Here is a 57,671-nt window from a genome sequence, read left to right as displayed (position 1 = left end):
CGTCATATGGTTTCTAAGGGGACTTATAGCCTGAACCGCCTGCCAACAGTGGGTATGCGTGGGTTAGATATCAGCGGTATTGGCTTTAACAATGCTGAAATTCACAAAGATGCTCTGATTGGTGAAGAAGGTCAGGGGTTGGAGCTTGGACTCAAGACGCTACAGGTGACGCGTGCATATTGCAGCAGCTTCTCTTTGGGGGCGGGCGATACGATGCTGCGCATCGCGACTGAGTTTGCTATCGAGCGCGAGTTGTATAACAAAAAAGTAATAAGCATTCCGCTGGTGCGTGAGCAACTGGCTACGGCCTATGCATATCTGTTAGCGGCTGAGGTGTTGTCACTGGTTGGCGCGCGTGGGTTACATGTTTGTATCAATCAGTTCAGCACATGGTCACCGATCATTAAGGTATTAGTGCCTGAGTATGTAGAGTCACTGGCTAAGATCACTTCCTCAGTGCTTGGGTCGCGTTTTTTCTTAAGAAATGCATATGCAGATGGAATGTACCAGAAAGCCTTCAGAGACCATCTGATTGTTAGTGTGTTTGACGGCAGTAGCACCGTCTGTCTAGACAGCCTAAGTTTTCAAATCAAATCTGCCAATAAAGGACGCAGCAAAAAAGCCGACCATCTCGATCAAGCCGAAGCTAAAGCACGCTATTGCCAGTTATATGACTTACAGGTGGAAACGGACGCTATTGATTTTCGCGAGCTTGAGATATTCAACCGTGATGGTGACTTAGTGATGGAGTCACTGGGAACGATCATCGAAATGCTCAACGATGCTGACGCTACAGTGGGAGTGACTGCTGAGACCCTATCCACGCTACGCGAGCGAGCTGATCAACTTCTTATCGAGCAACGCACGCTAGATCAAAAAATTCAGGATTATTTCTCAAATTCAGAGGCGGCTAAAGAGTTTGAAACTTTGCGTTTCAGTTTGGCCCGCGACTATGCCGAGTTATTTTCTCGTATTGCTGTGCTGGGTTTCTGGATCTTTAACCGTCATGGCTTAAGACCTGCTTTGCAGGATGGTGCATGGCTGATCATTTTCTTAAATGCTGCTGAAGGGCAGACCTCCCCTCCGAAGACGTCACTACGTGAAAGCACATTGGCAGATCTGCTGGACCGAATTTCAAACAACCATATGTTATCTGTTATCGATTTTGCATTGGCACCGCGTGATGCCAAACCAGTTAAAGAGGAGATTACCCCATGAATAAGGATAAAACTTACTGGAGCGCGATCATTCGTACGCTAGTAGCTAAAGAAATGCGTGTAGAGCCTGAGACGATTGATCCAGAGCAAAAATTTACCAGTTATGGACTTGATTCAATCGTTGCTTTGTCGGTGTCTGGGGACTTAGAAGATCTTACAAAACTGGAACTTGAACCAACACTACTCTGGGATTACCCAACAATCAATGAGTTGGCTGAATACCTCGTTTCTGAGTTGCAGCAGGGAGTTGCTTCATGAACAACATTGCACGCCTAGAACCAGAAATTCTGTCGCGTCACGCGATTTCTGCAGAGCAGCTTGGTATTTGGTATATCCAGCGTCTTGAGCCAACTTGCAGTGCCTACAATATGGTGGTGGCTTTTGATATAAAGGTCAACCAACCATTAGGCAATAAGCCGATGGAGATTCTGGAAGCGGTGATGCATGATTATCCGTTACTACGTGTAAGCATGCCTGCCAATGATCAGGGAATTGAGCAACTGATCTGGGATCGTATCTATCCTAATATTATTTTCTCTGATGCTCGCCATGTTGAAGCTTCTGATTTGACGCAATTGGTCGAACAGGATACCAAGCAACCATTTGACCTGACACAGCCACCATTGTGGCGTATTCATTGTTATGAGCGCGGTCAGAATCACTACGTGATTGCGGTCGTGATTCATCATGCCCTAATGGATTTCTGGTCGATTGGCCTCTTGCTTCGTGATGTCTGTAAACGTTTTGGACTGGTTACAGAGTCGAATGCAGTGAACGGAATCGAGTTCGCACAGTATGCGGATAAGCAGCAGAGCGCCGCGACCGATGATGCTGATGAAAGCCTAATTTTCTGGAAAAATGCGTTGCAGCATGCACCACATGTGCATAGCATTCCGCTTGATTATTCGCGTCCCGCTGTGCAGCAACATAAAGGCAGCTCGGTGACTTTCCGTGTGCCTGAGTTAGTATCATCTGGCCTTGTGAACTTGGCGAAAGATTATGAGATCACGTTGTTCGGACTCGTACTATCTGGCTTCTATATCCTGCTGCACAAACTATCGAATGAGAATAATCTCGTTGTTGCTACAGCAGTAGCGGGTCGACTTGAACGTTCTTTGCGCAATGCGCTGGGGCAGTTTGTTAATACAATTGCTCTTAACATAGACATGGACGCTGATCAGACTTTACGTCAATTTACACAGCAGGTGCAGGAACAATTAAAACAGAGCCTAAAACATCAAAAAGTTGCCTTTTCCAGAGTGGTTGAGGCCGTATCGCCAAAGCGTGATGGGAGTATCAACCCATTGGCTCAGGTGGGAATGTTCTGGGAACGTCTAGGTGGCATGGATGAGTTTAAAGAACTACTCTTGCCAATCCAGACCCCAGCTACCTTGGTTGGTCAAGACCTGACCTTAGGAAGTTTTCCAGTTCGCCAGCAAGAAGGTCAACTGGATCTTACGCTGGAAATGGGCGGTGAATATCAGGGCGAGCTGGTTGGCGTACTGAAGTATAATTCCGAGCTATTCTCTGCACAGTCTGCTGAGAATATGGTGCAACTACTGCAAGTCGTACTATCAGAGATGGTGGCTCATCCTGAGCGTAAGATTGTTGAGTTAGATATCGCACCTAATTATGCGGATAATATCCAGCTAGGCCTCCTGCGTGGTCAAGTTACTGACTATCCAAGACATGATCTAATGGGAATGATTCTGAAGCAGGTTGATAAGTGTGGTGACAACTATGCTATGACTTCTAGAGATCATGCTGTCAGTTATCACGAGTTAGGTCAGCATATCGCTGGTATCGCTGAATATTTGCGTGCACATGGTATTACCAACGGCGATCGTGTAGGTCTGATGCTAGACCGCACTGTGCTATTGCCAGCGGCCATTCTTGGAATCTGGGCGGCAGGAGCAGCATATGTACCGCTTGATCCTAATTTCCCAAGAGAACGTCTACATAACATCATCGAAGATGCTGAACCTAAAGTAATCTTGGCCCAAACCGAGTTGATGGATGCTCTCACAGTTTCTGTACCGCTTCTGGATATCAATCAAGCTGGTGTTGTGCCCCTTGAGCAAGTGCGTGAGACGCTTGCCTTTGGTGATACTGCTTATGTGATGTATACCTCTGGCTCGACAGGTAAGCCTAAAGGCGTGCGTATTGGGCATAGCTCAATAGTCAATTTCTTACTGTCTGTGAATGATAGGCTGCAAGCAACTGCTGAGACTCAATTGTTAGCGATCACCACTTATGCATTTGATATTTCAATTGTTGAGCTGCTGATTCCATTGATGTACGGTGGTGTGGTGCATGTGTGCCCGCGTGAGGTGTCTTTAGATGGTAATCAGCTGGTGGACTATATGCAGGCGAAGTCGATCAATGCTATGCAGGCAACACCATCCTCTTGGAAAATGCTCTTGGACAGTGAGTGGAACGGCACCCCAGGTCTGACTGCACTTAGCGGAGGGGAAGCGCTGGATCCTATACTCGCAGAAAAACTGCTGAGCAAAGTCAGCTGTTTATGGAATGTCTACGGGCCGACAGAGACTACAGTGTGGTCTAGTGCAGCCCATATCACTGATGCAAAATATATTGATTTAGGCGAACCACTGGCCAACACTCAGCTTTATGTTCTAGATGAACAACAGCGGTTGGTACCACGGGGCGTTATGGGAGAGCTCTGGATCGGAGGCGATGGTCTGGCAGTTGATTACTGGCACCGACCTGAGTTAACAGATGCGCAATTTAGAACTTTGCCATCTCTTCCAAATGCTGGTCGACTCTATCGCACTGGGGATAAAGTCTGTCTGCGAATGGATGGACGTTTGACTCATCACGGACGTCTGGATTTCCAAGTCAAGATCCGTGGATTCCGTATTGAATTAGGCGAAATCGAGAATGTTCTCAAACAGATCGACGGTATCACAGATGCAGTCGTGTTGGTTAAGACGACAGCCAGTAACGATCAGAAACTAGTAGCCTATGTGATCGGACACGAGATTGACATCGCTGATCTGAAAAAGACCCTACAAATCCATCTCCCAGCTTATATGGTGCCAAGTACATTTATTACATTGGATGAGTTTCCAATGACGGCTAACAATAAGTTGGATCGTAAGGCATTTCCTGAGCCAGTGTTTGAGCAGAGCAATGACTATGTTGCACCACGCGATTCGATTGAAATCGAGCTGTGTACTACCTTTGAGCAGATTCTGTCAGTTAAGCGGGTCGGTATATATGATGATTTCTTTGAGTTGGGAGGACATTCATTATTAGCAGTGAAGCTTGTCAATCATCTCAAAAAGGCATTTAGTACAGACCTACCAGTTGCCTTGCTGGCACAATACTCCACCGTGGAGAGTTTGGGCGAGATCATTCGTGACAATAAAGAAGTCAAACCCTCTATCGTAATCGAAATGCGCCGAGGAACCTACGAGCAACCATTGTGGCTGTTCCATCCAATTGGTGGTAGTACCTTCTGTTACATGGAGCTTTCGCGCCATCTCAATCCGAACCGTACCTTGCGCGCTATTCAGTCTCCTGGACTGATTGAAGCAGATGCTGCTGAAGTGGCGATTGAAGACATGGCAACGCTCTATATTGCTGAAATGCAAAAGACGCAGCCTGAGGGGCCTTATTTCCTTGGTGGCTGGTGCTTTGGCGGTGCGATTGCATACGAGATCAGTCATCAGTTACGTCAAATGGGGCAGCAGGTCACAGGGATTGTCATGATCGATACCCGGGCTCCAATTACAGAGAATGTGCCTGAAGATGCTGACGATGCCATGCTCTTGTCTTGGTTTGCTCGTGATCTGGCTGTGCCTTATGGCAAAAAACTGACGATACCAGCGCAATACTTGCGTGAATTGAGTCCAGATCACATGTTTGATCATGTGCTTAAAGAAGCTAAGGCTATCAATGTTATACCTCTGGATGCTGAGCCATCAGATTTCCGACTTTACTTTGATACCTATTTGGCGAATGGCGTCGCACTCCAGACTTATTTCCCAGAGCCAGAAGATTTTCCGATCCTCTTGGTTAAGGCCAAAGATGAGCTGGAAGATTTTGGCGAAAGTCTGGGCTGGGATCAGCTGATCAAAGATACGCTTACTCAAGTGGATCTGCCTGGTGACCATTCATCGATTATGTTCGCTGAGAACGTCGCGGCTGTGGCTCAGACGATTGATCAGATGTATCCAATTCCCGCATAAAAAATACAAGAAGGTAGAACCACTATGGTGATCATAGAACATGCTTTCCTCATACCGGCCGAGATTGACAAGGTTTTTAAATATCTTGCAAATCCGGGCAATGATGCAAGCTGGCAATTGTCATGTAAGCATTCTGAACTGCTAGATAATACTCCGCGTGTGGGCAGCAATTATGAAATCGGTTTGAGCTTTGCTGGTCGTGAGTTGGCCTTTAAAGGTGAAATCACACATCTGGTACCGAACGAATTGTATGCCTTTCAAGTGCTAGAAGGCCCTTTTCTTTATACGGGTACTTACCACTTCAAACCACATCCTGAAGGTACATGGATTGAGTGGCTCTTTGAGGCAGAACCAGGCGGCTTTTTTGGTGTATTTCCCGATGCACTACTAAAAAAGATGGTTCTTGCCCAGTTCAAGAAAGACCTTGCTAATCTCCAGGCACTGGCTCAGAAGGGTGGAACCTATGAGGCAGTGAGTCAGCAAACGCAAGAGATCGAAAAACCATCGCAAGAGATCGAAAAATCATCACAAGAGGTTGAAAAGCCAATTCAAAAGACTCATCCAATAATGGAGCAATATGCGCGATGGATTCTCAGACATCGCCGTATTGTGCTGACTGTGGTCATGCTTTTGACGATTTTCTTGGCATATCTTGCATCTGGCGTAAAAATTATTATTGATCCAGGCGCACTTGCACCTAATGGACATCCTTATATCACCTCGACCAAGCTGATCGAAAAAAAATTCGGCTCCAAGTACATGGTCGTGATTGGTATTACACCGAAGCAGGGTGATATTTATCAGCCGCAAGTGTTAGAAAAAGTCAAACGCATTACCGAAGAAGTTGATAATGCTCCGGGCGTGGTTCGATCTACTCTGATGAGTCTGGCTGCACGTCAGGCCAAAGGGATCACCGCCAATTCGGATGGATTTGATGCCAAGAAACTACTGCCGAACAGTTCTGTAACCGAGAGTGATGTTGACCAGCTGAAAAAACTGCTGGCACTGAATCCAATTTACATGAATTCAGTGGTATCTAAAGATCAGAAAACTGCTGCTATTTTGCTTGAGCTTGAGGAAAGTCCAGAGGGCTTCCAAAAGATGATGGGCCCGATCAACAAAATCGTAGCAGCTGAACAGTCTAAAGATATGACCATCAGTGTCGGCGGCAATCCTGTTTATTTGGATAAAGCTGAAGATTACTCTAAACGGATCAATATCTTGTTCCCGATTGCCATACTAGTCATTGGTTTATTGCACTTCGAAGCATTCCGCAGTAAGCAGGGTTTGATCCTTCCACTAGTTACAGCTTTACTGGCTGTGGCGTGGGGTATGGGCATGATGGGTCTGTTCAAACAGCCAATGGATATTTTTAACTCTCCTACACCTATTCTGATTCTGGCAATTGCGGCAGGGCATGCAGTGCAGTTGCTCAAGCGATACTATGAAGACTTTGATCGACTGACTGCCCAAGGGATGGAACCTAAAGCTGCGAATAGCGAAGCCGTGGTGCAGTCTATGGTTCGTGTTGGTCCGGTTATGATATTGGCTGGCGGAATTGCAGCGGCTGGATTCTTCTCGCTGTTGACCTTTAATATTCCGACCATCCGCTCATTCGGTATTTTTACAGGAATCGGGATCATCAGTACGCTGATCATTGAGATGACTTTTATTCCTGTACTTCGCTCGATGCTACCACCGCCTTCGGTTACCAAGGTCGCACGCAAAGGTTTACCGATTTGGGACTGGATTCCAAAACGCATTGGTGATGTCATTCTGTCAGTTCGTCCGCGAATGATGCTAATGACTGTGATTGCAGTATTGGGTGTTTTTCTTGCTCTCGGCACTAGCCGTATTGTGGTGGATAACGATAGCCGCAACTTCTTCTCGCGCAACTTACCGATGCAGCAAGATGACAGGTTTCTGAATCAGTCTCTTGGTGGTACAAACAGTCTCTACATCATGGTCGATACAAAGGTTCGTGATGGTATCGAAAACCCAGAAATCCTAAAAGCGATTGATAATACAGAAAAGTTCGCGAATTCAATTCCAGAGGTCGGTAAAACAATCTCTATCGTGGACTATATCAAAAGAATGAATCAGGCAATGAATGCCGATCAGCCACAGGCATTTCAGGTCCCTGCAACCAAAGATGTTGTTGCCCAGTATCTGCTGTTGTACTCAATGTCTGGTGAGCCGACTGATTTTGAATCTTACATTGATACGACTCAGCGCTATGCCAAGATCACGATTCTGCTAAAAACAGGTAGTAATCACCGTATCAAAGAAATCCTTGAGTCGTTAAAAACGTATATGGCGGGTCAATTGGGTGATAAAGCTGTAGTAAGTTTTGGTGGCGATGTGACTCAAACCATTGCTTTAACTGAAACCATGGTTCACGGCAAGCTCATGAACATTCTACAGATTTCATTTGCCGTATTCTTTATCTCTGCGCTAGTTTTCCGTTCGTTCTCTGCGGGACTCATTGTCCTGACACCACTTCTATTCTCAATTCTTGCGATCTTTGGTGTGATGGGCTGGCTCAACATTCCGCTCAATATTCCTAATTCCCTTATCTCCGCCATGGCAGTTGGTATTGGTGCTGATTATGCCATTTACTTCCTCTATCGCTTGCGAGAAATCTTGAGTGAAGAGGGTGGTGATATCAAAGACGCTATTCGTAAAACTTTAAGTACTGCTGGTAAGGCTTCGCTTTTTGTTGCGACTGCTGTTGCTGGTGGGTATGGCGTATTGTCCTTATCACAAGGCTTCCATGTGCATCAATGGCTAGCGATGTTTATTGTGATTGCGATGCTTTTCAGTGTATTTGCAACCTTAATTATGGTACCTACAATGATTCTAATCTTGAAACCTCGTTTTATCTTTCCCTCAAATAAGAAGAACATTACCGTTGCACAAACTGTTGTGACAAGTCTTTTGTTGGGTACTGCACTCACCATGTCAATGCCTAAAACATCTTATGCAGATGAAGTTCAAGACATTGTTAATCGTAGTGATGATGCCTCTAAGTTTTTGAGTTCAAGTGCTAGTGCGAAATTTGTGCTGACGTCTAAAAGCGGCGAGCAACGCGTACGTTTGACTAAAAATATGACTAAGCTTGCTGGAAATACTCAGAACAATATGCGTTTGACTGAATTCATCTCACCAGCAGATGTACAGGGCACCACGACGCTGTTGATTGAGAATGCAAAAGGCAGTGATAGCATGTTTGTCTATTTGCCTGCATTGAAAAAAGTACGCCGTTTGGCATCGGCGAATAAAGGCGATGCTTTTATTGGTACGGACTTTAGTTATGGTGATGTACTTGGCTATAAGCTAAGTGACTGGAAGTACACTAAACTGGCAGATGGTAAATTTAATGGCAAAGATTGCTACACGATTGAAGCAACGCCAATCAATAATACTGTGAAGAGTGACTTTGGTTATAGCAAACGTCGCATGTGCATAATGAAAGACAACTTTGTTACAGCAACTATCGACATTTGGGATACTGCAGGTAAACCGTTAAAGCATATTGAATTCACGAATATCCGCCCTTATGGCAAAGTCAAACCAAGATGGCAGGCCATGAAATCTATGGCGAAAAATCTGCAAACTCAACATATGACACAAGTTATCGTCAATGATTTTGTCGCAGAAAAAACCTTATCTGATAAGATTTTCTCACCGCAGAGTCTTGAGAAATGACGCAAGGTACCTATTGGGTATTTGTATGCTGCAGTAGCTTTATGCTACTGCAGCATGCTCATGCAGATGACAGCGAAATTAGTTTCGTGAGCCAGAACTCGGCTAGATTCGATATGTGGTCATCGGATCGTGATTTAAGTTCATTAAAAAACATTGGACAAGCAAGTTTCTGGTCCAATGGTACGCTCAAGTTTAATCCAGAGTTTAAGATCCATTACGACATAAATATTGGAGACGAAACGGACCATACTGTAAACCCAGATCGGGTGAGTAAGGTAAATCGCAACTTACGTGAGTTGTATGCCTCTTATAACTTGGATCAGACAGTCTATGTCGATGTTGGTCGCCAGATTGTAGTCTGGGGGAGAGCTGATGGGATTAACCCAACGGATAATCTATCACCCCGTGACTATACGCGGCTGGTGCCAGATGAGACAGATCAACGTCTTGGAAATGATGCTCTCAAATTGACATATATTCCTGAATCAGGAACCAATAAATGGACGGCATTGTGGTATCCGCGTAGTCGATCAGATGTAATTCCATTGCGCCAGATTTCTGGTGTCCAGTATGAAATAGATAAGAAGAGCCGCCCTGCATTTGCAATGCGCTGGGATTATTCTGTAGATGGTTTGGATGTTGGAGCATCGTACTTCTCAGGTTTGGATCATATGCCCGATCTGTCAGTTCTTTCAGCGTCTCCAACAGGGGCAACATTGCAACTGAAAAACAATCCTATGTCCGTCTATGGATTTGATTTTAGTTATAACCATAACGATATCGTGTGGCGAGGTGAAGCGGCATATACGCACACTGATTCGAATGGCAGCGAAGATCTTACGCACAAAAAAAATAATCTGACCGTGGTCATGGGTCCAGAATTAGCATTGAAGAATTCCACACTGAGTTTAGTAGGCGTATACAAACATACCGAGGATTTTAGATCTGCCAACAGCCTAACAAATCCATCATTGAGTACAGTCTACCGTTATCAGCAAACAATCAGTAACCAATATGAGCAAGATCAGTATGGAGCTATGCTACGCTATGCACTTAACCTACTGAATGACAATCTGAAATTAGAAGTAACAGGGTTTTACTTTGCACCAGAGCCTAATGAATTGTTAAGAGTACGTATTAATTACAGCCTTGATGATCACTGGCAATTGAATGCAGGTGGAGATCGCTTCTGGGGCAGAAATGATACGGTGTTAGGACAATTTAGAGATAACAGTCTGGTGTATGCCCAGATTCGATATAATTTTTAAGATAATTCGCTCCAAAATAATGCTGGAGTTTGCAGTCCCTAATAAGGTGATTTATGGATAATTTAAATAACGCAAAAAAAGATAATTTTTCACGGAAGACCATATTAGTAACAGGTGCGGCAGGTTTTATTGGCAGCAGATTGATCGTTGAACTTCTGCGGGAAGGTCATCAAGTGATTGCTGCGCTGCGCAATGCCGCAACCAAGAAAGATAAGCTGTTAGGCTTCATTGCAACGCAAGGATTGGCTAATCCGTCTATTTCTTTTGTCGAATATGATTTGAGCCGCGACTTTAAGCTGGACTCTCTACTAGCGGATGCTCAGGCAAAGATCCATGTTATCTATCATCTTGCTGCATCATTTAATTGGGGCATTAGCAAAGCTGAAGCTGAGCGTACGAATATTAAATCAGGACTCACTTTGATTGAATGGGCTGCAACATTGAAGCAGCTTGAGCGATTTATCTGGATTGGTGGATATCGTGTGGCTACTCCGCCACAAGAGTCGGCTGATGATTTGTATTGCAAATATGGTGGTTACGAGGCTTCGAAAATTTTAGGGCATCAAGCTTTCATTGAGACCTGTAAGCGTTTAAATGTGCCATGGACTGCAATAAATCCAGCGACAGTCATTGATGGTTTCTATACGTATGGTGATATGCAATATATTGGCATTGCTGACATGATTGATAAGCTGTATCAGGGACGTCTGCTGGCATTGCCAGGTGGGCGTGATACATTCCTGCCATTGTGCAATATGCAGTATATCGTTAGCTTTCTCATCCGAACGATGTCTTATCCTGAGACCATCGCTCAGGAATATATGTTGCTTGATCCAGCGACACCAAAGTTTCATAGCTTGGTTCACCTAGCTGCCGAGCACTTAGGAGTCAGCGCACCACATTTACAGTTACCCAAAGTTCTGCTTGAGAAATTACCTGAGGTATTGCTTGGTGGTTCTAAAGAGCAACTCGCTTTCATTTCTACCGAGCACTATCATGTCGCTGGGGCAGAAGCGCAGGCCGCGAAAATGGGCATCGCGGACCTAATCAATATCAGTCCCTATTACTCTCGCTGGATTGATCGCTTGGTTCTTACACGTTTTGGTCGCATGCAAGTACCTACACCTAGTTGTTTCAGTTATCAGAATCGATATTGGACAGAAATTTATACTAAACAGCCAGTTATATCGGGAAAATCTTCTGCATTATTTTTACATGGGATTCCATTTGATAGTACATGTTGGTCTCCAATAATCAATAAAATCACATATGATCAGATCGCTATGATGGACTTGCCAGGGCTTGGACGTTCAGGTAGTTATGAGATGATGGAAGATAACAACCGTCAGTTTATTGATGCAGCTTCAGAGCTTTTAGCACCAAATAGCGTTGTTATTGCACATTCGTTAGGATGTCTTTTTGCGTTGAATCTTGCAAAGAAATATCCAGATAAAGTTGCACGCCTTATCCTCATATCGCCTTATTTTGTTCAGGCGCAGGCTGCTAAAATGTTTCAGATACAAGCCATATCTAAACTAATTTTCCGTTTTGTACCGAAAGATATGATTGCTAAAGACCTACATCCAGATGGACAGCAAAATCCGTCTGTTGATTATGCGATGGATTCATTACGTCGGGTGTCGGTAGCCAAGCATATTAGTGAGTATATGCACCGCATTAGTTTGCCAGAACAGCGAGCAACTCAGACAGCTTTGTTAAACGAGCTTAGCTCTAAAGTTGAAATCATTGTGGGAGATAAAGACCCAATTGTTACCACAATAAGCTCAGATATTCCTGTACATATCATTGCAGGCGCAGGCCATAATCCGCACGTTACCCATGTAGATACGGTTTATGACTACCTTGCACCAGCTCTGACGAAGTACAACAGCACCACAGCTTCCTAATGTCTGATGTAGTCCAAGTACAGGTTTATGTCTGCCCAGTTTCAAGGGTACCACAAGACCATTTGGTATTGAGTCATTATCTCAGCTTTCTCAGTTCGGCAGAGAAGCTGAGATATGATCAATATCACCCTAAGGCAGCTCGTCTTTTTTTGATCTCTCGTGTATTAGTGAAGACTGTCTTGGCGGGTAAGCTAGGCATCTCACCCTACGAGATCAAGCTCCAATTACATCCCAACGGCAAGCCTTTTGTACAAGGCAGCAAGGCTGTGTATTTTAATCTTACTCACTCAGCGGATGTAATTATCCTTGCTGTGACTGAAGAAGGGGAAATAGGAGTTGATATTGAACAAGTGGATCATGAGTTTGAGTGGAGGCGTGTCGATAGTGTGTTAGACCTAAGTGAAATTGAATGGATTAAAGAGAAAGAACTCACTGATTCATCCAGTGTATACCAGCGGTTTTTTCAAATATGGACTTTAAAGGAAGCCTATATTAAATGTACTGGCGAAGGAATGAGCCGTCATTTAAAAATGCTCAACTTTCATGTATTGCCTGAACATATACAGTTTCTCGATTCAACCAGTGATGCTCAAAAGACAGAAGAGTATTATTTTGAAAGCTATATATACGATTCTAACTTCATCTTTTCTATATGTTTACAACAAAGTCGTAGCCTAGAAAGATTTAGTTTAGAATGCTTTCAATTATTACCCTTTATATCTAAGCATCAAATAACCCCCAATGCCTTGTAAATATAGCTAGATTGAAGCGTTATAACTGACGATTTAAAAATGTGAATCTAGTAATGAAATACTTGGCCTTGAACTGAGCCATTCTCAATAAAGTATGTTGTGAATACATAGACCGCAAAAATTATGACTCAATAAAAAGAAAAAAGCCCCAGTCTTTCGACTAGGGCTTTTTAAATTTGGAGCGGGAAACGAGACTCGAACTCGCGACCCCAACCTTGGCAAGGTTATGCTCTACCAACTGAGCTATTCCCGCATATATAAGCAGTTTTTACGAAAACTTTCTCAAAAAAAACCAATTTGGAGCGGGAAACGAGACTCGAACTCGCGACCCCAACCTTGGCAAGGTTATGCTCTACCAACTGAGCTATTCCCGCGTGCCGCTTATAATACATTAAGCGAAACATGGGTCAACAACTTTATGCAAATAAATATGCTGATTGCATAAAATAAAAACAGAAATGGGTAATTAGATGTATTTTTATCGTTAAGTTGCCGAATAAATAGACATTTTGTTTGGAGTCAAAGCATACAAGAGCAACTTTTGTTTGTGTGTAGACAGGGTATACTAGGTTCAAATATACGAATAATCGTAAAGGAAAAGCTATGAGCCTTGAACAACAATTGATTGAACGGTTACAAACCCTTGCACCTAGCCATTTGGAAGTTATTAATGAGTCGGCTGGACATGGTGGTTATTTCCCAGGTAAAGAGTCACATTTTAAAGTGATTGTAGTGAGTGAAGAATTTAGCGGATTACGTTTGGTTCAACGTCATCAAAAAGTTTATGCCTTAGCTTCAGACTTAATGAATCCAGGTCAAATTCACGCTTTAGCAATTCATGCCTATTTACCAAGTGAGTGGCAAGGTCAGGCGCCTGCTAGCCCAGAATGTGCACATGCACCTAAAAGCTAAGGGCTAATTTCATGGATGCACATTTACTCACTAAAATTATTCATATGACTGCGGTGGCTGCCGCACTTATGGTTTTTGTCTTACGCGCTTCGACTCTATTCGTGGGTGTGCAAGGCGAACAACCAAATCCGGCGGGACGTAAAATATTAGTTGCCTTACAACATCTATCATTTACCGTAGTTTTTATTACTGGTGCAATTTTATTGGTCATGAAAGACTTTCAGGTACAGCCGTGGTTTTACGCTAAAATTATTCTATTTTTAGTCTTGTTATCTTCTCTGATGAAAGCCTTTAAAAAGGACGACACTATTTTGCTGGCTCAGCGCCGTGTGGGTTTAGTCATTAGCGCGATTGCATTTATTGCTATTATTATTTTAGTGATTGTGAAGCCTGTTTTTGCTTAATTGTTCTACATTCTTTGCCTTTTTGCTTAAGCTCTAGGTTAAACTGCGTACAGTAAAAAAATATGCAGAGGGAAACATGTTAACTCGTGTGGTGTTTAACCAAAAAGGCGGTGTAGGGAAATCAAGTATTACTGTAAATTTGGCCGCAATTAGTGCCAAACATGGCTTCAGGACATTGGTCATTGATCTTGATCCTCAAGCCAACTCTAGTCAGTACCTTTTAGGGGATGACGCAACCTATTCTGCTGAAAAATCAATTTTAGAACCAAATATCGAAAATTTCTTTGATGATGTGTTGGGAAACAATCAACAAAAGAGTTTAATCGGTAATGCATTAGGTTCGATTTTAAAAGCCCCACGAAATAAAGATATTGATAGCTTTGTACACTCAACTCCCTTCGCAAAATTAGACGTGCTTCCTGCTAGCCCAACACTTGGTGCTCTTGAACATGCACTTGAAAGTAAACATAAAATTTATAAATTACGTGATTCGATTCAAAACTTAATTGGACGATATGATCGTATCTATATAGATACGCCACCTGCATTTAACTTTTTTACTTTATCGGCACTCATAGCAGCAGATAAAGTCTTAATTCCCTTCGATTGTGATGTCTTTTCAAAGCGCGCGTTACAAACATTGATTGAAAATGTTCTCGAAACGCAAGATGATCATAATGATCGCTTGGAAATTGAAGGAATTGTCGTCAACCAATTTCAAGCTCAAGCAAAATTACCTCGGGAAGTGGTTCAGCAGTTAAAAGATGAAGGGTTGCCTGTACTTAATAGCATGTTACCGCCTTCGGTTTTAATGAAAGAATCACATCAGAAAAATTTACCTTTGGCTCATTTGGCACCAGAACATAAATTGACTCAAGCTTATGAGACATTGTTTGATGAAATAGAGCCAAAACGATAAGAGAAAAATGATGAAAGGCTTATATATTGCGCCTTTGGTGGCAGCCACTTTATTGCTAGGCGCTTGTGCTACGACGGTAAAACCGACTTACGTGTCTCCGACTCAATATCAATCTTTGGGCTGTCAGCAGCTACAAAGTGAATATAACCGTATCCAACAATATATCGACAATGGTGTACAAACTCCGAAAAGTACTGGTATGGGTGTTGGACTTGGACTCGGTGGTGGCTGGGGAAGAGGCGGTTGGGGATTCGGTCCATCCATCTCTGTAAATATGGGACAATCTTCTTCAACGAAAAATACTGAACTATCACGTGTTTTAGGTCAGCAAGAAGCAATAGTTCAGGCTGCTCAATTCAAAAACTGCCCAATTATTGTTCGGAAAAAGACGAATTAATATTCAATTTTGCATCACAATATGCTAACAAAGGCATATTGTGATGAATAAAGTTTAGCAAAATGTTTCATAATAAAATTAATATAAATCAATGTGGTTTAAATTTTAAAGCTTAATAAGTCTTGTATTTTCTATAATCAAAAGCCCTCACAAACTTGCTATATTTTGCCTATTTCGTTTAAGGTGGCCCCATCTTGGATGTTGTGGAAATTTTATGATTGAGAGTTGGTTTTTTGTATTGGCAATGTTGGCTGTTTTGCTCATTCCGGGGCCGACAAATGCTTTACTTGCAACCGCTGCTCATTCTCAAGGTTTATCTAAAGCATTCTGGCTTATTCCAATGGAATGGTTAGGCTATGCCTACGGTATTAGCTTTTGGGCTGTATTTATTCATTTAGCAGCTCCAATTTGGCCAGCACTACTGCTCATTTTGCATATTACGAGTGTGTTCTATGTATTCTGGCTTGCTTTTCACTTATGGAAGAACACGCATTTACAACAGTTTAGTCAAAGTCACCACAATATTCGCCCTCGTCAATTATTTTTATCAACTTTAAAGAATCCTAAAGCTTTGCTGTTTGCAGCTGGTATCTTTCCTGCTGAAGCATGGAATTCGCCTGAAAATTTTCTTATGGTATTTGGTGTCTTTACATTAATCTTAATTCCGGCTGCAAGTTTCTGGATGATTTTTGGACGGGCATTGTTAGCGGGTCCAATCAAAAAAATAAAAGCCGATCATTTATATAAAGGATCGGCCATGTTACTCATTTTATGTATGCTTCCGGTGGTATTCCGTTTCTTTTAACTAATCTCAAATATTAGCTTTTCGGTTTTTTAGTTTTTCACGTATAAACCCGATGATGCCTGGTAAAACACTAATAATAATGATGCCGAAAATAAGATGGGTAAAGTTATCTTTAACGATTGGCATATTTCCAAATAGGTAGCCTAAAGTTACAAAAGAAGCGACCCAACAGAGTGCTCCAATCAGGTTATAAGTTAGGAAAAACTTATAGTTCATGCTACCAGCCCCAGCAACAAAAGGTGCAAAGGTACGGGCAAATGGTATGAAACGAGCAAAGATAATGGTTTTGCCACCATGGCGAGCAAAGAATTCTTGAGTTTTAACTAAGTGGTGTTTATTAATGAATCGAGAATTCATTTCAAATACACGTGGACCGATAAAACGTCCAATATGGTAGTTTACCGTGTCGCCTAAAGCGGCAGCAGTGAAGAGTAGAGTGCCCAATACCCATGGATTCATCGCACCTGTAGATGCAGCTAAAGCACCTGCTGCGAATAACAAACTATCTCCCGGTAAGAACGGCATAACCACTAAACCGGTTTCAACAAAAATAATTAAAAATAAAATGCCATAAATCCACGTTCCGTAATTTATAATAAATTCGGCAAGATGTTGATCAACGTGTAGAATAAAATCAAGAAGTTCCATAATAAGAGCAAGTGGTAAACCGTGCTCAAATCCTAGCAGTGAGCCTATAGAAAGTCAGTATAAAACATCAAAAAAATACAAATTGATCATCTCGTTTATGCAACGATATATATGGATTTTGAGTATTTAATTATCAATGTCCTAAACCTAGAATGAGCTCATCAATAAATAAGCATTTAAATAAAGGTGGCAATATGTTTAATCCAAATGTAGTGGTCAAAAATATCGTAACGCAATCAGGCGCAGACAGTTTCATTAGCCTTATTGCGCGTCTTCTTATCGCCTATATCTTCCTTGTTGCTGGTTGGGGGAAAATTACCGGTTATGCAGCAACTGCTGGATATATGGAAGCAATGGGGGTTCCAGCTGGAATTCTTCCTTTGGTTATCTTGGTTGAGTTTGGTGGTGGTTTAGCCTTGTTGTTTGGTTTCCAAGCGCGCTTTGCCGCTTTTGGACTTGGAATCTTTAGTATTCTTACTGCATTTTTATTCCACCAAGGTGGTGCTGATGCAGCGGCGCAATATAACAATGGTATCCATTTCATGAAAAACCTTGCAATGGCAGGTGGTTTATTCTTCTTGATGCTTCATGGCGCTGGACGTATTAGTTTGGATCATGCAATCGAGAAATAATATTTAAGACAAAATAAAACCGGATGATCAATTCATCCGGTTTTTTTTATTTCTAGGATTGTAAAATTACAACATGAACTGGATTTGTAATTCCCCAACAACAAAACCAAGTACTGCACCCACTGCAATGAGTGCCCACTCATCTTCTTTGAACGCAGGACGTAACATACCTTCAAATTCAGATGGTGTTAATTTTTGCATGCGTTCAATTAAGGTACTGCGAATGTTCATAGCATCTTCTGCATAAGACTCTACATATTTCATTGTCTCTGGAAGCCGTTGCAGAATGCGTTCAGCAACTTGCGATTTCATATCCTGATATTTTTCTCCGCCAATTGCGTATACAACTAATGGGCGAATAACACCTGCTTGCATATCAATTTCTTGTTTAACATGACGGTTAACCAGATCAATAACACGCGCAGAATGTGTACCAGAAAATAATTCTTCCATCATGTGGCGAGAAGTTAAAAGCTGTTTGGAAATTAGCGCTGCGTAGTCGGCCGCAACTTCATTTTGGCGTTTAATAAACAAACCTTGCCACGTATAACCCAATATTTTCTTAGGATAAAGGGGTCTAAACATCATTTGTAATGCAATCCAGTCACTGAAAAACCCCACAAAGCCACCAAACATTGGCAGCATCCAAGGGTATTTGCCTTGCGTGACAATCCAGCATAGCATCTGAATCACACCAATACCGAAACCGAAGAAAAATCCGACATTACTGAAAAACTTAAATTCTTGTTTTCCTACTCGCTTAAAAATATTGTTGAGCAGGCGTTTGTCTTTGAGTAAGTTACTGATAACCAGGTGTTTAATATCAAAATATCGGTTCACATCACGTTGAACTTCACTCATGATGTGTTCAACAATCTCGGGTGCTTTTGATTGCACACGACGAATGAGTCTTTGACGTGCAAACTCTGGCATGCCTTCCCATAACCCCGGCTGATATTCTTGCGCAACATCACGGGTAATATCTTCAGCTGCGGCAAGCAGTGGTTTTTCTATTTCTTTGGCAATACGTTTAGGATCTAGGCGTGCAAAAATTTCTTCAGGTTTAATGAGTTTGGCTGTCATGAGCTCAACAGCAATTGTTGCCATTTTCTCGGCTTTGCGTGGCACGATGCCTTGCCAACCTAGAAATGGTTTAATGCCTTTAAATTCAAGTGGCGAAAACATCATTTGAATGGCAATCACCTTGGTGATGTAGCCAATTAAACCACTCATAAAAGGAATAGATATATACAACCAAAAATGTTGCTGGAAATCTGCAATCATAGTTTGAAGCATTGTTGTTCCTTGGATTTCTATTGATTTTGATAGGGGGCAACAAGCCATAAAAATGGATAATTGTTTAAGCACAGACAAATATCGCTTATGGTATTTACCGTTCCATGGTAATGCCTGTTTTATCGGCTCATCTTAACATCAAATTCATGGTGATGTTGAATAGAATGTGATGAATTTATCAATACGTGTGAAGTTTTTAAGACTAATCCAGATGATTGATAAATATAGTTAAATATTAATTTATATCAAAGAATTCAGCGATGGAAATGATTCAAAAATGAAAAAAATAAGATATATGATGATTTGCGGTGCGCCGAAGCGTGAAAAATGTTAAAATGGCGCGCTTAATTCTTTTGCCATTTAGTGGTTTGTCATGACTACCAATACTCAAATTACTGAAGATCGTATCCTGATTCTGGATTTCGGCTCTCAATATAGCCAGCTCATTGCACGTCGTGTACGTGAAGCCGGTGTTTACTCTGAAATGTATGCTTTTGATATGTCTGAAGAAGACGTTCGCGCTTTTAAGCCAAATGGCATTATTTTGTCAGGTGGACCTGAGAGTGTGCATGAAGAAGGCAGCCCACGTGCACCACAAGTGGTGTTTGAGTTGGGTGTTCCAGTATTGGGTATTTGCTATGGTTTACAAACCATGTCTGAACAGTTAGGCGGTAAAGTTGAGCCGGGTACTGTACATGAGTTTGGTTATGCCGAAGTTGATATCGTTAAACGTGACCAACTGATTGGCAACTTACAAGATCGTGAAGACCAACTTCATGTTTGGATGAGCCATGGCGACAAAGTGAGCCAGATTCCAGAAGGTTTTAGCATTACTGCAAGCACACCAAGTTGTCCTGTTGCTGCTGTAAGTGACGAAACACGCCGTTTCTATGGTGTGCAATTCCACCCAGAAGTAACGCACACGGCAAAAGGTGAAGAATTACTTGCAAATTTTGTTCATAAAATTTGTGGATGTGGTGGTCTTTGGACACCTGAACACATCATCGACTTACGTGTAGAACAGCTGCGTAAACAAATTGGTGATGAAAAAGTTCTTTTAGGTCTTTCTGGTGGTGTTGACTCCTCTGTAGTTGCTGCACTTTTACACAAAGCAATTGGCGACCAGTTGACATGCGTATTTGTTGACAACGGTTTACTTCGTTTAAACGAAGGTGACCAAGTGATGCAAATGTTTGCTGAAAACATGGGAATCCGTGTAATTCGTGCAGATGCTGAACAACGTTTCTTAACTGCATTGGCTGGTGAAGTTGATCCAGAGAAAAAACGTAAAATCATTGGTCGTGAGTTTATTGCAGTTTTTGCCGAAGAAGCACGTAAACTTGATGGCGTGAAATTCTTGGCACAAGGTACGATTTATCCAGACGTGATCGAATCTGCTGCAAGCAAACAAGGTAAAGCACACGTTATTAAATCTCACCACAACGTGGGTGGCTTACCAGACGATTTAGAGTTTGAGTTAGTTGAACCTTTACGTGACTTGTTTAAAGATGAAGTTCGTAAATTAGGTACAACACTTGGCTTGCCACACAACATGATTTACCGTCATCCATTCCCGGGTCCAGGTTTAGGCGTTCGTATTTTGGGTGAAGTGAAAAAAGAATATGCAGATATTCTTCGTCTTGCTGATGACATCTTTATGCAAGAGCTTCGCGACAGCGGCTGGTATGACAAAACAGCTCAAGCATTTGCCGTATTCCAACCTGTTAAGTCAGTTGGTGTAGTCGGTGATGGTCGTCGTTATGCATGGGTAATCGCACTTCGTGCAGTTGAAACAGTTGACTTTATGACAGCTCGTTTTGCGCATTTACCATATGAACTAGTTGATAAAATCTCAACGCGTATTATGAATGAAATTAAAGATGTATCACGTGTGGTATACGACGTGTCATCTAAACCACCAGCAACGATTGAGTGGGAGTAGAATCGGAGTTTCAAAATGCAATGCATTTTGCCGATTTTACGCCAAGAGCTATGCTCGCGGCAGAGGGTTTTCTAAAAGCAGTAGCTTTTAGCTAAATTTATGCCATGAACGAACTTAAAACATTGTTTTAAGTAAAGTGCAAAATGCTCGCAGTAGAAAAGTTTCTAGAATGAATTAATAAAAAGCCGACTTGGAAAAGTCGGCTTTTTGCTGTTTTACAATGAAGTGAAAGTTTTAAATATTTGATTTTTACTAAAGGCGTTAACTTAATTTCATATAAGCCGTGTTATGTTAATTTTAGGCAAATTAATAACAGGTTCTTTATTAATGGATTTAAATACTTTTGAATTATTAGCTCGATACAACGTTTGGTCTACTCAAAAATTAAATCAGGTTTTGAGGAATGTTTCTAATGACGACTTCAATGCTGAATGCGGACTTTATTTCAAAAGTATCGCCGGAACTTTAAATCATTTACTTGTTGGTGAGCACTATCTTTGGTTTCCTCGTTTTTTAGGTAAACCTTCACCGATATTAAAGCTAAATACCATCATAGAAAATGATAAAGATAAGTTGATATTTCAGTTAGAAGATAAGGCTAGTAATTGGATAAGTTTTTTAAAATGTGTTGATATTGAAAAATTTAAATACGATCTACTGTACAAAACATCTATTGGTAAAGAGATGAGCCTGCCATATGCTGAAACATTATTACATGTTTTTAATCATGGAACTCATCACAGAGGGCAAGTCACCGCAGCCCTAACCTCAATGGGATATGATTGTCCTGAGCTTGATTTGATATATATGCTAATCGAAGAAAATCATCACATTTAACATAATGGTAAATGTATTAATTTAAAACTATTATTTTTCATGTGGTTATGCGTTTATTGGGGTTCTGTAAAAGAATAAAGGTGGCATTCGAAATAATTTGGTTGTTTTATAAATATATTTGTTGCGTATTGTTAGTAGATGGAGTGCTTAAGCACTCTTTTTTATTACTTAACTTTTAAAGATGGAAATTAATTTTAATAATTATCAGGGTGATAAATCTATTTTTATTACTTATACTTGATAAAAGATATATTAAGATATATCTTAATAATTATAAATTGATCATTTTTAGGTTTTAAAAGATGAAACAACAATCAGAACATCATCATATTGAACACAGTGAGCATCATCGCGACCATCACCGTTCAGGGCGCCGTGGAAGACTTTTTGAAGCAGGACGTATGAAACTTTTAGTACTCCATCTCATTCAGCAAAGTCCTAAGCATGGCTATGAAATAATTAAAGAAATAAGTGATTTGGTGGGCGACGGCTATACACCAAGTGCAGGTACCATTTACCCAACTTTAACTAGTCTGGAAGAAATGAATTTCATTACTTTGTTAGACGTGGAACGTAAGCAGTATCAAATCACAGAATTTGGTAAAGCTTACTTAACCGAACAACAAGACAAGTTGACCGAGCTACTAGAAAAATTACGACTTAGACGTGAAATTCACAGTAATGATGAACTAATTGAAATTCACCGTGCGATGGAAAACCTAAAAACAGCCTTACGTTTGAAGTTGAACTCGGCGAGTTTACAGCAAGAGCAGATTTATCAAATGGCCGAAAAAATTGATCAGGCTGCGGTTGCGATTGGACGGCTATAAGTTGGGAATCAAAATGTTAGACCTACAGCACAAAATCAAAGAAGCGGGCCTAAAAGTTACTCATCCAAGACTTGCTGTTTTGTCTTTAGTTCAACAGCAAGCAGAAGATCTGACTGTTAAACAGATTTATCAAAAGTTATATGCCCAAAAGCAGAAATTAAGTTTAGCTACAGTTTATCGCGTAGTGAACGACTTAGTAGGAGTGGGTTTAATTTCAAATCGTCAGCCGCAACGAGATGAGGCTAAATTTAGCTTGCCCACAGTCGAGAGTAATCAATTATTAAAAATTCGCTGCACGGACCTAACGGCTGCTAAACAAGAGGAGTTTTTAGCCTCTTTGCGGTCAGTATTTACACAATTTCAAATCGACCTTAAACAGGTTGAAATCATCCAAAGTCATTAAATTTTAAGAGAGAGTTTAGATATGAAACAACATCAATATCATGTTGCTGTACAACATTTAAAAAATCCCAAAGGAGAGGCCTCTATGTATACCGAGCGTCTTGAGTTCTATACGGGGAATCATGACGATATTTTTGAAATTGTAGAGCGCTTAAAAAAAGCAGATTTTTTTGATAATGAAACCACAAAATCTTTTGGAGTTGGACTAAAACTTTTTAGTGAAGTCATGTTAGAAAATCGAGACCATCCTATGTTTCAAGAATTTTTCCCACAATTTGGGCAATTCATGAAAAATCTAAAACAGCTTGTTAAAGATTAATCTGCTTAAGCATTTTTCATTTAGCCTTGATTTTTCTATAATTTAAAAATTATTGTCTCATTCATAACACCCTGTGTATTACTAAAAGACTATATTGAATAATGAGTGTATTGTTAAGATCAGTAAAACAACTCATTGCAAAAGCATAGGTAAAAGAGAGTAATATCATGAGCAATAATAATGATTACGATATTTCTGATTCAAAGGATTGCGAGAAATTTGCCAATCAGTTTATTCAGGAGTTTCCAATTCGCTCTGCTGAAATTGGACAGGGGACGGTCATTAAGCGGGCTTTACCTAGCCGACAAAAACGAATGATTGGTGCGTGGTGTTTTTTAGACCATGCAGGTCCAGTGTCTTTTCAAGCGGGTGATGGTTTAGATGTTGGCCCTCATCCTCATATTGGTTTGCAAACCTTCACTTGGATGATTGAAGGGACCATGATGCATACCGATAGTTTAGGTTCAAAACAACTGATCCGTCCTAAGCAAGTGAACTTAATGACAGCGGGCCATGGAATTTCGCATACAGAAGTTGCACCTGATACAGAAACTCAAATGCATGCTGCTCAGCTGTGGATTGCTTTACCAGATCAAAAGCGCGATATGGATCCAAAATTTGAACATTACCCTGAGCTGCCTATTGTTGAAAAAGACGGTCTAGAATTTACTGTTCTTGTCGGTGAATATTTGGCAACTACTTCTCCAGTAGTGGTCCATACGCCTTTAGTTGGTGTTGACTTAATTGCTGCCCAAGATACTAAAACTCGTATTCCATTAAATCCTAATTATGAATATGGTTTTATGGCGCTTGAGGGTATTGCCCATGTGAATGGCCATGAGTTAACTGCTGACAACATGGTTGTATTAGATACTGGGCTGAGTGAAATTGAGATTGAAGTAAAAAAAGGCAATCGTATTCTTTTAATTGGTGGTGAACCGTTTGAAACGCCAATTTTGCTCTGGTGGAATTTTGTTGCGCGTACAATGGATGATTTAAAAGAAGCTCGTGATCAATGGATTAATCATGATGTGCGTTTTGGTGAAATTCCAGATTATGTTGGTGCACGTTTAGAAGCCCCTGTTCTTCCAGATCAAATGAGAGCATCAAAATGACAGCAGTAATCGCAAGTAGTAAAGCAAAGTCCCTTGCTGAGCAATGGAAGGGTGAGATTACCAGTGGACGCCATCAATATTTTTGTGATGAGCCTGAAAAGCTTGAAGGACAAGATCAAGGCCCAGCACCTTATGATTTACTTACTGGAAGTTTAGCCGCGTGTACGCTCATTACTTTAAGAATGTATGCAAAGCATAAAGGTTATGATTTGGGTGAGTTCTCGGTTGAAATTGATTTTCATACCAATAGAGAGCATGAAGAACATATAGAGCGTCGTATTGTTTTTAAAGACTTACCAGATGAAGAACTCCAACAAAAAATCTTGTTGGTATGTAGTAAAACTCCAGTCACTAAAACTTTGTTACGTAGTTTAGACATTCATACTGTGCTTGTTACAGTGTAAAAATGCTATTTTGTGAAGGTGGATGATTTTATATCCATCCCACAAATGGAATAAAACAGCATGTTCACATGCTGTTTTTTATGTGAAAAGAAAAATAAAAGCAGGCAATAACATGATTAGTTTACACCACCTGGAATGTTCGCGATCGTTTCGAATTTTATGGGCTTTAGAAGAATTAGGCTTAGATTATAATATTCATTATTATCAACGCTTACCTAACTATTCCGCTCCAGAAACATTGAAATGTATTCATCCCTTAGGTAAAGCTCCAATTTTGACAGATGATGAGCAAGTCATCGCAGAATCTGCTGTGATTTTGGAATATCTACAGCAGCGCTATGATCAGAAACATCAATTTAAGCCCATTCAAGCTCAGGATTTACAGCAATATATTTACTGGATGCACTATGCGGAAGGCTCACTAATGCCACTCTTAGTCATGACTCTGGTCATGAATAGTGTAAATAAGCATGTGCCATGGTTAATTCAGCCAGTAGCAAAAAAAATTACGGAAGGGGTGAAGGCAAATTTTGTCCGCCCACGCATGAAAGATCATATTAGTTTTTTAGAAAATTATTTGGCAGAGCATGAATATTTTGCAGGCGACTTTTCATTTGCTGATATTCAAATGAGTTTCCCTCTAGAAGCTTTACAATCACGCTTGCAAGGGAAATATCCTAATATTCAGACCTTTTTACATCGTATTCAGCAAAGACCCGCGTTTCAGAAAGCGAAACAAAAGGGAATGGGTTCTAATGAAAGGGATTGTGCTGATATTTAAAAGAAAAGGAACAATTCTTTGTTCCTTTTTTATTTGCAGTTTATTTGCGTTTGATCACGATAGAATCAATGCCGCTATGTTGTAAGGTCTGTTGAGCAGCCAAGGCCGCATCTTGGGAATCATAAGGTCCCGAAATAACACGGTACCATGTTTGCCCGTTTTCAGTACTCTTAACTACATCCGCAGATAAGCCATTTAAAATGATTTCTGCACGGCGAGCATCAGCTTGATCTGGGTCATTATAGCTGCGAACCTGTAAAATATAAGTAGGTTGCTGAGGAGTAGTGGCTGATTGATTCGTATCAATTCCTACACTTTCTGAAGCAGGTGGTTGAGCTGCACTTGGTGCCTCAACAATCATGGCTGTGCCTTGATTTTTACTTTCAGGAATTGCTTGTTCCGGAATAGGAGTGACTTGCTGTTGGGGTAATAGATCGTAGAAACGATAGTCTTTATTCGTATCTTCTTCTTTATAGTGATCAGAAGTAATCTGATTTTTTGCAGGAACAGGTTGCCAAGGTTTCCAAAGCATAAGCATTACAGCGATACATAAGACCGCCAAAATAGCGACAAGTGTCCCTAACCATTTGGGAATTACGGGCTTTTTAGGCTTGTTAGGTCTTTCAGATACACCGCGTTGCGTTTTGCCAAACACGTGGATTATTCCTCTGTATTTTGATTGTTTTAATTCGAGTTTGATCTCGTATTACGATGCTGAAACAGTGGTTCATATCAGCTATTTTAACTCTACAAACCACTGTTTACTATATATTGCATGACCTTTACTTTACTGCCATGCAATATAATTTTTACATAGATTCTGGTGCAGATACACCAAGTAATTCTAAACCATTATGCAACACTTGTTGTACATTGATTGAAAGTAATAAACGTGCTTGTGTTAGCTCTGCATCATCGCTTAATACTTTATGTTCATTGTACCAACCGTGGAACAAGGCAGCTAATTCTTTTAAGTAGGTACCTATCTGATGTGGTTCATACGCATTGGCAGCTCGCAACACTGCGTCTGGATAAGCTGCCAGCTTAGCAAGAATCTCGGTTTCAGCATCAAGAGATAGGCGAGTAGCATGTGTACGTGCAGCATTTGCATCGAATTGTAAGCCTGTGCTGAGCGCTTTTTCTAACATACGGCAAATACGTGCATGGGCATATTGAATGTAGTACACAGCATTGTCTTTACTTTGTGAAACAGCAAGGTCAAGGTCAAAGTCAATGTGTTGTTCACTCTTACGCATCACGTAGTAGAAACGAGCGGCGTCATTACCTACTTCTTTGCGTAAGTCACGTAAAGTCACGAACTGGCCTGAACGAGATGACATTTGAACCATCTCGCCGCCACGCCATAAACTTACGAACTGAACTAAAAGTACAGTCAATTTTTTAGAGTCGTAACCCATCGCATCAATTGCCGCTTTTACGCGAGAAATATAGCCGTGGTGGTCAGAGCCCCAAATATCGATTAGGTCGGTATAACCACGTTGTAATTTATTTAAGTGGTATGCGATGTCTGATGCGAAATATGTAGTTTGGCCATTACGACGTTTAACAACGCGGTCTTTTTCATCGCCAAATTCAGTCGATTTAAACCAGATGTTGCCATCTTTTTCATAAAGGAAGCCACGTTGATCAAGTGTTTCTAAAGCTTCGTCAATTTTTGCACTAAGAGATGCTTCACTAAACCACTGATTAAAGGTTACGCCAAAGTCAGCAAGGTCATCTTTAATATCATCTAAAATGGCATGAAGAGCAGCTTGATGGAATACGCGGTAGCCTTCACCTAGTAATTGTTGTGAGTTGGCAATAAGGCCATCAATATGTTTTTCTTTGTCGCCAGATAAAACGACTTTATTGCCGTCACTATCTAGTTCTTCTGCATATTGTACGTCTTCTGGCACATCTTTATAGACAGCTGCCACTTCGTGAAGATATGCATCGCTATCTTTATCAATAATAGTCTGTGCTATTTCTTTAACGTAATCGCCTTGGTAAGCATTTTTAGGGAATACAAGGTTTTGACCAAGTAATTCTAAATAACGTAAATAAGTAGAAGTCGCCAGAATATCCATTTGACGGCCAGCATCATTCACATAGTATTCGCGGTCAACTTTAGCACCTGTTGCTTCAAGTAACTTAGCAACAGTCATACCATATGCAGCGCCACGGCCATGGCCTACGTGTAGGCTAGATGTTGGGTTTGCAGAAACAAATTCGACTTGGATCTTTTTCGCTGCGTTTGCCTGACTGCGACCAAAAATTTCTTTTTGTGCTTGAATCTGGTCAAGAATGGCAAAGCGTTGATCTGCATTTAAAAAGAAGTTAATAAAACCAGGTCCTGCGATTTCAGCTTTGCTGATATCTGCTACTTCTGGTAATGCAGCTAGAACTTTCTCAGCTAAATCACGTGGTTTCATACCAGCAGCTTTCGAGCCGATCATGGCAATATTAGAAGCAAAGTCGCCATGGCTTCGGTCTTTGGTGCGCGTTAAGTTGCTTGTGTTATTCCAGTCGGAAGGAAGCACGCCTTCTTGTTGAAGATTTTGCACTGCATGGTCGAGAGCTGCTTGTATTGCCGTATTCATATCAATCGAAAATAGATGTCGCAGAAAAACGTCAAATATAGCAAATTTCCTATGCGTTAGGGGAGTGGATTTAATATTCCAGTAATTCTTTTTGTGCAACTTACTGGGGATTATTTCTTAAATGAATATTGTAGGGTGGATTACTTCACTATTCTAAAAACAAACAAATACAAGCCTTCTGGAGATTTTTGATCAGAAAATTAGGTAGTGAAATCACTATTATTTCTTATAGAAATATATAGTAGTATTAAAATATATAGTTTGGGCTTTAAAATTTAAGATAAGAAAAGATTTTTTAAAAATATAAAATTATTAAGATATTGATATTTATTATTTATTTTTATGTATGTAGTAACTAAATAGTGTTTAATTTTAACATCACGGTTTAAAATACCTATTTCGATGAAAATAGCCTTAAGCTTATACACACAAAGAGTTTTAGAGACCATACAAAACGTGTTTTTCTCTACTCTAAGCTGGAAAATGAGATAGGCAATGATATCAGGACACCCAAGTAAACATCCCCTTTATATCCCATATGCAGGTTTTACACTTTTAGAGTTACCACTTTTAAATAAAGGTTCGGCTTTCACTGAAGAAGAAAGAAGTAACTTTAACTTACACGGTTTACTCCCCCATATTATTGAAACTATTGAAGAGCAGAGCCAGCGCTCTTATCAGCAATATTGCGCTTTCACTGATGATATCAATCGACATATCTATTTGCGTAATATCCAAGATACCAATGAAACCTTGTTTTATCATTTAATCGAAAATCATCTTGAAGAAATGATGCCGATTATTTACACCCCAACAGTAGGTGAAGCATGTCAGCGTTTCTCTGATATCTATCGTCGTCATCGTGGTGTTTTTATTTCATATCCAGATCGTGATGTGATTGATGATATTTTGCAAAACGTAAATAAAAATAATGTAAAAGTAATCGTGATTACAGATGGTGAGCGTATCTTAGGTCTTGGTGACCAAGGTATTGGCGGAATGGGTATTCCTATTGGAAAACTTTCGCTTTACACGGCGTGTGGCGGAATTAGCCCAGCCTATACATTGCCAATTACAATTGATGTGGGGACGAATAACCCGCAGCTCTTAAATGATCCGATCTATATGGGTTGGCGTCAGCCGCGTATTAGTGGTGATGAATATTACGCATTTGTAGATATGGTGATTGATGCTGTGAAGCGTCGTTGGCCAAAAGCATTAATTCAGTTTGAAGATTTCGCACAAAAAAATGCGATGCCACTTTTAAACAAATATCGCGATAAAATTTGCTGTTTTAACGATGATATTCAAGGAACAGCAGCGGTATCTGTTGGTAGTTTGATTGCTGCGAGTCGTGCAGCGGGCAAACAATTAAAAGATCAAAAAATTGCTTTCTTAGGTGCAGGCTCGGCAGGTTGTGGTATTGCAGAGCAAATTGTTGCTCAAATGGTTGCAGAAGGTCTAACCGATGCAGAAGCGCGTGCTCGCGTTTATATGGTAGACCGTTTTGGTTTGATCACTGAGAATCAACCAAATTTGCTCGACTTCCAACGTAAGTTGGCACAAAAAGCTGAGGTGGTTGATCAGTGGGGCAATATTGAAGAAGTGATTTCACTACTTGATGTTGTTAAAAATGCTAAGCCTACAGTGTTAATTGGTGTTTCTGGTCAGCCTGGCTTGTTCACAGAAGAAATCATTAAGACTTTAGCTGCAAATTGTGAACGACCAATTGTCATGCCATTATCTAATCCAACTTCACGTGTTGAAGCTGTACCTGCTGATATTGTGGAGTGGACTGAAGGCAAAGCATTAATTGCAACAGGTAGTCCGTTTGCTCCTGTGAATCATCACGGCAAACTTTACAATATCTCGCAGTGTAATAACTCGTACATTTTCCCAGGCATTGGCTTAGGTGTGATTGCATCGGGTGCTAAGCGTGTTACAGAAAATATGTTAATGGCATCAAGTAGTGCTTTAGCAAATTGTTCTCCATTGCTTAAAGATCCACAAGCTGATTTATTGCCACCTTTAGGCGAAATTCAACAAGTTTCTAGAGTTATTGCGTTCGAAGTTGCGAAAGCTGCTATGGCTGATGGTGTGGCAGTAACGATTAGTGATGATTTGTTGAAACAGAAAATTGATCAATCATTCTGGAAGCCCGAATACCGCAAATATAAGCGTATTCCTTTCTAAGGGTGAGAGTGTAGAAAGAGGAGCTTAAGCTCCTCTTTTTTTATTAACTTACCTTGGCCTAAATGATTCTTATATTTTCTAAACTATAATAGTTAATAAAATATAAAACAGATTATCCAGTTTTTATAAGATGCATATTATCAATCTAAAATAATAAGTTATTAGTAAATCTTATTTCGGTTAATATTATCTATACTTACGGGTTGATGACTTTGATTAAGATCAGTTCTTAAATAACACATAATTATGAGCACTTTTTTATGAAGAATATTTATATTTTAATTTTTATAGGCGCTTTAATGGCTTGTAGTGATAAAAGTCCGCATAAAACGCAAAATGATTCTAATCATGAATCTAGTGTAGTGCAGACGGAGATAAATAAATCAGGCTCTGTTGCAAGTGAAAAGAAAGAGAGTGTGGATAAGGCGGTTAAAACAAAAGAAGTTGATCAAGTAGGGCAAATCTCTTGTTCAAATCCAAATATTACAAAATGGTATGGTTTCAATGACAATATTGTTGAGTCTAAATGTGAAGTCGTAAAGAGCTTTCAACTGTCAGCTTATAAGTGTGATATTTCTAAAAATGCCTTTGGTGAAAATAAAGATGCCATTTTGCTAGAAAATCAAGATAAACGAATTTTCGTTTATTCAACTTCTAAAGACTGTAATGAAATGGTTGAAATAAGAAATGCTAATGGGCCTTAAGTTTGTATTTAAGAGTAGTTTTTATTAATTTATGCGAGAGATCCATAATATCTATATAAAATGACAACGTATTTATTTTAGCTCTCTTCGGTCTGAAATAAAAAAGTAGCTACCTTGCTTGATAGCTACTTTTTTTTAAATTTTACCCTTCTAGAATTTCTTCTAGTAATTCTTCACTAGGTGCAAAGTAATAAGCACCATCAAGTGGAGTCACGAAGTGCAATAAGCGGTCGTGAATACCATCTCCACTTGTGCCGAACATGCGCTTTAACATGGCATCAATAATGGTGAGGTCTTTGGTATAAGCAATGAAAAATAAACCTTGATCACCTCGGCCGTCGCCATAAGGTAGGCTATGACGTAGAATTTCCATTTCTTCGCCTTCATCATCCTCAACAACAGTGCGAGCAACATGGGCATTTTCTGGTTTTACGTCATCATCTAATTCAATAGATTCAAGTTTGGTGCGGCCCATAACATTTTCTTGCGCATCAACTTTCAATTTTTTCCATTTTTCTAAATCATGAGCATAGCGCTGTGCAAATATAAAACTGCCATCGGCAAATACTCCAGCCTCTTCGGGTAGAAGAGCTGTTTCTGCACGGTCATCAGGGAACTGAGGATTTTCCGTACCGTCTATAAAGCCCGTCATATCTCGACCATCGAAATAGCGGAAGCAAACACGCTCATCAAGAACTTCGACTTTATCTTGAATACCTTCAAAAAATGCTTGGCTTAATGCAAAACAAATATCAGAGCGCATGCTGGCAATGTGAATGAGCACATCTGCTGGCACAGCTGGCATGTTGAATGCACCTTGTTCTGGCTCAAGCTGTTTAAATCCTTCAGGAGTTTGCGAATAGAGCTGTTTCCATAGTTCAGGACCAAAAGCGACTGCTGTTTTAATTTGGGCATCAGAATGCTGAGTCATTAGACGGTCACGTGCTTCAAATAAAGCTTCAATTTGTTTTTTTAATTCATCAATTGATAAGTCTTTTAAGCGAAGAACAATGAAACGAGCATGATCTGATGGCAATGGCAAAATGACAGATTGAGCAGTCATTGGAAGGTATCTCCTCAATTATAATTTAGTATGAGCTTTAATTATTGTGCCTGATGCGAAGAGTCGTTAGTAGTCTATTTGCTGATTTTATTGTTTGAATTATGACTAAGATAGCTTTATAAAACAGTATAATTCCACTTTTATAGTCTATTTTTTGCTATGTCTCTGCAAGTTTGGTTCGCTTATATGTTGGCCTGTTGGGTTATTAGTATCTCACCAGGTGCGGGAGCAATTGCTTCAATGTCGAGTGGTCTAAACTATGGTTTTAGGCATGGCTATTGGAACGCAATAGGCTTGCAAATCGCTTTGCTACTTCAAATTTTAGTGGTGGCAGCAGGCGTGGGGGTTTTATTTGCAACGACACCTTTGGCTTTTCAGTTTGTTAAATGGTTTGGTGTGATTTATTTGTTATACCTTGCTTATTTACAGTGGACAGCGCCTATAAAAGATATAGAAATCCAACAAGAAAAAAGAGATAAATCTGTATTCGCGCTATTGTTAAATGGCTTTGTGGTCAATATTAGTAATCCCAAAGCGATTGTATTTCTATTAGCTGTTTTACCCCAGTTTCTAGATTTGGGTAAGCCTCAGTGGATACAGTACCTGATTATGGCTGTAACAATGATTACGATTGATTTGATTGTAATGGCTGGATATACAGGGCTAGCATCAAAGGTTCTAAGATTACTTCGCTCCCCTAAACAGCAAAAATATTTGAATCGGGGTTTTGCTGTGATGTTTAGTTGTGCGGCTTTATTATTAAGTACAGTTCATCAGACGTCCTAATTTAGGCCGCCTGTGTTTGATTTTTTAGCTTTTGAGTTATAAAAATAACAGCAAAAGTTAATGCCATACATAAAACAATACTCAAGCCTGTAGAGATATTAAGTGCTGCGCTTGACCATAGGCCTACACTCACCCCAAGCTGGGCTAACACAAATGCCCAAACGACCATTTGCTTTGGCGAGTTTGCTAGTAGGCGAGCGCTTAAAGCAGGTATTACGAGTAATGCACCCATAAGCAACGAACCTACCGCACGTAAGGCTAATACAGTAAATAAAGCCAATAGCAGCATAAAAATAAGACGTTGCCAGTTCGCATTTACCCCTTCACTAATTGCAATATCTGGATCAATTGCAAACTGTATTTGCTGCTGCCAAAAGCGGTAAAGAATTGCGAGTGATATCGCAATAATTAAAGTGAAAACAGGTAAATCGGGCCAATCAATGCTAAGTAAATCACCAAATAAATAACTTAAAAGTTCTGGTCTTAAACTTGGAACATGTTGAATAAACAACAAACCACTACAGAGTAATGTCGCTGAACATAAGGCTAAGAGCGCATCATTGGGTAAGCGATTGTCATGTAGGGCCCATAAAATTGCGACCAGTAAAATCGCAGTGCCTGCAACCCCAAGCCAAAGAGGAAGACTTAAAGCACCTGCGATCGCAACTCCAAGTAATGTTCCGTGTGCCATCGTGTCAGCAAAAAAAGACATGCGTCTCCAAAGCATTAGACAACCAAGAGGTGCAGTTAAAAATACCAGCAAGGTTCCCATAATCCATGCGGGTAACAATAATTGTAACCATTCCATCATGGCTTAAGCTTCCGGTTCTGGGTGGATGTGAGGACGGTCGTTATGAGGGCAGGGGTGTGCTGCATCACCGTGAGCGCAATGATCATGATGATGTTGGTAGAAAACCCGTTGAGTTCCAAAAATAGCCTGATATTCAGGATGTTGTTGAATATTCTCGGGTAACCCACTACAGCAAATATGTTTATTCAAACACACCACACGGTGTGTTCCTTCCATCACCCATTGTAAGTCATGAGAAACAATTAAGATTGCACAACCATATCGTTCTGGCAGACTACGGACATATTCATAAAGTTCAGCTTCTGACTGAATGTCTAAACCTTGCATCGGTTCGTCAAGAACTAAAATGTCTGGTTGGCGAAGTAGTGCGCGCGCTAGTAATACGCGTTGGCGCTCACCACCGGAAAGTTGTTGTACTTTTGATTGTTGTAACTTGGAGATACCTGTGTCTTGAATAATTTCCTGACGCAGAGCAGGGCTGCACTTTTCTAAATCAAGTAGATCCTGCACACGTAAAGGTAGACTGTGTGAAGGATTAAATTTTTGTGGCACATACGCCATTTTGAGTTTTTTATAATTAACAATGCGTCCACTACTCGGCTGGAGAATACCAAGTAGAACTTTAATCAGTGTTGATTTGCCAGCACCATTTGGCCCGATCAAAGACACAATTTCATTTTGATGTAGAGCAAAATCAACTTTTTTTAAAATTTCCCGATTATCACGATGAACAGAAACCTGCTCAAGCTGAATTAATACAGGATCTAGCGAGTTGTGCGGCACTGTTGGCATTTCCCCGAAATTTCAATAATGCTATGTTGAGCCACGAACTCATCTGACGCTGCAAGTTGATCAAGCTGGTGAGTTAAGCCTTGAGAAGAGGCTTCTTTAACCATGTGACATTCGGTGCAAATTAAGAATGCTGCTTGATGACCTTCGCGAGGATGGCAACAGGGAATATAGGCATTAATAGAAGTTAGGCGATGGATCAAACCTTTTTCTAATAAAAAATCTAAAGTTCTATATACAGTTGGAGGAGCAGCTGGGCGATCAGTTTGACTTTTTATACGTGCGAGCAAGTCATAAGCACCCATTGGGCCCGACGCATTTAAAATGAGTTCCAAAACTTCTTTGCGCAAAGGCGTAAGTCGTGCGCCAGTCGCAGAACATAAATTTTCTGCTTCAGCTAAACGGTTTGCGACATTATGGTGATCATGCACCCCATGCAAAGAATCATGATGTTCATGCGAGCAGGAACTCATAGAAATAACCTCGAATTTTTAACGGAATATTAGCATGAAGCGATGCTTCATTCGATTAATCTTAGGTATTTTTGTAACTTTGTTATATTATAACATGCTTCGAGCTAATTTAAATTGATGGTCTGTCATGTTCCGTTTTTTTGTTTTCAGTATGTTCTCTCTTTTGAGTACGTTAGGGTGGAGTCAGGGTTTGGTGGTTTCTACACACCCGATCTATCTGATTGCAAAAGAAGTCACTCAGGGTGTTGAAGAACCACAACTCTTATTAAAGGGACAAACTGGGCATGACGTACAATTAACTCCAGCGCACCGTAAAGCAATTAATGATGCATCTTTAGTAATCTGGCTGGGTAAGGCTCATGAAGCACCTCTAAATAAATTGTTAGGTAATAATAAGAAAGCAATTGCCTTATTAGATAGTGGCATCGTTTCTGTTTTACCGCTGCGTAGTACACGCGGTGTAGCTTTACCTAATACAGTAGACACCCATGTATGGCTAGAGCCAAATAACGCAGTTCGAATTGGTTTCTTTATTGCTGCTTTACGTTCTCAGCAGCATCCTGAAAACAAGGCTAAATATTGGAATAATGCTAATATCTTTGCTCGTAAGATGTTTCAGGCTGCACAAGTTTACGACAGTACAAGTAATGGCAAACCATATTGGTCATATCATGATGCTTATCAATATTTAGAACGCTCATTAAACTTAAAGTTTGCAGGCGCTTTGACAGATGATCCTCATGTTGCACCAACAGCAGCTCAAATTAAGTATCTTAATGATAATCGACCAAAAGATCAGATGTGTTTATTGGCAGAAAGTTTTACCACTAAAAGCCAGTATCAAAAATTAGGTAACATTACTTTTCAACCCGTAGACGAGAGCATGAATAACGAGGATGATTTCGTCACTGCATGGAAGAAACTGGCTATAAAAACAGATAAATGTGTATTAAGTACGCAAAAGTAAGATAAAAAATAAACAAAGGCTGACTGTAGCGTCAGCACCACCTGTCATGAAAAACCCCGACTAAAGTCGGGAAAAGATTGCATGTTCAGGGGTGTAACTCTATAATGCCTGCGATTAAAAGCGATCATCAGCTAAACTTGTCAAGCATTTATGCTGTGAGTGGATAAATAATGAGCCGAACTAGTCGCTTGATTGACCGACGATTAGCAAAAGCTTTGGTCTTCTTACAAGCATGTATGATCCCTGTTTCCGCCCTCGTGGCGTGGAGCATAAAAGACATGACAGCAGCATTAAGTGCGGCACTTGGTGCACTGGTTTGCTGGCTTGCAATGAGTTATTTCTCGTGGCAATCCTTCAGAACAGCAGGTGCGAGAGCATCAAAACAAGTGCTGTCTAACATGTATAGGGGCATGTTAGGCAAATTTGCAATCATGATCGTTGGATTTATTTTGATTTTGAGCAATGTTAAACCTTTATCACCGTTAGCATTGCTGTTTGGTTTTATTCTCGTTCAGGCAATGTCGTGGGTCGCTCCGTTTTGGGTGTCACGTCAACAAAAACGGGTGTAGAAACAAGAAGAATTGAAGATTTTTTGGAGGGTGGCGAGATATCGACAGTACGCCGATGTTCGTAACCCTTCTTTTTAGTAATTGACATTGACCAGGTGTGATTTATGGCTGCTGAAGAACATGCCCTCACTTCGACAGAGTATATCAAGCATCACTTGACCAATATGACCTATGGCAAAATGCCAGATGGTACATGGAAATTGGCTGAGACTGCTGAAGAAGCTCATTCGATGGGGTTCACTGCAATTCACTTGGATTCAATGGGTTGGTCAATTGGCCTTGGTGTTATTTTCTGTTTGTTATTCTGGATTGTTGCGAAAACTGCAAAAGCAGGTGTTCCAACTAAATTCCAGTCAGCAATTGAAATGATCATTGAGTTTGTTGACTCAAGTGTCCGTGATACTTTTCATGGCAAATCGCGTTTAATTGCTCCACTTGCTCTCACTATTTTTGTGTGGATTTTCCTCATGAACTTAATGGACTTGATTCCAGTTGACTGGATTCCTCAAGTTGCAGCATTTGTAGGTGCAAACGTATTTGGTATGAATCCTCACCACGTTTACTTCAAGATTGTTCCATCTACAGATCCAAACATTACCTTAGGTATGTCTTTATCTGTATTTGTACTTATCTTGTTCTACAGCATCCGCGAAAAGGGTGTTAGTGGTTTCGTTGGCGAGTTGGCACTTAACCCATTTAACCCAAGTAATCCAGTTGCAAAAGCGTTGCTTATTCCAGTGAACTTGATTTTGGAATTGGTAACATTCCTTGCTCGTCCTATTTCATTAGCTCTCCGACTATTCGGTAACATGTATGCTGGTGAGCTGATCTTTATCCTAATTGCTTTATTGCCGTTTTGGATTCAATGGGCGTTATCTGTGCCTTGGGCGATCTTCCACATTCTTGTAATCACGTTGCAGGCATTCATCTTTATGATGCTTACCATCGTTTACTTGAGCATGGCAAGCGAAAAACATTAATGGTATTGCCTAACTATCAAACGATGGTTGGGCTGAATTTTTTTAATTTAATTTGGTAATAACCTAACCTCTGAGGAATTTTTCATGGAACTCACTTTAGGTCTAGTTGCAATTGCATCTGCTATCTTGATCGCTTTCGGTGCTTTAGGTACTGCGATTGGTTTTGGTCTTTTGGGTGGTCGCTTTCTAGAAGCTGTAGCTCGTCAACCAGAATTGGCTCCACAACTTCAAACTCGTATGTTCTTAATCGCGGGTCTTCTTGATGCTGTGCCTATGATCGGTGTTGGTATTGGCTTGTTCTTCATCTTCGCTAATCCATTTGTAGGTTAATCATCTTAATTCCTAAATCCACTATTTGAGGAATTGCAATGAATATCAACCTCACATTGATTGGTCAAGCGATTGCGTTTGCATGCTTTGTTGCATTCTGCATGAAGTTTGTTTGGCCACCACTAATCAATGCGATTAGTGAGCGTCAGCGTAAAATTGCTGATGGCTTAAATGCAGCAGAAAAAGCGAAAGCTGACCTTGCCGATGCACAATCGCAAGTAAAGCAAGAACTTGATGCAGCTAAAGCACAAGCGGCTCAATTGATCGAACAAGCGAACCGTCGTGCAGCACAATTGATCGAAGAAGCGCGTACTCAAGCTGCGGCTGAAGGTGAGCGTATTCGTCAACAGGCTAAAGAAGCTGTTGATCAAGATATCAATTCTGCTCGCGAAGAATTACGTCAACAAGTAGCTGCTTTGGCAGTAACTGGCGCAGAAAAAATCCTGAACCAGCAAGTTGACGCAGAAGCTCATAATGCCATGCTGTCTCAGCTGGCTGCTAAACTTTAAGAGAGGCGAATCATGGCTGAACTCTTGACGTTGGCACGTCCGTATGCCAAAGCAGCATTTGCTTATGCTTCTGAGCAAGGTGCAACAGACAATTGGTCGAATGCGTTACAAGTGCTCAGTGCTGCGGTGCAAGACGAAGCATTTTCCGCTTATTTAAATCGCCCTGAACTTACTCCTGTGGAGCAAGTGAAGCTTTTTGCTAAAGTTTTAGGTGAAGGTCAATCTCAAGCAGTGTCTAACTTTTTGACACTTCTTGCAGATAACGATCGTTTAATGTTGTTACCTGAAATTGAAGCAGAATATGAACAGCTTAAATCACAGAATAACAACAATGTGGATGTCGTGATTGAATCGGCTTTCCCATTAACTGCTGAACAAGAGCAATTGTTGAAATCTGCTTTAGAAAAGCGTTTCAATAGTACTGTAACTGTTTTAGTTGAAGTTAAACCTGAGCTTATTGCAGGTGTTGTAATTCGTGCAGGCGATCAAGTGATAGATGATTCTGCGCTTAACAAGCTTGAAAAAATGCGTACTCGTCTTCTTGCATAATGCAAATGATGAAGACTGAACTAATAAAAGATTGAGGAATAGCGCAATGCAACAACTGAATCCATCCGAGATCAGTGCGCTCATTAAACAGCGTATCAGCGATCTGGACACCAGCGCGACCGCTAAAAATGAAGGTACCATTGTTATGGTATCCGACGGTATCGTGCGCATTCACGGTCTTGCTGATGCAATGTACGGTGAAATGATCGAATTTGACGGCGGCTTATTTGGTATGGCACTGAACCTAGAACAGGATTCAGTGGGTGCCGTTGTCTTAGGTAACTACTTAAGCCTTCAAGAAGGTCAAAAAGCTCGTTGTACAGGTCGTGTACTTGAAGTTCCAGTTGGTCCGGAACTTCTTGGCCGTGTTGTCGACGCTTTGGGTAACCCAATTGATGGTAAAGGCCCAATTGATGCAAAATTAACTGATGCTGTTGAAAAAGTAGCACCAGGCGTAATTTGGCGTCAGTCTGTAGACGAACCTGTTCAAACTGGTTATAAATCAGTTGATACCATGATTCCTGTGGGTCGTGGTCAGCGTGAGTTGATTATTGGTGACCGTCAAACTGGTAAAACAGCGATGGCGATCGATGCGATTATCGCTCAGAAAAATTCTGGCATTAAATGTGTATACGTTGCGATTGGTCAAAAACAATCAACAATTGCAAACGTTGTACGTAAGCTAGAAGAAACTGGCGCTATGGCGTATACAACTGTTGTCGCTGCTGCGGCTGCTGATCCTGCTGCAATGCAGTACTTAGCTCCGTACTCTGGCTGTACAATGGGTGAATACTTCCGTGATCGCGGTGAAGACGCTCTTATTATCTATGATGATTTGTCTAAGCAAGCAGTTGCTTACCGTCAAATTTCATTGCTTTTACGTCGTCCACCAGGTCGTGAAGCGTATCCGGGTGACGTATTCTATCTTCACTCACGTCTTCTTGAACGTGCTTCTCGTGTATCTGCTGACTACGTTGAGAAATTCACTAATGGCGCAGTAACTGGTAAAACTGGTTCTTTAACTGCATTGCCAATTATTGAAACTCAAGCAGGTGACGTATCTGCATTCGTACCAACGAACGTAATTTCGATTACTGACGGTCAGATCTTCTTAGAAACATCATTATTCAACGCAGGTATTCGTCCTGCTGTGAACGCGGGTATCTCTGTATCTCGTGTTGGTGGTTCTGCTCAAACTAAGATCATCAAAAAGTTGTCTGGTGGTATCCGTACTGCTTTAGCACAATACCGTGAATTGGCTGCGTTTGCTCAGTTCGCTTCTGACCTTGATGAAGCAACTCGTAAACAACTTGAACATGGTCAACGTGTAACTGAGTTAATGAAGCAAAAGCAATATGCTCCTTACTCAATTGCTGACCAAGCTGTTTCTGTTTATGCATCTAACGAAGGCTATATGTCTGACGTAGAAGTTAAGAAAATCGTAGACTTTGATGCTGCGTTAATTTCTTACTTCCGCTCAGAATATGCTCCGTTGATGAAACAGATCGATGAAACTGGTGATTACAACAAAGACATCGAAGCAGCAATCAAAGCAGGTATTGAAAGCTTTAAAGCGACTCAAACTTACTAAGTTCAGTTTTAGTTAAGTTTGGTTCACGGATCAACCTTCGGAAGCTCGAAAGAGCTTTCGAATACTAGGTTAAGCGTATGGCAAATTTAAAAGAAATTCGCGCCAAAGTAGCTAGTATCAAGAGCACGCAAAAGATTACTCGCGCGATGCAAATGGTAGCTGCTTCTAAAATGCGTCGTGCGCAAGAGCGCATGGCTCAGGGCCGTCCGTATGCCGATAATATGCGCCGTGTAATTGCTCACTTAGTCCAAGCAAACCCTGAATACAAACACCGTTATATGGTTGATCGCCCAGTTAAGCGCGTTGGCTATATCGTAGTGTCTTCAGATCGTGGTTTGGCAGGTGGCTTGAACATTAACTTGTTCAAGAAAGTTGTGCAGCATGTCAAAGCACAACAACAGCAGTCAATTGAAGTTGAATTTGCTTTAATTGGTCAAAAAGCGGTTTCGTTTTTTAAGAATTACGGCGGTAAAGTGCTTGGTGCAACTACCCAACTTGGCGATGCGCCGAGTTTGGAACAGTTAACTGGCTCAGTTCAAGTTATGCTTGATGCATTTGATAAGGGCGAATTAGATCGTATCTACCTCGTATCAAATGGCTTCATTAATGCGATGACTCAGCAGCCTAAAGTAGAACAACTTGTTCCTTTAGCACCAGCAGAAGAAGGCGATGATCTCAACCGTACTTATGGTTGGGACTATATCTACGAACCAGAAGCAGAACAATTGTTAAATGGTTTGTTGGTTCGCTATATCGAGTCTATGGTTTATCAAGGTGTGATTGAAAACGTTGCATGTGAGCAGTCAGCTCGTATGGTCGCGATGAAAGCAGCGACAGACAACGCAGGACAACTTATTAAAGACCTACAACTCATTTACAACAAGCTGCGTCAAGCCGCGATTACTCAGGAAATTTCTGAGATCGTTGGCGGTGCCGCTGCCGTTTAACATTATTAAGTTTGAATTGAGGAGACAGCAATGAGTAGCGGTCGTATCATTCAGATCATCGGCGCGGTTATCGACGTCGAGTTTGAGCGCAATAGCGTTCCTAAGATCTATGACGCTCTCCAAGTTGACGGTACTGAAACTACATTAGAAGTTCAGCAACAGCTTGGCGATGGTGTTGTTCGTACCATCGCAATGGGTTCTACAGAAGGTCTTAAACGTGGCCTTAATGTAACTAGCACAAATGCACCGATTTCTGTTCCAGTAGGTCCAGCTACGCTTGGTCGTATCATGGACGTTTTGGGTCGCCCAATTGATGAAGCTGGTCCAGTTGCAACTGAAGAACGTTTGCCAATTCACCGTCAAGCGCCTTCTTATGCTGAACAAGCTGCTTCTACTGACCTTTTAGAAACTGGTATTAAAGTAATTGACTTACTTTGCCCGTTTGCAAAAGGTGGTAAAGTTGGTTTATTCGGTGGTGCTGGTGTTGGTAAAACCGTTAACATGATGGAGTTGATCAACAACATCGCGAAAGCTCACTCAGGTTTATCTGTGTTTGCTGGTGTTGGTGAGCGTACTCGTGAAGGTAACGACTTCTATCACGAGATGAAAGATTCTAACGTTCTTGACAAAGTAGCAATGGTCTACGGTCAGATGAATGAGCCACCAGGTAACCGTTTACGCGTAGCGTTAACTGGTTTGACTATGGCTGAATACTTCCGTGATCAAAAAGACGAAAATGGTAAAGGTCGTGACGTATTATTATTCGTCGACAACATCTACCGTTATACACTTGCAGGTACTGAAGTATCAGCATTGTTAGGTCGTATGCCATCTGCGGTAGGTTACCAACCTACACTTGCAGAAGAAATGGGTGTTCTTCAAGAGCGTATTACGTCTACTAAATCTGGTTCGATCACATCGATCCAAGCAGTATACGTACCTGCCGATGACTTAACAGATCCATCGCCTGCAACTACATTTGCTCACTTAGATGCAACAGTAGTATTGAGCCGTGACATCGCATCTTCTGGTATCTATCCAGCGATCGATCCACTTGACTCAACTTCACGTCAGTTAGACCCATTAGTTGTTGGTCAAGAGCATTATGAAATTGCACGTTCTGTACAGAACATTTTGCAACGTTATAAAGAGCTTAAAGACATCATCGCAATCTTGGGTATGGATGAGTTAGCTGAAGAAGATAAATTGGTTGTTTACCGTGCGCGTAAAATCCAACGTTTCTTCTCTCAACCATTCCACGTAGCTGAAGTGTTTACTGGTGCTCCTGGTAAATTAGTATCGCTTAAAGAAACGATTCGTGGCTTTAAAGGTCTATTAGCTGGTGAATACGATCACATCCCAGAACAAGCGTTCTATATGGTTGGTGGTATTGACGAAGTGATTGCTAAAGCTGAGAAACTCTAATTTAAGGAGATCATCTCATGGCGACTATGCAATGTGATGTCGTAAGTGTTAAAGAGTCTATTTACTCTGGCGCAGTAACGATGTTAATCGCGAAAGGTGCTGGTGGTGAGCTTGGTATTTTGCCAGGACACGCTCCACTCGTAACCTTGCTTCAACCGGGCCCGATTCGTGTTCAGTTGGAAAATGGTACAGAAGAAATCGTCTATGTATCTGGCGGTGTTTTAGAAGTTCAACCTCATGTTGTGACGGTTCTTGCAGATACTGCAATCCGTGCAGACAATTTGGATGAAGCTGCAATTTTAGAAGCGCGTAAAAATGCTGAACAATTGCTTGCGAACCAAAAGAGTGATTTGGACTCAGCTGCTGCATTGGCATCTCTATCAGAGATTTCAGGTCAGCTTGAAACTATCCGTAAGATGAAGAACCGCGCATTATAATTTGTGCAGTGTTCATCAAAAAAAAGCCACCGTAAGGTGGCTTTTTTTATGATATGGTTTTTAGATTAAGAGTCAGTTTTTGAATCTGATTTTTCATCTCCAGCCATAATCATAGCTGCGAGTTTAACCATATCCATTTGAATGGTATTCAACTGTTTTTCAATTTTATCAAAATTGATTTGATCTAATTTCCCGTTTAATAACGGCATACTAAGAGCTTGTTGATTGGCCTGTAATAAACTTTGGCGAATATTCTCAATTTCCTGACTTTTGATATCCAAAGTGAGAAGAGCTTGATTTAAACCTTGTAATTGCTGTTTTAAAGTTGCAACAGTTGTTTTTAATTCATTTTGATCTTTATCTTGAATTGCTTGTTCAACGTCAAGTTGAGTATCTTTAAGTTGTTCAACATAATCTCCAGCTTTAAGCTGTAAATTAGCAGCATCTCGAACCATATAGAAAATATTGCCGCTTTTAAGTTCATTTTTGCTCTGAGCAATATCTGAATCTTGTCTTTCAGTAGCTTGATCAGATGCCTGCTCAGTTATTTCAGTATTTTCTTGTTCAGTAGCATGGTCTTGTGCCTGATCACACCCGAGTAAAAGCATGCCTGAGGCAAAAATTACAAAAGGAAGAAATGCACCCTGTAAAACTTTTTTCATAACTACAAACAACATCAAATAAAGCAAAAGGTACTATAGGCATAAAATATGGAGAAAGATTGTATTTTTGCAAACAAACAACACTTTGACCAGATAATAAAAAAGAGCGTTTTATACGCTCTTTTTCACGTTTTTAAAACGTTATTTTGCCAATTCTGCTTCAACTGCTTTAACGATTTGTTCATCATCTGCAGTTATGTTTGGAGCAAAGCGAGCCACTACTTCACCATTCTTATTAATCAAGAATTTTTCAAAGTTCCATAAAACTTCTGGAGCTGGATTAGTTGGAATACCTAAACCTTCCAAACGCTCACGGAACGGACCTTCACCAGCACGTTCTGGTTGAGCGGCTGTCAAAGTTTCATAGAGAGGGTGTTTATCTTCACCTACAACAGATACTTTAGAAAATAAAGGGAAGTGAACATCATAATTTAATGAACAGAATTGCTGAATTTCTTCATCTGAACCTGGTTCTTGCTCTTTAAAATTGTTTGCAGGAAAACCTAAAATTTCAAGGCCTTGATCTTTTTTTGCTTGATAAAGCTTTTCTAAACCTTCGTATTGTGGAGTTAAACCACATTTAGAAGCAGTATTTACAATAAGTAAAACCTTGCCTTTATATTGTTCAAGGTCAACCGTTTCGCCTGAAATAGCTTTTACTGGAATGTGATATACAGATTGTGTCATGAGTATTTCCTAAAGATTTTAATTGATATCAAGTAACGCATTTGTTTTAACTGCTATTGAGGGGTAGTGCAATAATATTCGTGTTCAAAAAAAGAAAAAGTTTTTAAAGATAAACTGAATTTTAGTTATTTCTAATTTGTATAGGCGTTTGCCCAGTATAACGTTTAAAAAACTCGATAAAACTTGAGCTATGTTGATAGCCTAAATCATATGCTAAACGCTTAATGGGTGTCCCTTGGCGAATCTGATGAATAGCATAAATAATTTTGGCTCGGTTACGCCATTCCGACAACGAAAGCTGAAGCTCTTGTTGGCTCAAACGTAATAAGTGGCGATCACTGACCGAGAAATTTTGAAGCAACTGCTGTAAAGAGTGATCAAAAAGTAATGGGTCTGAGAGTTTTTCTAGTATAGGCAATAAAACAGGATGGCGTGTTTGCGGTAAATAATGTGAATATGCAGGGGCTTGTTTGAGTTGATCGAATAAAACTTGTAAAAGATGTTCTAAATATTCAGGTTTTTCGATTTGTTTTTGCTGTTCGAGAATTTGTAAAACTAAGATACGCAGAAAAGGTTGAATACTAAAGCATCGACAGATATCTCCTAAAATAGAACAGAGGCTAGGGTGTAGTCGAATACAGATATAGTGAATTTCGTGGTCGATATGAGTGGATTGATGAACAGTTTGAGGTGGAATCCAAAGTCCATAACTAGGTGGAGATAGATATAGCTGTTCTTCCACCTGCATTTCTAAAATGCCATTTAGGCTGAAATTAAAATCACCCCATAAGGAAGCATGAGGACGAACGATATCTTCTTTTTGATATAGAAATTCATGAACTTCTATACTGTCCAATAAAGAAAATTGTTGGTCCTCATTTTTCATTTATATGCTCTGACTCATATTTTAATTTTCACAAGTGGCTTTAGGATTGTTTAAGCCCTTTGCTAAGGTAAATGTACTTACGAGCGCTAAAGCCACAAAGCTTAATACACCATAAATTAAAGTATTTTCATTGAAATGATCAACAACATATCCACCTAATAATGAACCTATCGCAATCATGACCTGAAACATACCTACAAAAAGAGGCATACCTTTTTCAACTGCATTTGGTGCATGTACAAACATCCAGATATTTGCTGAGGTAGGGAAAGCACCAAATGCGAATCCCCATAAAGCTGTTAAGACAATAGCACCAAATTCATGAATGGCAAAAAGTGGGAATCCAAAAAATACAATGGCAAAACAAGCACTAACAAAGGCAAGCGTATATCGTACATTCAAATTACCGCTATATCCGGCAAACGCATTTCCGAAAATACCTGCAATTCCATAGAGCAATAATAAGGAACTAATCGTTGTACCATTAAAGCCTGCAATATTTTTGAAGAAAGGTGCTAAATAGCTATATGCACAAAAATGAGCGAGGCCGATAAGTAAAACAATCACCATGCCACTACGTGCTTTAGGCGTGCGTAACAATGCTGGTAAGTCCCTCAGATGGATTGGCGAGTCTGGAACAAGTTTAGGTAAAAAGATTAATTGTAAGATTAAAACAATTAAGCCAATTCCTGCTGTAATTCCAAAAGCACTGCGCCAGCCATAAAATTCACTTAACCATGTTCCAATAGGAACCCCTAAAACTGTCGCAAAAGTTACACCTGCCATCACTACAGCGGTTGCTTTAGCGATAGGAAGATGTGAGGGAGCTAATTTCCCACTTAAAGCAATTGCTGTTGCCCAGAACCCCCCAATCGAAATTCCTAAAATTAAGCGACTGAGCAATAAAATATTGAAGTTTTCGGCAAAGGCTGTAATGGTATTGGCAATAACCATAATTGCTGTGAGTAAAATGAGTACATAACGCCGATCAAGTTGTTTCACAGAAACAGGTAATAGAGGGGCGGCAATTGCTGCCATAATGCCGGGTACAGTAATAATAAGACCTGCTGTACCTACAGAAATATTTAAATCTGTTGCAACACTATTTAAAACACCAACAGGTAAAAATTCACTTGTTACTAATGCGAATGCTGCAATCGCAACGGCCAAAATGGCAAACCAGCTCCCTTGAGGGGAGGCCGTGGGTCGCGCTTTAGATATAGAAGATTGGTCCATAAGAAATCCTGACTTGGCTAAATTTGAAGTGAAGAAAGGCAATTTTTTAATTAACTAACGATCATTATGAAAATAAAATAGTTGATAATAAATCGAACGTCAATTAATTTAATAACGATTGTTATAAAAATAGATGTGATCTTTATGACAAATAGGCATGAAATGAATTTAGCTGTTGCAGAAGACGCGCTGAAAAAAAAGCGTGGACGCCCTAAATGCTTTGATGAACAACAGGTTTTGCAAAAAGCAATGTTGCTCTTTTGGGAGCATGGTTATGAAGCAACGTCTATTAGTGATTTAACCCAGGCTTTGGAAATTACGGCACCAAGCTTGTACAGTACTTTTGGCGACAAAGAAGGACTGTTTTACAGAAGTGTTGATTACTATTTAGCTCATGAAGGATGTCCGATTGACACAATATTTGTAGAAGCAAAAACTGCAAAAATTGCTGTTGAGTTATATCTTTATGACATTGTTAAAAGATTGGTTCAGCCGAATAAGCCAGCAGGTTGTATGGTGGTTGTTGCTGCTATGAATTGCTCTGATGCAACTCAAGATGTACAGCAAAACCTATTAGATAAGCGCATAAAGACAAAAGAAAAATTATTAAAACGCCTTCAGCAAGGTGTAGAGCAGGGTGATTTATCTTCTCATGCACCTTTACAGGAAATGACAGATTTTTATACCACTGTCATTCAAGGGCTTACTATTCAAGCTAGAGATGGTGCGAGTAGTGAGCAATTACATAAAGTGGTAGGGCATGCCGTGAAAGCTTGGGCATTATTTTAGATTCTAGAAAAAAGATGATGTCTTAAGTTCAATATCAATGTCGAAAATACGATATTTCAATTTATTAAGACATTCTTCAAAATAAAATCTCTTTTGTAGATGGTGTATTGCTATGAGTCAGGTCATGAAATATCACAAATGGGCATTTATATTTCCCATTTTGGCAGTACTGATTTGGTCTTTAAATATTGTAGTCACCCGCTATGTCTCAGACTATATCTCTCCGGTAAGTATCAGTTTTTATCGCTGGTTAATCGCATTTATTATTTTAACCCCATTTATGCTGTTACCCGTTTGGAAACAGCGACATCTAGTAAAACCATATCTGCCTAAGCTTGCAGTTTTAAGTGCATTTGGAATGGTGCTTTATCAAGGACTTGCTTATACGGCTGCCCATTATACCAGTGCAACCAATATGGGAATTGTGAATGCATTTATCCCTATTTTTACGATCTTTGTTTCGCTTGCGATTTTAAAAGATGTGCCTAATCGATTTGCAGTTTTTGGCAGCATTTTATCTTTCGCAGGTTTGCTATATGTCATGTCCCAAGGAAATATTAGCCACTTATTAAATGGTGGTGGACATCTTGGCGATGCATTAATGATTATTGCTGTGTTCTTCTATGCATTTTATGGGGTTTTCCTTAAAAAATGGCAGTTGCCTCTCCCAATCATGACGAGCTTATATGTCCAGATTGGTTTTTCTGTTGTGTTTCATCTGCCTTTAATTTTTTGGTTCGGGCTAGATGCTTTAAATGCACAAAATGCGCCAAGTGCTATTTATGCAGGTGTATTTGCTTCACTCATTGCACCGTTAGTTTGGATGTTAGCTGTTCAACAATTGGGTCCCAATAGAACAAGTATTTTTATGAACTTGGTTCCCGTTTTTACAGCAGTTATTGCAAGCATTTGGTTATCTGAGCAATGGACCATCTATCACACAATAGGTGGAATCATTATTTTAATTGGTATCATTATGGCTCAAAAGAAGGTCATTCCTAAAAAGAGCGACCTAATGCAAGAGCAAAACTAAAGTCGTTAAAAAAACTATGGCATATTTTGAAAAAAACTGATGAAAATATGCCATTTTTTTCTTAGTTAAAGTTTTTCTATATGATTTATAAATAGTTTATAAGAATAGGTTGAAATATAAATATTAAAAAAGCCGAGTAAAAATATTAATATAATTTTAATTTATAAGCGAAAATTCGTAAATTCCCTACACTTTTCATGCTTTTTTTAGAGAAATAATATATTTCTCTCATTTGATCTCTTACTACATAATGGCGACCATTACGAAAGACATGCTTTTTTTGCAAATTATCTTTCGTTGCAGAGATATCCAAACCCTCTGGATGCGGTAATACCCATCCTTTTTTATGCTCAGTTATCCCTATATAACTGAGCTTTTTTTTGTCTGAAATTAGGCGCGAATAATATCTCCAGTGAGAGCATTAATAATTCTACTTGGCTGCTGACTTTGGCCTAAATCACCATTGAGATAGTTTAATTGTGAACCAAAGTATTGGCAGGCATCTTGTAGTGAATGAGCAGGTTCTTGCCCACTTGGGTTAGCACTCGTCGAGACAATAAAACCATGAAAAGCATTGCATAATGCCACACACAAAGGATGTGTAGTGACTCGAACAGCAACAAGTGGATGTTCACCTTTAATCCAAGAAGGAATGTGTTCGCCAGCAGGCAATAGCCAAGTTGTAGCTCTTTCAGAAGGTTGATGATTCGTCCAACAATCAATAATTTCTTGTTGGGTTGTTTGAGGTAGAGAAGTTAGTAGGTGCTCAACTTGGCTAATATGACCTGCTAATAAAATCACTCCCTTTTCAATAGGCCTTTGCTTTAACTCAAGAATTTTTTGAAAAGCTTGTTGGTTAAAAGGGTCGCAACCTAACCCCCAAACTGCCTCAGTTGGATATGCCAAAACTTGACCTTGTTGTAAACATTCGGCTGCTTCGGTAACTGAGGTGGTAATCATGGTAATACTCTTCCTTTCAATCAAACAGAATTGCTATTGCGCTCCAGCACTAAGAGCGACAACGTAAATACAGCCCTGATTGTTGCATACATAAACCAAGTAGTTCTAGTTCCATGAGTGAAGAGGTGAGTTCTGCCACAGGTTGAGAGTGGTGTATGATAAGCTGATCAATATTTTGTCCGACCCAGTCTAAAGACTGATAAAGGTTAATCAAATGTTCAGGAATTTCTGGGGCACAAGAAACCACGACCTCTTCAGTTGAGTTTTGTTGCTGACTTTGCCATTGAGTAGGTAAAGCAAGATCTTCAATAATCTGCTCAGGATGATCAACTAAAATGGCTCCTTCACGAATAAGCTGATGGCAGCCCTGATGAAACTCACTGTAAATATGACCAGGAATGGCAAATACGGTTTTACCTTGCTCAGCAGCTTTGTTCGCAGTAATGAGAGAACCACTTTTTAAAGTAGCTTCTACCACTAACACACCTAAACTCAGACCACTGACAATTCGGTTCCTACGAGGAAAATGTTGCTGTAATGGTGGCGTACCCGGCAAAAACTCAGTAATGATGGCGCCGTTTTGAGCCAAGATCTGTTCTGCAAGTTTTTTATTTTGAGCAGGGTAGGTAGTATCTAAACCTGTTCCCGTTACTGCAATCGTACGTTGATGTGCTGAAGCTCCTTGGTGAGCAGCTTCGTCAATCCCATATGCCAAGCCACTACTTACATAAAATCCTTTTTCACTTAAATAATAGGCAAAATCATAAGCAACCTGACGACCATGCGGGCTTGGTTTTCGGCTACCTACAATAGCAACTTGTGGTTGCAACAAGGCTTGAGCTTGGCCTTTTCCAAAAATGATGGGTGGATGGTCTGTATAAGGTAGTAATTGCGTAGGATAGCCAGTATCATCTGAGGTTAAAATAAAGTCAGTATGTTGCTGGATCTGCTCAACCAGTTTTTCAAACTGAGCTTGACCCTGAGCAGTTTGAAATTCATCTACACGTTTTAAGTGGTTAGCATGTAATCCGAGATTGCGCCATTGGGACAATCCAGCAGGTTGAACTGCCTTTTCACAGCTACCAAAATAATCGACAATTTTTTTGAAACTAACTAAAGAGTGCTGCACCAAATACCACACTTTAAGCGTGTGGTAATGGTGTGAAGAAAGTTGAATAAGCATTGTAAAGAGTATATCCAGCGTTAATCATCAAAACGAGGTGGCTGAATACTTGAACCTACTTTAATAGGTAAGTCACTTTCTAATACATAGGCATAGCTAAGCTGATCAAAGGTTCTAAAAACCATCAGACTACCAATTTGTTGTCCAGGTAACTGTATTGGTTCTTTGGTTTTAGGATCTCGAATGGTTTCACCTTTTTGGGTAATATCAAAAACTTGTCCTACCTGAATCCCTTGAGCCGTACCTCGGTTTAAGGTCACCACACTATTTTTGGCGGCGCTACCAATTGAACCCATTACACGAATGATCTTGCCGGCATCTGTAACTTGTTGGGCATCTACTGGATAAAATAAAGTAGGCAGTGTTGCTTCTTCTTCTGGCATAACCCGATCGCCACGACGTACTTCGGAATCGTAGCTATCCGTTAACTCAAGCGTTGTTATGTCTTTTTCAGAAGAGATCGCAATCCCTGAGGCAACTTGTTGTAGTTCAATACCTAGGCTGTGCTTTTTACCTTTACTGTCTGTGAAATAGTAAGGTTCACCTTCACGGTAGACTGCATAACGTTGGCCATTCACTAAACCTTGTCCACGCGCATAAATAGTTTGGCCTTTTGCCGCAAGCACACGTTGATCAGCAGTTCCCACTATATAAGGGGTATGTTCAATTGCATCGGCTGGCAAAATTGTGCTGTGTTCTAACCACTGTTTGATATGTTCAAGTGGAATAACAGGTACGTTGTCGTTAAGCGATTCCACACGAACTTGAGGTTGCAAGTTTGTCATTTGGCCTGTGTAGCGACGAATAATGCCAATACAACCATCTCCCTCATCCTTACCGATCAATGGTCGACCAGCTAAACTGCATAACAATAATCGGTCACCAGGATAAATCCAGTGTGGATTTTTGACATGCTGATTATTTGCCCAGATTTCTGGCCAGCGCCAAGGTTTACTCAGGAAATGACCGGAAATATCCCATAGCGTATCTCCTCGTTTAACAACGTAGACATGTGGCGCATTACTTTTAAGCGAGGGTGGATTATGGTTTGGACTAGTAGCATGAACCTCTGCTACTGTACCCATTGCAACCCCTGTAAAAAGTGCGAAAGCAAGTAAATGCTTTTTTATCCCCAAAGCATGAAATTCAACCATGCCGTTAAAAACCTTTTTCATTATGATAATTCCTAAAAATTATGCGTGCAGATGCGTTATAATAGGCGGCTAACACACAATTTTTCGATGAAGTATTTCCTTCATTTGGTTTTTCAATCAATGGCATAAGTGAGGACGTCAGTATGGCCTTATTACCTATTTTAAGTTTTCCTGATTCCCGTCTTCGTACCATTGCTAAGCCTGTTGAAGAAGTTACTGATGAAATTCGTCAACTTGCAGCAGATATGCTTGAAACCATGTATGCCGCACCAGGTATTGGTTTAGCAGCTTCACAAGTAGATCGTCATATTCAGTTAATCGTTATAGATTTGTCTGAAGCTAAAGATGAACCCTTGGTTTTTATTAACCCCAAAATCACTCCACTGACAGAAGATAAGCAGCAGTACGAAGAAGGCTGCCTATCGGTGCCACAAATATACGACAAAGTTGAGCGCCCGTCACGTGTGAAAATTGAGGCAATTAACCTTGAAGGTCAAGCATTTGAGATAGAAGCTGATGGACTTCTCGCTGTTTGTATCCAACATGAAATGGATCACTTAAATGGCAAATTATTTGTGGATTATTTGTCGCCACTTAAACGTCAACGTGCTCGAGAAAAAGTCGAAAAAGTTGTTCGTCAACGTGAGCGTGAAAAAGTTGCAGTAAAACGTTAAAAATTTCTATTCTTGAAACATTAATATAGTGTGGATGTGATTTTTGGTTTTTCGTAGTGGTTTACTGCTTGCATGTGCAGCAGTATTTTTACAGGTCGCGGTATTTCTACAGCCGCTTTTACCGAAGCAATATCAAATTGCTCCGGTCTGTGAAACTATTACTCGTGCTTTGCTTAAACCCAAAGCGCAAATGGAAACCATGTCACATACCATGCATTCACATCATGAACATCATATTGAACAGGCACAAGCTTCTGGGCAACATGATCATCATGATGCAAATCACCAGTGTCAATATTGTACCGTCTATGCCAATCTGGTTTTACCACCTGAATTTGGTGTAAAAGAAGTTTTAGTCCGCATACAAGTCCGCTTAGTTGCCTATCAACAAGCATTTCGACATGTTTACTTTGCGCTACAGCGACTTTTCCTACTCCCTCAAGGGCGCGCACCGCCTCTATTTGCATAAATAAAAGCAATTTTTTGTTGGGGTCTTAACTGACTTCAATATCACTTTATTTATGTTTTAGAGCGTATAAAAATGCCACATTCTAAATTCTTATTACAACCTCTATGGGTTGCGATGCTTGCTGTCTCTCATTCGGGTCTAGTTTTTGCTGATTCAGAAAGAAATGATGCTGATACCAAAACACTTCACTCATTAGCACCTATTGTTGTTACAGCACAACAAGGTAACGATGCAAATGGTTTGATTGTACATGCAGACCCGAAGCAGCCCATTCAGCCAGTACCTGCTACAGATGGGGCAGACTATCTACAAAGTATTATGGGTTTCAACTCAATACAAAGCGGTGGAACAAATGGTGATGTGACATTCCGAGGCATGTTTGGTTCACGCATCAAAATTCTAACGGATGGTACAGAAAACTTAGGTGCCTGCCCAAACCGTATGGATGCTCCAACTTCTTATATTTCACCAGAAAGTTATGACCGTATTTCTGTCATTAAGGGTCCACAAACGGTTCAATATGCCAACACGGGTTCGGCAGCTACTGTTCTTTTTGAACGTCAGCCTGAGAAACTGACCTCTGAAAAACCTTATCGTGGACAAGCGAGTGTCTTGCTAGGTTCATATGGACGTATTGACCATAATGTTGAAGCGGCAATTGGTGATGAAAAGAAATATATCCGTTTAAATGCCAACCGTTCAGAGTCAAATAGTTATCAAGATGGTGATGGCAATACCGTGCCGTCAGCATGGAAAAAATGGAATGCTGATGTAGCATTGGGTTTCACTCCAGATGAAGACACTTGGATCGAACTCACGGGTGGGAAATCTGATGGTGAATCGCTTTATGCTGGACGTTCAATGGACGGATCTCAGTTTGCGCGTGAAAGCTTAGGTCTGCGGTTCGAAAAGAAAAACATCACTGATGTTATTAAGAAAATTGAAGGGCAGGTGAACTACAGCTATAACGACCATATTATGGACAACTTTAGCTTACGTACTCCGCCATTAGTTGAGATGAATCATGGTGGTATGACCATGTTGATGCCGAACGCGATGGCGATGCAAGTAACGCGCCGTACACTAAACTCGCGCTTAGCCATGACTTCTGAATGGAATAAGTGGAGTTTAATTACAGGTGTAGATTCTCAATTCAATAAACATGGCGGTAGCATGTCATCGCCAAATATGCCCTCTATGAATATTCCATATCGTCAAGATATGCGTTTTCAATCATATGGTGCTTTTGGTGAACTTGGTTATCAATGGAATGATCTCAACAAACTGGTTACAGGTGTGCGTTTAGATCGAGTCACAGTTGAGGATGAGCGTGCCGACTCTCAAGCACAAGGTTTTAACACCAAACTTGAAAAGACTTTACCAAGTGCATTTGTACGCTGGGAAAACCAACATCCTGAGCATGACCTAAAAAGCTATATCGGTTTAGGTTATGTAGAGCGTATGCCTGATTATTGGGAGCTTTTCTCGCCTAAACACGGTAATGCTGGCTCAACCAATACTTTTAACGGTGTGAATCCTGAGAAAACATTACAGTTGGATATGGGCTTCCAGCAGCAACATGGTGCTTTAAATACATGGGCTTCTGCTTATGCAGGCTTAGTAGATGACTACATTTTAATGAGTTACCACCATCATCCAAGTATGGGAATGGATGGGCATGACATGAGCCATGATATTACTGCGGGTGCCAAAAATGTCGATGCAACCATCGCAGGCGCGGAAGCTGGTATTGGATATCAATTTACCGACCATATTCAGGCAGATTTGAGTGCGATGTATGCATGGGGTAAAAACACCACTGATGACAAACCGCTACCTCAAATTTCCCCTTTAGAAGGTCGTTTAAATATTCGCTATGTGGCTGATAAATATAACTTCGGTCTGTTGTGGCGAGCTGTTGCTGAGCAAAACCGTGTGAGTCTCCATCAAGGTAACATCGTGGGGTATGACCTCAAATCAAGTAAAGGTTTTTCAACTCTTTCTTTAAACGGAAGTTACAACCTTCGTAAAGATATTGATGTCTCTGTTGGTGTCGATAACGTATTAGATAAAACCTATACCGAACACTTAAATAAAGCCGGTAGTGCAGGCTTTGGATTTGCGAGCGAAGAGCAGTTTAACAATATTGGAAGAAATTACTGGGTTCGTATGAGCATGAAGTTTTAATAAGCTATAGCGAATGAAATGAACTGAAAATATTAATTGAATGAGAGAAATGAAATGACAAATAAATTATCGCCTGAACAATCGTGGTGGGGATGGAAGTCACTTATTGTGGCTTGTATCTTGAGCTTATTGTTTATGATTATTTTTTACTTGGCGATCAACAATGAGCCTGACTACATGCCAAGTCAAAAAAATAAGCAAATGATGGAGACACCTGAGCAAATGAATCACGCTGAAATGCATAGTTCATCGTCTCAATAAGCATCTTAATATTTGAAAAAGGAAGTCTGGTTAACAGGCTTCCTTTTTTATTTTTAGGTTTAGAAAATTATTGATGCATACTCGCCAATTTTTTTGCCTTACCTTGATTCTGATAAAGCGTTAAGCCAAGCTTTTGTATATTGCGACCTGATTTGGATAAAAAAATTTCAACTTTTGGTGAAAGCTTTGCCCCACTATAAAGTAATGAATTACGCACAATTAGATAATAAGCAAACCATGAGGCAGACTGCGGAGGCAATCCGAGTAGTTTCATTCTTTTCTTGCCAATAAAAAATTGGGTAAGTTCTAAATGTTGTCGGTAAGCAAGCTTCTGCTGCAAAGAGCGTAAATGTAGATATTTTCTCTCAAAAGGCTCTTTAGATAAGCTTGAACCTAATTCAACACTGCTGTGATCGGAGCGAGGATGAGCAAACTGCATCCAGTAAAGTAACCGCCAACCTTCGGATTCAGATTGAATAAGCCATTTTTCATCAATACCCATCAACCAGCCAACATAGCGCCAAAAATGTAAAAAACTCTTAGCTTCTTGTTTCGTTGGCCATACACCTAAAGCTCTAATACCGAGTAAAACTACACTGCTAAAAGCTAAATTAGTCATTGCTAAATCAAATTGATTAAGTGGAATTCCCCAAATTTCACTATCCCAACGATCAGACTTTTTTAATTGTCGGCGAACAAGTGCATGAATAAAGCGAACATAAATCGTTGACGTGAAACCTGAGCTTAAAAGAGAAAGCCCCTGAGGTTCAGTAATATCAACCCACCATTTTGTAGTTTCTGCTAAACGAGTACCCGCCTGTTTCTTTAATGCGCCCGTTAAAATTAGGGGCTGATTAAATCCCGGATATAAGTATCCTGCCATTAAAGATAAATCTCTAAGAATAAAACCATTATTTATTCCTAAACGATGAGTAAATTTAATAGCCTCATCAATTTGGCGCTGGTCTAACCATTGAGGCTTTTGTTCAATGTAATTAAAGAAATTCTCTAACTCTGTAGGTACTGGCTCAAATAGGTTATCGCGGCCTTGAAATAATATCTTCTCAAAAATCATGCGATGATCTTTGGGATTTTGCATAATCCAATCAATCACCTTATCCATTTCAACGTCCCCTTCACAAAGAGCACGTTGTAAAGATACATATTCTGTATAGTTCGGTTGAGCTGGTTTTTCGCAACAGATATTTAAAAACTGAGTAAAGAAATTACTGTCTTGCATGTCATTAAAAGAAGCAAGTCGAGTCGGGCTAATCGTTTGCATATCGTTACTTACTTATTGAACTGAATAACAAATAGGCTAATATGAATAATTATTCGCATTCAATTCGCATTTAAAGAATAAAAAACTGATGAGAAAAGCCCCACAGCAACAGCGTTCAAAAATTATTGTTGACCATATTTTAGAGGCGACACAACACTGTATTGCCCAATATGGGTTACTACATACCACGACTCCTAAAATTGCAGAAAAATCTGGAGTAAGTGTAGGTTCGATTTACCAATACTTTGAGAATAAAGATCAAATCATAGAAGAACTATTACGCCGTAAAAGCGAACTATTGGGAAATCAACTCAAAGAACTGGTTATGCAGCAGGGAAATATTCCTTTAGACCTGCTCATCCCCTTAGCGATAGAGTTAGGGTTTAATGCATTAAAAGCCGATCATGGTTTTTTTATAGAGGTACTGAAACATTGGCATAACTATAGCCATTCGCAAGCTGCTCAGATTTTAGAAAAGCATTTTTTTGAAGTCGGGCTATATACATTTAGTAGAAATCCTCATCAGTGGGACTTCGAACAGGTGAAGCATAAATCCTTTGTAATTATTAATAGTACGCTTTTTACAATGATGAGATATGTGAGTCAGAACAATTTTCTTATATCAGAACAACAACTTAAGCGCGAATTGTCGAGCATGATACTGGCTTATTTAGATCAAAAATAAATAATTAAAATAATTATTGATATAAAACAATATGTTAATGTGGTGTTTGATTCAAAAGTGAACGCTCAAGTCATAAGTTTCTAATTTTCGC

General features: G+C 40.2%; 55 protein-coding genes, 2 tRNA genes and 2 pseudogenes (1 of these 59 running past the window's edge). 41 read left to right on the top strand and 18 right to left on the bottom strand.

The window, feature by feature from the left end:
* The 7 genes and pseudogenes from WA249_RS12035 to WA249_RS12005 form a co-directional block, all read left to right on the top strand.
* Window positions 1-1,218 carry the 3' portion of an acyl-CoA dehydrogenase gene (locus tag WA249_RS12035; RefSeq protein WP_336169144.1) on the top strand. 558 nt of this gene lie to the left of the window's left edge, so the window shows 1,218 of its 1,776 coding nt (coding positions 559-1,776); its start codon lies beyond the left edge, outside the window; the stop codon is at window positions 1,216-1,218.
* On the top strand, window positions 1,215-1,475 hold the full coding sequence (locus WA249_RS12030) for an acyl carrier protein (RefSeq protein WP_336168967.1): 261 nt from the start codon (window positions 1,215-1,217) through the stop codon (window positions 1,473-1,475). Before WA249_RS12035 ends, WA249_RS12030 begins: the two co-directional genes overlap by 4 nt.
* The gene (locus tag WA249_RS12025) at window positions 1,472-5,431 is read left to right on the top strand and encodes a non-ribosomal peptide synthetase (RefSeq protein ID WP_336168965.1); all 3,960 of its coding nucleotides are present in this window, start codon (window positions 1,472-1,474) and stop codon (window positions 5,429-5,431) included. Before WA249_RS12030 ends, WA249_RS12025 begins: the two co-directional genes overlap by 4 nt.
* A 24-nt stretch (window positions 5,432-5,455) precedes the next feature.
* The gene (locus WA249_RS12020) at window positions 5,456-9,139 is read left to right on the top strand and encodes an outer membrane lipoprotein-sorting protein (RefSeq protein ID WP_336168963.1); all 3,684 of its coding nucleotides are present in this window, start codon (window positions 5,456-5,458) and stop codon (window positions 9,137-9,139) included.
* Window positions 9,136-10,407 (top strand): porin, encoded by a 1,272-nt coding sequence (locus tag WA249_RS12015; protein WP_336168961.1) that lies wholly within the window; start codon window positions 9,136-9,138, stop codon window positions 10,405-10,407. The genes WA249_RS12020 and WA249_RS12015 overlap by 4 nt, the downstream gene beginning before the upstream one ends.
* A gap of 53 nt (window positions 10,408-10,460) precedes the next feature.
* Complete coding sequence (locus WA249_RS12010) at window positions 10,461-12,314, top strand: alpha/beta fold hydrolase (RefSeq protein ID WP_336168959.1); 1,854 nt, start codon at window positions 10,461-10,463, stop codon at window positions 12,312-12,314.
* Window positions 12,314-13,076 (top strand): annotated as a pseudogene (locus tag WA249_RS12005) (4'-phosphopantetheinyl transferase family protein). Before WA249_RS12010 ends, WA249_RS12005 begins: the two are co-directional and overlap by 1 nt.
* A 167-nt stretch (window positions 13,077-13,243) precedes the next feature.
* On the opposite strand, the gene WA249_RS12000 reads toward WA249_RS12005, so the two are convergent.
* Both WA249_RS12000 and WA249_RS11995 read right to left on the bottom strand, forming a co-directional pair.
* Window positions 13,244-13,319: transfer RNA gene (locus tag WA249_RS12000), tRNA-Gly, on the bottom strand.
* A gap of 45 nt (window positions 13,320-13,364) precedes the next feature.
* Window positions 13,365-13,440: transfer RNA gene (locus tag WA249_RS11995), tRNA-Gly, on the bottom strand.
* A 229-nt stretch (window positions 13,441-13,669) separates the two neighbouring features.
* On the opposite strand from WA249_RS11995, the gene WA249_RS11990 reads away from it, so the two are divergent.
* The 5 genes from WA249_RS11990 (at window position 13,670) to WA249_RS11970 (ending at window position 16,503) form a co-directional block, all read left to right on the top strand.
* Window positions 13,670-13,978, top strand: coding sequence for a BolA family protein (locus WA249_RS11990; protein WP_336168958.1), 309 nt, complete (start codon window positions 13,670-13,672; stop codon window positions 13,976-13,978).
* Window positions 13,979-13,989: 11 nt separating this feature from the next.
* Window positions 13,990-14,382, top strand: a complete 393-nt coding sequence (locus WA249_RS11985; protein WP_336168956.1) for a SirB2 family protein — start codon at window positions 13,990-13,992, stop codon at window positions 14,380-14,382.
* Window positions 14,383-14,458: 76 nt separating this feature from the next.
* The gene (locus WA249_RS11980; RefSeq protein WP_336168955.1) at window positions 14,459-15,301 is read left to right on the top strand and encodes a ParA family protein; all 843 of its coding nucleotides are present in this window, start codon (window positions 14,459-14,461) and stop codon (window positions 15,299-15,301) included.
* Window positions 15,302-15,311: 10 nt separating this feature from the next.
* Window positions 15,312-15,698, top strand: coding sequence for a hypothetical protein (locus tag WA249_RS11975; protein ID WP_004795328.1), 387 nt, complete (start codon window positions 15,312-15,314; stop codon window positions 15,696-15,698).
* 214 nt (window positions 15,699-15,912) lie between these two features.
* Window positions 15,913-16,503 carry a LysE family translocator gene (locus tag WA249_RS11970; RefSeq protein ID WP_336168954.1) on the top strand — a complete coding sequence of 197 codons (591 nt, stop codon included), beginning with the start codon at window positions 15,913-15,915 and terminating at the stop codon, window positions 16,501-16,503.
* Between the two features lie 6 nt (window positions 16,504-16,509).
* On the opposite strand, the gene WA249_RS11965 is transcribed toward WA249_RS11970, so the two are convergent.
* A complete protein-coding gene (locus tag WA249_RS11965) occupies window positions 16,510-17,151 on the bottom strand; it encodes a DedA family protein (RefSeq protein WP_336168953.1) in 642 nt (213 codons plus the stop codon).
* 194 nt (window positions 17,152-17,345) lie between these two features.
* Here WA249_RS11965 and WA249_RS11960 point away from each other — a divergent pair, with 194 nt between their 5' ends.
* Window positions 17,346-17,783, top strand: a complete 438-nt coding sequence (locus WA249_RS11960) for a DoxX family protein (RefSeq protein ID WP_004795325.1) — start codon at window positions 17,346-17,348, stop codon at window positions 17,781-17,783.
* Between the two features lie 66 nt (window positions 17,784-17,849).
* Here the strand turns inward: WA249_RS11960 and WA249_RS11955 are convergent, their stop codons facing one another.
* Window positions 17,850-19,067 (bottom strand): DUF445 domain-containing protein, encoded by a 1,218-nt coding sequence (locus WA249_RS11955; protein WP_204389012.1) that lies wholly within the window; start codon window positions 19,065-19,067, stop codon window positions 17,850-17,852.
* 385 nt (window positions 19,068-19,452) lie between these two features.
* On the opposite strand from WA249_RS11955, the gene guaA reads away from it, so the two are divergent.
* From guaA to WA249_RS11915, 8 genes are all read left to right on the top strand, one after another.
* Window positions 19,453-21,021 carry a glutamine-hydrolyzing GMP synthase gene (gene guaA / locus WA249_RS11950; protein WP_336168952.1) on the top strand — a complete coding sequence of 523 codons (1,569 nt, stop codon included), beginning with the start codon at window positions 19,453-19,455 and terminating at the stop codon, window positions 21,019-21,021.
* A gap of 327 nt (window positions 21,022-21,348) precedes the next feature.
* A complete protein-coding gene (locus WA249_RS11945) occupies window positions 21,349-21,858 on the top strand; it encodes a DinB family protein (RefSeq protein ID WP_336169142.1) in 510 nt (169 codons plus the stop codon).
* A gap of 302 nt (window positions 21,859-22,160) precedes the next feature.
* Window positions 22,161-22,688 (top strand): PadR family transcriptional regulator, encoded by a 528-nt coding sequence (locus tag WA249_RS11940; protein ID WP_336168951.1) that lies wholly within the window; start codon window positions 22,161-22,163, stop codon window positions 22,686-22,688.
* A gap of 13 nt (window positions 22,689-22,701) precedes the next feature.
* Entirely contained in the window at window positions 22,702-23,091 is a 390-nt protein-coding gene (locus tag WA249_RS11935) for a Fur family transcriptional regulator (protein ID WP_336168950.1), read from the top strand.
* 21 nt (window positions 23,092-23,112) lie between these two features.
* Window positions 23,113-23,409, top strand: a complete 297-nt coding sequence (locus WA249_RS11930) for a DUF3861 domain-containing protein (RefSeq protein ID WP_336168949.1) — start codon at window positions 23,113-23,115, stop codon at window positions 23,407-23,409.
* A 167-nt stretch (window positions 23,410-23,576) separates the two neighbouring features.
* Complete coding sequence (locus WA249_RS11925; protein WP_336168948.1) at window positions 23,577-24,524, top strand: pirin family protein; 948 nt, start codon at window positions 23,577-23,579, stop codon at window positions 24,522-24,524.
* Window positions 24,521-24,928 carry an OsmC family protein gene (locus WA249_RS11920; RefSeq protein WP_336168946.1) on the top strand — a complete coding sequence of 136 codons (408 nt, stop codon included), beginning with the start codon at window positions 24,521-24,523 and terminating at the stop codon, window positions 24,926-24,928. The genes WA249_RS11925 and WA249_RS11920 overlap by 4 nt, the downstream gene beginning before the upstream one ends.
* Before the next feature lie 112 nt (window positions 24,929-25,040).
* Window positions 25,041-25,709: a glutathione S-transferase gene (locus WA249_RS11915; protein ID WP_336168944.1), complete on the top strand. Its 669-nt coding sequence runs from the start codon at window positions 25,041-25,043 to the stop codon at window positions 25,707-25,709.
* Window positions 25,710-25,749: 40 nt separating this feature from the next.
* Here WA249_RS11915 and WA249_RS11910 read toward each other — a convergent pair whose 3' ends face one another.
* Window positions 25,750-26,364 (bottom strand): SPOR domain-containing protein, encoded by a 615-nt coding sequence (locus tag WA249_RS11910; RefSeq protein WP_336168942.1) that lies wholly within the window; start codon window positions 26,362-26,364, stop codon window positions 25,750-25,752.
* Window positions 26,365-26,518: 154 nt separating this feature from the next.
* Window positions 26,519-28,309 (bottom strand): arginine--tRNA ligase, encoded by a 1,791-nt coding sequence (gene argS / locus WA249_RS11905; protein ID WP_336168940.1) that lies wholly within the window; start codon window positions 28,307-28,309, stop codon window positions 26,519-26,521.
* 495 nt (window positions 28,310-28,804) lie between these two features.
* Between argS and WA249_RS11900 the strand changes: the two genes are divergently transcribed.
* Both WA249_RS11900 and WA249_RS11895 read left to right on the top strand, forming a co-directional pair.
* A complete protein-coding gene (locus WA249_RS11900; RefSeq protein ID WP_336168938.1) occupies window positions 28,805-30,502 on the top strand; it encodes an NAD-dependent malic enzyme in 1,698 nt (565 codons plus the stop codon).
* Between the two features lie 260 nt (window positions 30,503-30,762).
* The gene (locus tag WA249_RS11895) at window positions 30,763-31,206 is read left to right on the top strand and encodes a hypothetical protein (protein WP_336168936.1); all 444 of its coding nucleotides are present in this window, start codon (window positions 30,763-30,765) and stop codon (window positions 31,204-31,206) included.
* Window positions 31,207-31,348: 142 nt separating this feature from the next.
* On the opposite strand, the gene WA249_RS11890 is transcribed toward WA249_RS11895, so the two are convergent.
* Window positions 31,349-32,269: a Dyp-type peroxidase gene (locus WA249_RS11890; protein WP_336168934.1), complete on the bottom strand. Its 921-nt coding sequence runs from the start codon at window positions 32,267-32,269 to the stop codon at window positions 31,349-31,351.
* 159 nt (window positions 32,270-32,428) lie between these two features.
* Here WA249_RS11890 and WA249_RS11885 point away from each other — a divergent pair, with 159 nt between their 5' ends.
* On the top strand, window positions 32,429-33,055 hold the full coding sequence (locus WA249_RS11885; RefSeq protein ID WP_336168932.1) for a LysE family transporter: 627 nt from the start codon (window positions 32,429-32,431) through the stop codon (window positions 33,053-33,055).
* Between the two features lies 1 nt (window position 33,056).
* Here WA249_RS11885 and znuB read toward each other — a convergent pair whose 3' ends face one another.
* From znuB to WA249_RS11870, 3 genes are read right to left on the bottom strand one after another with little or no spacing between them, the layout of a single operon-like run.
* A complete protein-coding gene (gene znuB, locus WA249_RS11880) occupies window positions 33,057-33,866 on the bottom strand; it encodes a zinc ABC transporter permease subunit ZnuB (protein ID WP_336168930.1) in 810 nt (269 codons plus the stop codon).
* Window positions 33,867-33,869: 3 nt separating this feature from the next.
* Entirely contained in the window at window positions 33,870-34,658 is a 789-nt protein-coding gene (gene znuC, locus WA249_RS11875; RefSeq protein ID WP_336168929.1) for a zinc ABC transporter ATP-binding protein ZnuC, read from the bottom strand.
* On the bottom strand, window positions 34,631-35,128 hold the full coding sequence (locus WA249_RS11870) for a transcriptional repressor (RefSeq protein WP_005309148.1): 498 nt from the start codon (window positions 35,126-35,128) through the stop codon (window positions 34,631-34,633). The genes znuC and WA249_RS11870 overlap by 28 nt, the downstream gene beginning before the upstream one ends.
* 127 nt (window positions 35,129-35,255) lie before the next feature.
* Here WA249_RS11870 and WA249_RS11865 point away from each other — a divergent pair, with 127 nt between their 5' ends.
* The 10 genes from WA249_RS11865 to WA249_RS11820 all read left to right on the top strand — a co-directional run bounded on the left by WA249_RS11865 (window position 35,256) and on the right by WA249_RS11820 (window position 43,432).
* On the top strand, window positions 35,256-36,095 hold the full coding sequence (locus tag WA249_RS11865; protein ID WP_336168927.1) for a metal ABC transporter solute-binding protein, Zn/Mn family: 840 nt from the start codon (window positions 35,256-35,258) through the stop codon (window positions 36,093-36,095).
* A gap of 170 nt (window positions 36,096-36,265) precedes the next feature.
* Window positions 36,266-36,664 (top strand): ATP synthase subunit I, encoded by a 399-nt coding sequence (locus WA249_RS11860; protein ID WP_016139579.1) that lies wholly within the window; start codon window positions 36,266-36,268, stop codon window positions 36,662-36,664.
* Between the two features lie 104 nt (window positions 36,665-36,768).
* The gene (atpB, locus tag WA249_RS11855) at window positions 36,769-37,644 is read left to right on the top strand and encodes a F0F1 ATP synthase subunit A (protein WP_016139578.1); all 876 of its coding nucleotides are present in this window, start codon (window positions 36,769-36,771) and stop codon (window positions 37,642-37,644) included.
* A gap of 84 nt (window positions 37,645-37,728) precedes the next feature.
* The gene (atpE, locus tag WA249_RS11850) at window positions 37,729-37,974 is read left to right on the top strand and encodes a F0F1 ATP synthase subunit C (protein WP_000424060.1); all 246 of its coding nucleotides are present in this window, start codon (window positions 37,729-37,731) and stop codon (window positions 37,972-37,974) included.
* 38 nt (window positions 37,975-38,012) lie between these two features.
* A complete protein-coding gene (locus WA249_RS11845) occupies window positions 38,013-38,483 on the top strand; it encodes a F0F1 ATP synthase subunit B (RefSeq protein ID WP_016139577.1) in 471 nt (156 codons plus the stop codon).
* A gap of 12 nt (window positions 38,484-38,495) precedes the next feature.
* A complete protein-coding gene (locus WA249_RS11840; RefSeq protein ID WP_336168923.1) occupies window positions 38,496-39,032 on the top strand; it encodes a F0F1 ATP synthase subunit delta in 537 nt (178 codons plus the stop codon).
* 46 nt (window positions 39,033-39,078) lie between these two features.
* Window positions 39,079-40,623: a F0F1 ATP synthase subunit alpha gene (gene atpA / locus WA249_RS11835; protein ID WP_004640548.1), complete on the top strand. Its 1,545-nt coding sequence runs from the start codon at window positions 39,079-39,081 to the stop codon at window positions 40,621-40,623.
* A 77-nt stretch (window positions 40,624-40,700) separates the two neighbouring features.
* Complete coding sequence (gene atpG, locus WA249_RS11830) at window positions 40,701-41,570, top strand: F0F1 ATP synthase subunit gamma (protein WP_003655530.1); 870 nt, start codon at window positions 40,701-40,703, stop codon at window positions 41,568-41,570.
* A 30-nt stretch (window positions 41,571-41,600) separates the two neighbouring features.
* A complete protein-coding gene (gene atpD / locus WA249_RS11825; RefSeq protein ID WP_003655528.1) occupies window positions 41,601-42,995 on the top strand; it encodes a F0F1 ATP synthase subunit beta in 1,395 nt (464 codons plus the stop codon).
* 17 nt (window positions 42,996-43,012) lie between these two features.
* Window positions 43,013-43,432 (top strand): F0F1 ATP synthase subunit epsilon, encoded by a 420-nt coding sequence (locus WA249_RS11820; RefSeq protein ID WP_003655525.1) that lies wholly within the window; start codon window positions 43,013-43,015, stop codon window positions 43,430-43,432.
* A gap of 65 nt (window positions 43,433-43,497) precedes the next feature.
* Here WA249_RS11820 and WA249_RS11815 read toward each other — a convergent pair whose 3' ends face one another.
* The 4 genes from WA249_RS11815 to WA249_RS11800 form a co-directional block, all read right to left on the bottom strand.
* Entirely contained in the window at window positions 43,498-44,094 is a 597-nt protein-coding gene (locus WA249_RS11815) for a hypothetical protein (RefSeq protein ID WP_336168920.1), read from the bottom strand.
* Between the two features lie 141 nt (window positions 44,095-44,235).
* The gene (locus WA249_RS11810; protein ID WP_336168919.1) at window positions 44,236-44,781 is read right to left on the bottom strand and encodes a glutathione peroxidase; all 546 of its coding nucleotides are present in this window, start codon (window positions 44,779-44,781) and stop codon (window positions 44,236-44,238) included.
* Between the two features lie 121 nt (window positions 44,782-44,902).
* A complete protein-coding gene (locus WA249_RS11805; RefSeq protein ID WP_336168918.1) occupies window positions 44,903-45,667 on the bottom strand; it encodes an AraC family transcriptional regulator in 765 nt (254 codons plus the stop codon).
* Between the two features lie 21 nt (window positions 45,668-45,688).
* Complete coding sequence (locus tag WA249_RS11800) at window positions 45,689-46,903, bottom strand: MFS transporter (RefSeq protein ID WP_336168917.1); 1,215 nt, start codon at window positions 46,901-46,903, stop codon at window positions 45,689-45,691.
* 135 nt (window positions 46,904-47,038) lie between these two features.
* On the opposite strand from WA249_RS11800, the gene WA249_RS11795 reads away from it, so the two are divergent.
* Window positions 47,039-47,692 (top strand): TetR/AcrR family transcriptional regulator, encoded by a 654-nt coding sequence (locus WA249_RS11795; RefSeq protein ID WP_336168915.1) that lies wholly within the window; start codon window positions 47,039-47,041, stop codon window positions 47,690-47,692.
* A 112-nt stretch (window positions 47,693-47,804) separates the two neighbouring features.
* Complete coding sequence (locus WA249_RS11790) at window positions 47,805-48,725, top strand: DMT family transporter (RefSeq protein ID WP_336168913.1); 921 nt, start codon at window positions 47,805-47,807, stop codon at window positions 48,723-48,725.
* 390 nt (window positions 48,726-49,115) lie between these two features.
* On the opposite strand, the gene WA249_RS11785 is transcribed toward WA249_RS11790, so the two are convergent.
* The 3 genes from WA249_RS11785 to WA249_RS11775 are packed head-to-tail and all read right to left on the bottom strand — an operon-like array spanning window position 49,116 to window position 52,043.
* Entirely contained in the window at window positions 49,116-49,685 is a 570-nt protein-coding gene (locus tag WA249_RS11785; RefSeq protein ID WP_336168912.1) for an L-threonylcarbamoyladenylate synthase, read from the bottom strand.
* A 49-nt stretch (window positions 49,686-49,734) separates the two neighbouring features.
* Window positions 49,735-50,868, bottom strand: a complete 1,134-nt coding sequence (gene dprA, locus WA249_RS11780; protein WP_336168910.1) for a DNA-processing protein DprA — start codon at window positions 50,866-50,868, stop codon at window positions 49,735-49,737.
* Window positions 50,869-50,888: 20 nt separating this feature from the next.
* Window positions 50,889-52,043, bottom strand: a complete 1,155-nt coding sequence (locus tag WA249_RS11775) for a LysM peptidoglycan-binding domain-containing protein (protein WP_336168909.1) — start codon at window positions 52,041-52,043, stop codon at window positions 50,889-50,891.
* A gap of 122 nt (window positions 52,044-52,165) precedes the next feature.
* On the opposite strand from WA249_RS11775, the gene def reads away from it, so the two are divergent.
* The 4 genes from def (at window position 52,166) to WA249_RS11755 (ending at window position 55,613) form a co-directional block, all read left to right on the top strand.
* On the top strand, window positions 52,166-52,696 hold the full coding sequence (gene def, locus WA249_RS11770; RefSeq protein WP_336168907.1) for a peptide deformylase: 531 nt from the start codon (window positions 52,166-52,168) through the stop codon (window positions 52,694-52,696).
* 43 nt (window positions 52,697-52,739) lie between these two features.
* Entirely contained in the window at window positions 52,740-53,165 is a 426-nt protein-coding gene (locus tag WA249_RS11765) for a DUF2946 family protein (RefSeq protein WP_005309169.1), read from the top strand.
* Window positions 53,166-53,237: 72 nt separating this feature from the next.
* Window positions 53,238-55,352, top strand: a complete 2,115-nt coding sequence (locus tag WA249_RS11760) for a TonB-dependent copper receptor (RefSeq protein ID WP_336168905.1) — start codon at window positions 53,238-53,240, stop codon at window positions 55,350-55,352.
* 54 nt (window positions 55,353-55,406) lie between these two features.
* Entirely contained in the window at window positions 55,407-55,613 is a 207-nt protein-coding gene (locus WA249_RS11755; protein WP_049838257.1) for a hypothetical protein, read from the top strand.
* Between the two features lie 67 nt (window positions 55,614-55,680).
* Here the strand turns inward: WA249_RS11755 and WA249_RS11750 are convergent, their stop codons facing one another.
* A complete protein-coding gene (locus WA249_RS11750; protein WP_336168902.1) occupies window positions 55,681-56,895 on the bottom strand; it encodes an oxygenase MpaB family protein in 1,215 nt (404 codons plus the stop codon).
* Between the two features lie 88 nt (window positions 56,896-56,983).
* Between WA249_RS11750 and WA249_RS11745 the strand changes: the two are divergent.
* A pseudogene (locus WA249_RS11745) lies at window positions 56,984-57,554 on the top strand (TetR/AcrR family transcriptional regulator).
* Window positions 57,555-57,671 lie beyond the last annotated feature (117 nt).

The organism is Acinetobacter sp. 161(2023) (assembly GCF_037027805.1).
GTDB lineage: Bacteria > Pseudomonadota > Gammaproteobacteria > Pseudomonadales > Moraxellaceae > Acinetobacter.
The sequence above is the reverse complement of the archived record's forward strand: the minus strand, read 5'-3'. Positions and strand labels throughout refer to the sequence as shown.

Excerpts from the sequence above, each read along its gene's own strand:
- WA249_RS12030 (WP_336168967.1), top strand. The coding sequence starts at position 1,215 with ATGAATAAGGATAAAACTTACTGGAGCGCGATCATTCGTACGCTAGTA.
- WA249_RS12025 (WP_336168965.1), top strand. The coding sequence starts at position 1,472 with ATGAACAACATTGCACGCCTAGAACCAGAAATTCTGTCGCGTCACGCG.
- WA249_RS12020 (WP_336168963.1), top strand. The coding sequence starts at position 5,456 with ATGGTGATCATAGAACATGCTTTCCTCATACCGGCCGAGATTGACAAG.
- WA249_RS12015 (WP_336168961.1), top strand. The coding sequence starts at position 9,136 with ATGACGCAAGGTACCTATTGGGTATTTGTATGCTGCAGTAGCTTTATG.
- WA249_RS12010 (WP_336168959.1), top strand. The coding sequence starts at position 10,461 with ATGGATAATTTAAATAACGCAAAAAAAGATAATTTTTCACGGAAGACC.
- WA249_RS11990 (WP_336168958.1), top strand. The coding sequence starts at position 13,670 with ATGAGCCTTGAACAACAATTGATTGAACGGTTACAAACCCTTGCACCT.
- WA249_RS11985 (WP_336168956.1), top strand. The coding sequence starts at position 13,990 with ATGGATGCACATTTACTCACTAAAATTATTCATATGACTGCGGTGGCT.
- WA249_RS11980 (WP_336168955.1), top strand. The coding sequence starts at position 14,459 with ATGTTAACTCGTGTGGTGTTTAACCAAAAAGGCGGTGTAGGGAAATCA.
- WA249_RS11975 (WP_004795328.1), top strand. The coding sequence starts at position 15,312 with ATGAAAGGCTTATATATTGCGCCTTTGGTGGCAGCCACTTTATTGCTA.
- WA249_RS11970 (WP_336168954.1), top strand. The coding sequence starts at position 15,913 with ATGATTGAGAGTTGGTTTTTTGTATTGGCAATGTTGGCTGTTTTGCTC.
- WA249_RS11965 (WP_336168953.1), bottom strand. The coding sequence starts at position 17,151 with ATGGAACTTCTTGATTTTATTCTACACGTTGATCAACATCTTGCCGAA.
- WA249_RS11960 (WP_004795325.1), top strand. The coding sequence starts at position 17,346 with ATGTTTAATCCAAATGTAGTGGTCAAAAATATCGTAACGCAATCAGGC.
- WA249_RS11955 (WP_204389012.1), bottom strand. The coding sequence starts at position 19,067 with ATGATTGCAGATTTCCAGCAACATTTTTGGTTGTATATATCTATTCCT.
- guaA (WP_336168952.1), top strand. The coding sequence starts at position 19,453 with ATGACTACCAATACTCAAATTACTGAAGATCGTATCCTGATTCTGGAT.
- WA249_RS11945 (WP_336169142.1), top strand. The coding sequence starts at position 21,349 with ATGGATTTAAATACTTTTGAATTATTAGCTCGATACAACGTTTGGTCT.
- WA249_RS11940 (WP_336168951.1), top strand. The coding sequence starts at position 22,161 with ATGAAACAACAATCAGAACATCATCATATTGAACACAGTGAGCATCAT.
- WA249_RS11935 (WP_336168950.1), top strand. The coding sequence starts at position 22,702 with ATGTTAGACCTACAGCACAAAATCAAAGAAGCGGGCCTAAAAGTTACT.
- WA249_RS11930 (WP_336168949.1), top strand. The coding sequence starts at position 23,113 with ATGAAACAACATCAATATCATGTTGCTGTACAACATTTAAAAAATCCC.
- WA249_RS11925 (WP_336168948.1), top strand. The coding sequence starts at position 23,577 with ATGAGCAATAATAATGATTACGATATTTCTGATTCAAAGGATTGCGAG.
- WA249_RS11920 (WP_336168946.1), top strand. The coding sequence starts at position 24,521 with ATGACAGCAGTAATCGCAAGTAGTAAAGCAAAGTCCCTTGCTGAGCAA.
- WA249_RS11915 (WP_336168944.1), top strand. The coding sequence starts at position 25,041 with ATGATTAGTTTACACCACCTGGAATGTTCGCGATCGTTTCGAATTTTA.
- argS (WP_336168940.1), bottom strand. The coding sequence starts at position 28,309 with ATGAATACGGCAATACAAGCAGCTCTCGACCATGCAGTGCAAAATCTT.
- WA249_RS11900 (WP_336168938.1), top strand. The coding sequence starts at position 28,805 with ATGATATCAGGACACCCAAGTAAACATCCCCTTTATATCCCATATGCA.
- WA249_RS11895 (WP_336168936.1), top strand. The coding sequence starts at position 30,763 with ATGAAGAATATTTATATTTTAATTTTTATAGGCGCTTTAATGGCTTGT.
- WA249_RS11890 (WP_336168934.1), bottom strand. The coding sequence starts at position 32,269 with ATGACTGCTCAATCTGTCATTTTGCCATTGCCATCAGATCATGCTCGT.
- WA249_RS11885 (WP_336168932.1), top strand. The coding sequence starts at position 32,429 with ATGTCTCTGCAAGTTTGGTTCGCTTATATGTTGGCCTGTTGGGTTATT.
- znuB (WP_336168930.1), bottom strand. The coding sequence starts at position 33,866 with ATGATGGAATGGTTACAATTATTGTTACCCGCATGGATTATGGGAACC.
- znuC (WP_336168929.1), bottom strand. The coding sequence starts at position 34,658 with ATGCCAACAGTGCCGCACAACTCGCTAGATCCTGTATTAATTCAGCTT.
- WA249_RS11870 (WP_005309148.1), bottom strand. The coding sequence starts at position 35,128 with ATGAGTTCCTGCTCGCATGAACATCATGATTCTTTGCATGGGGTGCAT.
- WA249_RS11865 (WP_336168927.1), top strand. The coding sequence starts at position 35,256 with ATGTTCCGTTTTTTTGTTTTCAGTATGTTCTCTCTTTTGAGTACGTTA.
- WA249_RS11860 (WP_016139579.1), top strand. The coding sequence starts at position 36,266 with ATGAGCCGAACTAGTCGCTTGATTGACCGACGATTAGCAAAAGCTTTG.
- atpB (WP_016139578.1), top strand. The coding sequence starts at position 36,769 with ATGGCTGCTGAAGAACATGCCCTCACTTCGACAGAGTATATCAAGCAT.
- atpE (WP_000424060.1), top strand. The coding sequence starts at position 37,729 with ATGGAACTCACTTTAGGTCTAGTTGCAATTGCATCTGCTATCTTGATC.
- WA249_RS11845 (WP_016139577.1), top strand. The coding sequence starts at position 38,013 with ATGAATATCAACCTCACATTGATTGGTCAAGCGATTGCGTTTGCATGC.
- WA249_RS11840 (WP_336168923.1), top strand. The coding sequence starts at position 38,496 with ATGGCTGAACTCTTGACGTTGGCACGTCCGTATGCCAAAGCAGCATTT.
- atpA (WP_004640548.1), top strand. The coding sequence starts at position 39,079 with ATGCAACAACTGAATCCATCCGAGATCAGTGCGCTCATTAAACAGCGT.
- atpG (WP_003655530.1), top strand. The coding sequence starts at position 40,701 with ATGGCAAATTTAAAAGAAATTCGCGCCAAAGTAGCTAGTATCAAGAGC.
- atpD (WP_003655528.1), top strand. The coding sequence starts at position 41,601 with ATGAGTAGCGGTCGTATCATTCAGATCATCGGCGCGGTTATCGACGTC.
- WA249_RS11820 (WP_003655525.1), top strand. The coding sequence starts at position 43,013 with ATGGCGACTATGCAATGTGATGTCGTAAGTGTTAAAGAGTCTATTTAC.
- WA249_RS11815 (WP_336168920.1), bottom strand. The coding sequence starts at position 44,094 with ATGAAAAAAGTTTTACAGGGTGCATTTCTTCCTTTTGTAATTTTTGCC.
- WA249_RS11810 (WP_336168919.1), bottom strand. The coding sequence starts at position 44,781 with ATGACACAATCTGTATATCACATTCCAGTAAAAGCTATTTCAGGCGAA.
- WA249_RS11805 (WP_336168918.1), bottom strand. The coding sequence starts at position 45,667 with ATGAAAAATGAGGACCAACAATTTTCTTTATTGGACAGTATAGAAGTT.
- WA249_RS11800 (WP_336168917.1), bottom strand. The coding sequence starts at position 46,903 with ATGGACCAATCTTCTATATCTAAAGCGCGACCCACGGCCTCCCCTCAA.
- WA249_RS11790 (WP_336168913.1), top strand. The coding sequence starts at position 47,805 with ATGAGTCAGGTCATGAAATATCACAAATGGGCATTTATATTTCCCATT.
- WA249_RS11785 (WP_336168912.1), bottom strand. The coding sequence starts at position 49,685 with ATGATTACCACCTCAGTTACCGAAGCAGCCGAATGTTTACAACAAGGT.
- dprA (WP_336168910.1), bottom strand. The coding sequence starts at position 50,868 with ATGCTTATTCAACTTTCTTCACACCATTACCACACGCTTAAAGTGTGG.
- WA249_RS11775 (WP_336168909.1), bottom strand. The coding sequence starts at position 52,043 with ATGAAAAAGGTTTTTAACGGCATGGTTGAATTTCATGCTTTGGGGATA.
- def (WP_336168907.1), top strand. The coding sequence starts at position 52,166 with ATGGCCTTATTACCTATTTTAAGTTTTCCTGATTCCCGTCTTCGTACC.
- WA249_RS11760 (WP_336168905.1), top strand. The coding sequence starts at position 53,238 with ATGCCACATTCTAAATTCTTATTACAACCTCTATGGGTTGCGATGCTT.
- WA249_RS11755 (WP_049838257.1), top strand. The coding sequence starts at position 55,407 with ATGACAAATAAATTATCGCCTGAACAATCGTGGTGGGGATGGAAGTCA.
- WA249_RS11750 (WP_336168902.1), bottom strand. The coding sequence starts at position 56,895 with ATGCAAACGATTAGCCCGACTCGACTTGCTTCTTTTAATGACATGCAA.